Annotated in this window: 64 protein-coding genes (2 of these 64 cut by a window edge); 37 read left to right on the top strand and 27 right to left on the bottom strand. The window is 44.4% G+C overall.

Features of this window, described 5'->3' with window-relative positions; translation table 11 throughout:
• The 3 genes from HC752_RS09585 to HC752_RS09575 form a co-directional block, all read left to right on the top strand.
• Nucleotides 1-197, top strand: the 3' portion of a protein-coding gene (locus tag HC752_RS09585) for a cytochrome b562 (protein WP_190334915.1). The gene continues 184 nt to the left of window position 1, outside the view; only the last 197 of its 381 coding nucleotides appear in the window; its start codon lies beyond the left edge, outside the window; the stop codon is at nucleotides 195-197.
• Between the two features lie 170 nt (nucleotides 198-367).
• Nucleotides 368-820, top strand: coding sequence for a hypothetical protein (locus tag HC752_RS09580; RefSeq protein ID WP_238930476.1), 453 nt, complete (start codon nucleotides 368-370; stop codon nucleotides 818-820).
• A 10-nt stretch (nucleotides 821-830) separates the two neighbouring features.
• Nucleotides 831-1526, top strand: a complete 696-nt coding sequence (locus HC752_RS09575) for a DUF3047 domain-containing protein (protein ID WP_238930475.1) — start codon at nucleotides 831-833, stop codon at nucleotides 1524-1526.
• A 291-nt stretch (nucleotides 1527-1817) separates the two neighbouring features.
• Here HC752_RS09575 and HC752_RS09570 read toward each other — a convergent pair whose 3' ends face one another.
• A complete protein-coding gene (locus tag HC752_RS09570) occupies nucleotides 1818-2579 on the bottom strand; it encodes a 1-acylglycerol-3-phosphate O-acyltransferase (RefSeq protein WP_190334913.1) in 762 nt (253 codons plus the stop codon).
• Between the two features lie 348 nt (nucleotides 2580-2927).
• Here HC752_RS09570 and HC752_RS09565 point away from each other — a divergent pair, with 348 nt between their 5' ends.
• Nucleotides 2928-5015, top strand: coding sequence for a hypothetical protein (locus HC752_RS09565; RefSeq protein ID WP_190334912.1), 2088 nt, complete (start codon nucleotides 2928-2930; stop codon nucleotides 5013-5015).
• A gap of 45 nt (nucleotides 5016-5060) precedes the next feature.
• Here HC752_RS09565 and HC752_RS09560 read toward each other — a convergent pair whose 3' ends face one another.
• Nucleotides 5061-5477 (bottom strand): VOC family protein, encoded by a 417-nt coding sequence (locus HC752_RS09560; protein ID WP_190334911.1) that lies wholly within the window; start codon nucleotides 5475-5477, stop codon nucleotides 5061-5063.
• Nucleotides 5478-5833: 356 nt separating this feature from the next.
• On the opposite strand from HC752_RS09560, the gene HC752_RS09555 reads away from it, so the two are divergent.
• From HC752_RS09555 to HC752_RS09540, 4 genes are all read left to right on the top strand, one after another.
• Entirely contained in the window at nucleotides 5834-6142 is a 309-nt protein-coding gene (locus HC752_RS09555) for a ribbon-helix-helix domain-containing protein (protein WP_190334910.1), read from the top strand.
• Nucleotides 6143-6304: 162 nt separating this feature from the next.
• Nucleotides 6305-6700, top strand: a complete 396-nt coding sequence (locus tag HC752_RS09550) for a VOC family protein (protein ID WP_190334909.1) — start codon at nucleotides 6305-6307, stop codon at nucleotides 6698-6700.
• Nucleotides 6701-6724: 24 nt separating this feature from the next.
• Nucleotides 6725-7255 (top strand): twin-arginine translocation signal domain-containing protein, encoded by a 531-nt coding sequence (locus HC752_RS09545; protein ID WP_190334908.1) that lies wholly within the window; start codon nucleotides 6725-6727, stop codon nucleotides 7253-7255.
• A complete protein-coding gene (locus HC752_RS09540; RefSeq protein WP_190334907.1) occupies nucleotides 7248-8819 on the top strand; it encodes a GMC family oxidoreductase in 1572 nt (523 codons plus the stop codon). Before HC752_RS09545 ends, HC752_RS09540 begins: the two co-directional genes overlap by 8 nt.
• Before the next feature lie 283 nt (nucleotides 8820-9102).
• Here HC752_RS09540 and HC752_RS09535 read toward each other — a convergent pair whose 3' ends face one another.
• Nucleotides 9103-10116, bottom strand: coding sequence for an AraC family transcriptional regulator (locus HC752_RS09535; RefSeq protein ID WP_190334906.1), 1014 nt, complete (start codon nucleotides 10114-10116; stop codon nucleotides 9103-9105).
• A gap of 527 nt (nucleotides 10117-10643) precedes the next feature.
• Between HC752_RS09535 and HC752_RS09530 the strand changes: the two genes are divergently transcribed.
• The 6 genes from HC752_RS09530 (at nucleotide 10644) to HC752_RS09505 (ending at nucleotide 17434) form a co-directional block, all read left to right on the top strand.
• Complete coding sequence (locus HC752_RS09530) at nucleotides 10644-12215, top strand: phytoene desaturase family protein (protein WP_190334905.1); 1572 nt, start codon at nucleotides 10644-10646, stop codon at nucleotides 12213-12215.
• A 108-nt stretch (nucleotides 12216-12323) separates the two neighbouring features.
• Entirely contained in the window at nucleotides 12324-13856 is a 1533-nt protein-coding gene (locus HC752_RS09525; protein WP_238930474.1) for an ABC transporter substrate-binding protein, read from the top strand.
• Nucleotides 13857-13905: 49 nt separating this feature from the next.
• Nucleotides 13906-14913 carry an ABC transporter permease gene (locus HC752_RS09520; RefSeq protein ID WP_190334904.1) on the top strand — a complete coding sequence of 336 codons (1008 nt, stop codon included), beginning with the start codon at nucleotides 13906-13908 and terminating at the stop codon, nucleotides 14911-14913.
• Nucleotides 14906-15757, top strand: coding sequence for an ABC transporter permease (locus tag HC752_RS09515; protein ID WP_190334903.1), 852 nt, complete (start codon nucleotides 14906-14908; stop codon nucleotides 15755-15757). The genes HC752_RS09520 and HC752_RS09515 overlap by 8 nt, the downstream gene beginning before the upstream one ends.
• Nucleotides 15754-16629: an ABC transporter ATP-binding protein gene (locus HC752_RS09510; protein ID WP_190334902.1), complete on the top strand. Its 876-nt coding sequence runs from the start codon at nucleotides 15754-15756 to the stop codon at nucleotides 16627-16629. The genes HC752_RS09515 and HC752_RS09510 overlap by 4 nt, the downstream gene beginning before the upstream one ends.
• Nucleotides 16619-17434, top strand: a complete 816-nt coding sequence (locus HC752_RS09505; RefSeq protein ID WP_190334901.1) for an ABC transporter ATP-binding protein — start codon at nucleotides 16619-16621, stop codon at nucleotides 17432-17434. The genes HC752_RS09510 and HC752_RS09505 overlap by 11 nt, the downstream gene beginning before the upstream one ends.
• 95 nt (nucleotides 17435-17529) lie before the next feature.
• Here the strand turns inward: HC752_RS09505 and HC752_RS09500 are convergent, their stop codons facing one another.
• Together HC752_RS09500 and HC752_RS09495 are read right to left on the bottom strand one after the other, a co-directional pair.
• Nucleotides 17530-17700, bottom strand: coding sequence for a hypothetical protein (locus HC752_RS09500; protein ID WP_190334900.1), 171 nt, complete (start codon nucleotides 17698-17700; stop codon nucleotides 17530-17532).
• A 214-nt stretch (nucleotides 17701-17914) separates the two neighbouring features.
• Complete coding sequence (locus tag HC752_RS09495; RefSeq protein WP_190334899.1) at nucleotides 17915-18724, bottom strand: TSUP family transporter; 810 nt, start codon at nucleotides 18722-18724, stop codon at nucleotides 17915-17917.
• A gap of 348 nt (nucleotides 18725-19072) precedes the next feature.
• Between HC752_RS09495 and HC752_RS09490 the strand changes: the two genes are divergently transcribed.
• From HC752_RS09490 to HC752_RS09465, 6 genes are all read left to right on the top strand, one after another.
• Nucleotides 19073-20050 carry a DUF1852 domain-containing protein gene (locus HC752_RS09490; protein ID WP_190334898.1) on the top strand — a complete coding sequence of 326 codons (978 nt, stop codon included), beginning with the start codon at nucleotides 19073-19075 and terminating at the stop codon, nucleotides 20048-20050.
• 28 nt (nucleotides 20051-20078) lie between these two features.
• A complete protein-coding gene (locus HC752_RS09485) occupies nucleotides 20079-21107 on the top strand; it encodes a methionine synthase (RefSeq protein WP_190334897.1) in 1029 nt (342 codons plus the stop codon).
• A 490-nt stretch (nucleotides 21108-21597) separates the two neighbouring features.
• Entirely contained in the window at nucleotides 21598-21762 is a 165-nt protein-coding gene (locus HC752_RS09480) for a CCGSCS motif protein (RefSeq protein ID WP_190334896.1), read from the top strand.
• A gap of 657 nt (nucleotides 21763-22419) precedes the next feature.
• A complete protein-coding gene (locus HC752_RS09475; protein ID WP_190334895.1) occupies nucleotides 22420-23643 on the top strand; it encodes an HD-GYP domain-containing protein in 1224 nt (407 codons plus the stop codon).
• 162 nt (nucleotides 23644-23805) lie between these two features.
• Nucleotides 23806-24489 (top strand): alpha/beta hydrolase, encoded by a 684-nt coding sequence (locus HC752_RS09470; protein ID WP_190334894.1) that lies wholly within the window; start codon nucleotides 23806-23808, stop codon nucleotides 24487-24489.
• 157 nt (nucleotides 24490-24646) lie between these two features.
• Complete coding sequence (locus HC752_RS09465) at nucleotides 24647-25564, top strand: M14 family metallopeptidase (protein WP_190334893.1); 918 nt, start codon at nucleotides 24647-24649, stop codon at nucleotides 25562-25564.
• Nucleotides 25565-25638: 74 nt separating this feature from the next.
• Here the strand turns inward: HC752_RS09465 and HC752_RS24780 are convergent, their stop codons facing one another.
• Nucleotides 25639-25926, bottom strand: coding sequence for an N-acetyltransferase (locus HC752_RS24780; protein ID WP_190334892.1), 288 nt, complete (start codon nucleotides 25924-25926; stop codon nucleotides 25639-25641).
• A 70-nt stretch (nucleotides 25927-25996) separates the two neighbouring features.
• On the opposite strand from HC752_RS24780, the gene HC752_RS09455 reads away from it, so the two are divergent.
• Nucleotides 25997-26635, top strand: coding sequence for a helix-turn-helix transcriptional regulator (locus tag HC752_RS09455; RefSeq protein WP_190334891.1), 639 nt, complete (start codon nucleotides 25997-25999; stop codon nucleotides 26633-26635).
• Here HC752_RS09455 and HC752_RS09450 read toward each other — a convergent pair.
• Nucleotides 26632-27018 carry a VOC family protein gene (locus tag HC752_RS09450; protein WP_190334890.1) on the bottom strand — a complete coding sequence of 129 codons (387 nt, stop codon included), beginning with the start codon at nucleotides 27016-27018 and terminating at the stop codon, nucleotides 26632-26634. The genes HC752_RS09455 and HC752_RS09450 overlap by 4 nt on opposite strands.
• A gap of 127 nt (nucleotides 27019-27145) precedes the next feature.
• Between HC752_RS09450 and HC752_RS09445 the strand changes: the two genes are divergently transcribed.
• Nucleotides 27146-27835, top strand: coding sequence for an aspartate/glutamate racemase family protein (locus HC752_RS09445; protein ID WP_190334889.1), 690 nt, complete (start codon nucleotides 27146-27148; stop codon nucleotides 27833-27835).
• 6 nt (nucleotides 27836-27841) lie between these two features.
• Here HC752_RS09445 and HC752_RS09440 read toward each other — a convergent pair whose 3' ends face one another.
• Nucleotides 27842-28267, bottom strand: a complete 426-nt coding sequence (locus tag HC752_RS09440) for a MarR family transcriptional regulator (protein WP_190334888.1) — start codon at nucleotides 28265-28267, stop codon at nucleotides 27842-27844.
• A 149-nt stretch (nucleotides 28268-28416) separates the two neighbouring features.
• Here HC752_RS09440 and HC752_RS09435 point away from each other — a divergent pair, with 149 nt between their 5' ends.
• The 5 genes from HC752_RS09435 to HC752_RS09415 all read left to right on the top strand — a co-directional run bounded on the left by HC752_RS09435 (nucleotide 28417) and on the right by HC752_RS09415 (nucleotide 32967).
• Nucleotides 28417-28644, top strand: coding sequence for a hexameric tyrosine-coordinated heme protein (locus HC752_RS09435; protein ID WP_104399491.1), 228 nt, complete (start codon nucleotides 28417-28419; stop codon nucleotides 28642-28644).
• Nucleotides 28645-29203: 559 nt separating this feature from the next.
• Nucleotides 29204-30226 carry an ACR3 family arsenite efflux transporter gene (gene arsB, locus HC752_RS09430; protein ID WP_190334887.1) on the top strand — a complete coding sequence of 341 codons (1023 nt, stop codon included), beginning with the start codon at nucleotides 29204-29206 and terminating at the stop codon, nucleotides 30224-30226.
• Between the two features lie 426 nt (nucleotides 30227-30652).
• Nucleotides 30653-31567 carry a lipase family alpha/beta hydrolase gene (locus HC752_RS09425; protein WP_194717330.1) on the top strand — a complete coding sequence of 305 codons (915 nt, stop codon included), beginning with the start codon at nucleotides 30653-30655 and terminating at the stop codon, nucleotides 31565-31567.
• Between the two features lie 48 nt (nucleotides 31568-31615).
• Entirely contained in the window at nucleotides 31616-32479 is an 864-nt protein-coding gene (locus HC752_RS09420) for a lipase secretion chaperone (RefSeq protein WP_190334885.1), read from the top strand.
• A gap of 179 nt (nucleotides 32480-32658) precedes the next feature.
• Nucleotides 32659-32967: a DUF1289 domain-containing protein gene (locus tag HC752_RS09415; protein WP_190334884.1), complete on the top strand. Its 309-nt coding sequence runs from the start codon at nucleotides 32659-32661 to the stop codon at nucleotides 32965-32967.
• Between the two features lie 13 nt (nucleotides 32968-32980).
• Here HC752_RS09415 and HC752_RS09410 read toward each other — a convergent pair whose 3' ends face one another.
• Both HC752_RS09410 and HC752_RS09405 read right to left on the bottom strand, forming a co-directional pair.
• The gene (locus HC752_RS09410) at nucleotides 32981-33238 is read right to left on the bottom strand and encodes a hypothetical protein (RefSeq protein ID WP_238930473.1); all 258 of its coding nucleotides are present in this window, start codon (nucleotides 33236-33238) and stop codon (nucleotides 32981-32983) included.
• 169 nt (nucleotides 33239-33407) lie between these two features.
• Nucleotides 33408-33650 carry a hypothetical protein gene (locus tag HC752_RS09405; RefSeq protein ID WP_190334883.1) on the bottom strand — a complete coding sequence of 81 codons (243 nt, stop codon included), beginning with the start codon at nucleotides 33648-33650 and terminating at the stop codon, nucleotides 33408-33410.
• Between the two features lie 86 nt (nucleotides 33651-33736).
• Between HC752_RS09405 and HC752_RS09400 the strand changes: the two genes are divergently transcribed.
• Nucleotides 33737-34159, top strand: a complete 423-nt coding sequence (locus HC752_RS09400) for a Crp/Fnr family transcriptional regulator (protein WP_190334882.1) — start codon at nucleotides 33737-33739, stop codon at nucleotides 34157-34159.
• A 93-nt stretch (nucleotides 34160-34252) separates the two neighbouring features.
• On the opposite strand, the gene HC752_RS09395 is transcribed toward HC752_RS09400, so the two are convergent.
• The 6 genes from HC752_RS09395 to puuE form a co-directional block, all read right to left on the bottom strand.
• Nucleotides 34253-34696, bottom strand: a complete 444-nt coding sequence (locus HC752_RS09395) for a dCMP deaminase family protein (RefSeq protein ID WP_190334881.1) — start codon at nucleotides 34694-34696, stop codon at nucleotides 34253-34255.
• Nucleotides 34697-34831: 135 nt separating this feature from the next.
• Nucleotides 34832-36052 (bottom strand): urate hydroxylase PuuD, encoded by a 1221-nt coding sequence (locus HC752_RS09390; RefSeq protein WP_190334880.1) that lies wholly within the window; start codon nucleotides 36050-36052, stop codon nucleotides 34832-34834.
• Between the two features lie 39 nt (nucleotides 36053-36091).
• Nucleotides 36092-36667: an ureidoglycolate lyase gene (locus HC752_RS09385; RefSeq protein ID WP_238930472.1), complete on the bottom strand. Its 576-nt coding sequence runs from the start codon at nucleotides 36665-36667 to the stop codon at nucleotides 36092-36094.
• Entirely contained in the window at nucleotides 36648-37688 is a 1041-nt protein-coding gene (gene alc / locus HC752_RS09380) for an allantoicase (RefSeq protein WP_446751432.1), read from the bottom strand. Before alc ends, HC752_RS09385 begins: the two co-directional genes overlap by 20 nt.
• 71 nt (nucleotides 37689-37759) lie before the next feature.
• On the bottom strand, nucleotides 37760-38275 hold the full coding sequence (gene uraD / locus HC752_RS09375; protein WP_190334878.1) for a 2-oxo-4-hydroxy-4-carboxy-5-ureidoimidazoline decarboxylase: 516 nt from the start codon (nucleotides 38273-38275) through the stop codon (nucleotides 37760-37762).
• A gap of 8 nt (nucleotides 38276-38283) precedes the next feature.
• Nucleotides 38284-39246 carry an allantoinase PuuE gene (gene puuE / locus HC752_RS09370; protein ID WP_190334877.1) on the bottom strand — a complete coding sequence of 321 codons (963 nt, stop codon included), beginning with the start codon at nucleotides 39244-39246 and terminating at the stop codon, nucleotides 38284-38286.
• Between the two features lie 265 nt (nucleotides 39247-39511).
• On the opposite strand from puuE, the gene uraH reads away from it, so the two are divergent.
• Nucleotides 39512-39865, top strand: a complete 354-nt coding sequence (gene uraH / locus HC752_RS09365) for a hydroxyisourate hydrolase (RefSeq protein WP_190334876.1) — start codon at nucleotides 39512-39514, stop codon at nucleotides 39863-39865.
• Nucleotides 39866-39913: 48 nt separating this feature from the next.
• On the opposite strand, the gene HC752_RS09360 is transcribed toward uraH, so the two are convergent.
• Complete coding sequence (locus tag HC752_RS09360; protein WP_190334875.1) at nucleotides 39914-40519, bottom strand: TetR/AcrR family transcriptional regulator; 606 nt, start codon at nucleotides 40517-40519, stop codon at nucleotides 39914-39916.
• 181 nt (nucleotides 40520-40700) lie between these two features.
• On the opposite strand from HC752_RS09360, the gene aceB reads away from it, so the two are divergent.
• Both aceB and HC752_RS09350 read left to right on the top strand, forming a co-directional pair.
• Complete coding sequence (gene aceB / locus HC752_RS09355) at nucleotides 40701-42299, top strand: malate synthase A (RefSeq protein ID WP_190334874.1); 1599 nt, start codon at nucleotides 40701-40703, stop codon at nucleotides 42297-42299.
• A gap of 141 nt (nucleotides 42300-42440) precedes the next feature.
• The gene (locus tag HC752_RS09350) at nucleotides 42441-43172 is read left to right on the top strand and encodes a GntR family transcriptional regulator (RefSeq protein ID WP_190334873.1); all 732 of its coding nucleotides are present in this window, start codon (nucleotides 42441-42443) and stop codon (nucleotides 43170-43172) included.
• A 351-nt stretch (nucleotides 43173-43523) separates the two neighbouring features.
• Here HC752_RS09350 and HC752_RS09345 read toward each other — a convergent pair whose 3' ends face one another.
• Complete coding sequence (locus HC752_RS09345; protein ID WP_190334872.1) at nucleotides 43524-44417, bottom strand: ecotin family protein; 894 nt, start codon at nucleotides 44415-44417, stop codon at nucleotides 43524-43526.
• Nucleotides 44418-44735: 318 nt separating this feature from the next.
• Nucleotides 44736-45089, bottom strand: a complete 354-nt coding sequence (locus HC752_RS09340) for a hypothetical protein (protein ID WP_190334871.1) — start codon at nucleotides 45087-45089, stop codon at nucleotides 44736-44738.
• 320 nt (nucleotides 45090-45409) lie between these two features.
• Here HC752_RS09340 and HC752_RS24675 point away from each other — a divergent pair, with 320 nt between their 5' ends.
• The 4 genes from HC752_RS24675 (at nucleotide 45410) to HC752_RS09320 (ending at nucleotide 47966) form a co-directional block, all read left to right on the top strand.
• Nucleotides 45410-46333, top strand: coding sequence for a hypothetical protein (locus HC752_RS24675; RefSeq protein ID WP_202987892.1), 924 nt, complete (start codon nucleotides 45410-45412; stop codon nucleotides 46331-46333).
• Nucleotides 46317-46799 carry a hypothetical protein gene (locus HC752_RS09330; protein WP_190334870.1) on the top strand — a complete coding sequence of 161 codons (483 nt, stop codon included), beginning with the start codon at nucleotides 46317-46319 and terminating at the stop codon, nucleotides 46797-46799. The genes HC752_RS24675 and HC752_RS09330 overlap by 17 nt, the downstream gene beginning before the upstream one ends.
• 68 nt (nucleotides 46800-46867) lie before the next feature.
• Nucleotides 46868-47086, top strand: a complete 219-nt coding sequence (gene vapB / locus HC752_RS09325) for a type II toxin-antitoxin system VapB family antitoxin (RefSeq protein WP_190334869.1) — start codon at nucleotides 46868-46870, stop codon at nucleotides 47084-47086.
• Between the two features lie 184 nt (nucleotides 47087-47270).
• The gene (locus HC752_RS09320; RefSeq protein WP_101109991.1) at nucleotides 47271-47966 is read left to right on the top strand and encodes a VC0807 family protein; all 696 of its coding nucleotides are present in this window, start codon (nucleotides 47271-47273) and stop codon (nucleotides 47964-47966) included.
• A 120-nt stretch (nucleotides 47967-48086) separates the two neighbouring features.
• On the opposite strand, the gene HC752_RS09315 is transcribed toward HC752_RS09320, so the two are convergent.
• The 5 genes from HC752_RS09315 to HC752_RS09295 all read right to left on the bottom strand — a co-directional run bounded on the left by HC752_RS09315 (nucleotide 48087) and on the right by HC752_RS09295 (nucleotide 52451).
• Nucleotides 48087-48842, bottom strand: coding sequence for a hypothetical protein (locus HC752_RS09315; RefSeq protein ID WP_190334868.1), 756 nt, complete (start codon nucleotides 48840-48842; stop codon nucleotides 48087-48089).
• Between the two features lie 103 nt (nucleotides 48843-48945).
• Nucleotides 48946-49371 (bottom strand): hypothetical protein, encoded by a 426-nt coding sequence (locus tag HC752_RS09310; RefSeq protein WP_190334867.1) that lies wholly within the window; start codon nucleotides 49369-49371, stop codon nucleotides 48946-48948.
• Nucleotides 49372-49752: 381 nt separating this feature from the next.
• A complete protein-coding gene (locus HC752_RS09305) occupies nucleotides 49753-49890 on the bottom strand; it encodes a hypothetical protein (RefSeq protein WP_167404731.1) in 138 nt (45 codons plus the stop codon).
• Between the two features lie 364 nt (nucleotides 49891-50254).
• A complete protein-coding gene (locus tag HC752_RS09300) occupies nucleotides 50255-51250 on the bottom strand; it encodes a zinc transporter ZntB (RefSeq protein WP_190334866.1) in 996 nt (331 codons plus the stop codon).
• A 310-nt stretch (nucleotides 51251-51560) separates the two neighbouring features.
• Nucleotides 51561-52451, bottom strand: a complete 891-nt coding sequence (locus HC752_RS09295) for an EamA family transporter (protein WP_190334865.1) — start codon at nucleotides 52449-52451, stop codon at nucleotides 51561-51563.
• A 94-nt stretch (nucleotides 52452-52545) separates the two neighbouring features.
• On the opposite strand from HC752_RS09295, the gene HC752_RS09290 reads away from it, so the two are divergent.
• The gene (locus tag HC752_RS09290) at nucleotides 52546-53928 is read left to right on the top strand and encodes an aminotransferase-like domain-containing protein (protein ID WP_190334864.1); all 1383 of its coding nucleotides are present in this window, start codon (nucleotides 52546-52548) and stop codon (nucleotides 53926-53928) included.
• 357 nt (nucleotides 53929-54285) lie between these two features.
• Entirely contained in the window at nucleotides 54286-55116 is an 831-nt protein-coding gene (locus HC752_RS09285) for an AraC family transcriptional regulator (RefSeq protein ID WP_190334863.1), read from the top strand.
• Nucleotides 55117-55141: 25 nt separating this feature from the next.
• On the opposite strand, the gene HC752_RS09280 is transcribed toward HC752_RS09285, so the two are convergent.
• From HC752_RS09280 to HC752_RS09270, 3 genes are all read right to left on the bottom strand, one after another.
• A complete protein-coding gene (locus HC752_RS09280; RefSeq protein ID WP_190334862.1) occupies nucleotides 55142-55474 on the bottom strand; it encodes a branched-chain amino acid transporter permease in 333 nt (110 codons plus the stop codon).
• Nucleotides 55467-56168: an AzlC family ABC transporter permease gene (locus HC752_RS09275; RefSeq protein ID WP_190334861.1), complete on the bottom strand. Its 702-nt coding sequence runs from the start codon at nucleotides 56166-56168 to the stop codon at nucleotides 55467-55469. Before HC752_RS09275 ends, HC752_RS09280 begins: the two co-directional genes overlap by 8 nt.
• A gap of 67 nt (nucleotides 56169-56235) precedes the next feature.
• Nucleotides 56236-57147: the 3' portion of a pyridoxal phosphate-dependent aminotransferase gene (locus tag HC752_RS09270; RefSeq protein ID WP_190334860.1), read on the bottom strand. The gene runs 171 nt beyond the window's last position; the window shows 912 of its 1083 coding nt (coding positions 172-1083); its start codon lies off the right edge, out of view — the gene reads right to left on this strand; it ends in the stop codon at nucleotides 56236-56238.

The following is a 57147-nucleotide window of genomic DNA, read 5'->3' as shown; positions in this document are numbered from 1 at the left end:
GCAGCTTTCCCCCTGAACGAGAAGCGCTTTTTCAAAGCGGATTTAGTAAGCTTACTGACGTCGTAGAGAGAATAGAATCAAAATTAGATGACGACGACCTAGAGGGCGCTAAAACGATACTGCGAGAAATAGACGACCTAAGAAAAGAATACCACGACAAAAAGAAGCCCAGTATTTGGTCAACGCTGTTTGGTTAAACAGATCATTGGTTAGGTGGATCATTGGTTAGGCAGATCATTGGTTAGGCGGATCACTGCCGAAATAAGATCATGCCTATGCCCCCTCACCTATTGTTTTCTGAAGTAAAAATGGCGCGTTGGCGGTCTTTATAGGTAGACACCATTTTCGACTCAAAAACTTAGGACTCATGATGAAGCACTTACTCGGATTAGCACCTACCGCACTCCTCCTTTCTTTATGTGCATTGTATTCACCATTTTCACTGGGATTCGATGTGAACAATTACTCCACCTCGTTAAATTACGCACAAGTGGAAACAGTGAAAGCGGTACAAAGTGCAAACCAGAGTTGGTGCTTTTATACGACGGTAAGGCACGATGACCAAAGTTGGGAGCACTATGCCGATGAATGGCAAATCACCGATTTAAATGGCAATGTACTTAGTATTCGCCCTCTCGCACACCCTCATGAGAATGAGCAACCTTTTACCCGTAGCAAGTGTGGTATTCAGCTACCCAAATCTATTGACAAAGTGGTCGTAAGAGCCCGATGCAACGTACATGGTTATGGTGGCAAACCCATTATAGTGGACCTCAACACCGCGAAAGGTGATGGGTATTCCGTGAGTAGGTTGAAGTAAGGATAGCGGTATGTTGAAGCATTTGTATAAACGATATCAAGTCAGTGCAGCCGTTATGCTGTTACCCATCGGGCTAGGAAGCCCCTTTTTATACGCCCAGACGAATCAAATACTGTTGGCTAACGGAAATACAAGTGAGTGGGAAGAAGAAACTTTTTCTGGTCGCACGCGTTATGAAACAACGACATTTGAAGACCAAGACGTTTTAAAAGCGGTGAGTACCGGAACCGCTTCTGGATTGATTCTAAAGAAACAAATCGATCTCCTTCAGACACCTTACGTAAATTGGAGTTGGTTAATTAAGGAGAAGTTACCCAACTTAGATGAACAAACCAAAAATGGCGATGATTATGCGGCTCGAATCTACGTGATCATCGACGGCGGTTTAATGGTTTGGAAAACGCAATCCCTGAATTACGTATGGTCTAGCTCACAAGACATGGGAAAGGTTTGGGACAATGCGTACGTAGGACCAAAAGTCAAAATGGTTGCCGTTCGAGGAAGCGATTCAAACACACATCAATGGTATCAAGAGAAACGCAACGTGTACCAAGATCTCATTACTTACATGGGTGACAAAGGCAGCGATGAGGCAAACCGAAAAGCGTACCAGTACATTGATGCCATCGCTATTATGACTGATACCGACAACAGCCAATCTAAAGCCGAAACCTATTATGGGAAGATAACCTTTAGCGTTAACTAGGCGAGATCAGAAAATTGCAGATAAAACCACCGAGCACAGAATGAATACCGACTATGATCCACTGGTTCAAACTACACCATGATAAAAGCCATCTACTTTGATTTAGGCAATCCCCTTGTTGACCGAAATGCGAATATCGATCAAGTTTGGCGCCATCGCTTTACTATCTGCATTCGCTAAATGAACGGTAGCAACGGCTTTTCATTGCATGCTCCTTCGGGCATTGCTCACGATTTACCGCACTCGTTTGATAGCATGGCTGATCTGATGTCGTGGTTTCCTTATAAAGGCCTAAACCTGTGGTTTAGAACTGAACTCACTATCGCTCTGCGCCTCTAAACGCTCGACTTCTTTGTTGAGTTCTGCAATTTTTTCACTCATGAGCTTATGGCATCTATCCGCCAGTTTTCTTGCATCCGCGAGTTCATAATCTGACACATCAATGGGTTCCAACATCTCGGTAATCACGATGCCGTTATTGATGCGATTCAGCGCAAATTTATTATGAGCATTACTGACGCACATTGGCGTAATTGGGACACCCGCTTCTATTGCGGTACGAAAAGCACCCGTTTTAAACGGCAACAAGCCACGGCCTTTACTTCGGGTTCCTTCAGGGTAAATCCAAACGGACAAATCGCGCTGATGAATGGCTTCCGCGACCTGCTTGATCGTATTACGCGCTTTTGACTTATCTTCACGATTAATCAAAATGTTACCCGTAATCCAGTAGAGCTGGCCAAAGAAAGGAATCCATAACAAATCACGTTTCCCTAATGTTACCGTTCTTGGGCGCAACATACCGGGGGAAGTGACAAAATCAAATATGTTTTGATGGTTAGAAATGTAGACACTGTTGTTTGGTGTTGGCGCATTATCCAAACCGCGCTGAACCAGCTTGATGCCAAAAAGCTTATGAAGCAGATTAAACCAGCGGCAAAAAGTATACACATGTTTGGGGTTTCTAGGCTTAAAGGCACAATATAGACACGCGCACACGGTAATAACAACCAGAAACACCCCAACGAGCAGCAAACGCAGAACAGCAAGCAAAACTCTCTCCTTATCAAACATAGCGGCCAAAATTGCACTCATTCAACTTGTGATACTCAAGCCAACGCAAGATGCTATGTTCGGCGAAAGCGGTTTGAGTATAGGTTTAGAGTTTTCACTCAATTGGATTAAAATGCAACTGCTGTACGAACATCCCTCTTGGTATACTGCTCCTCATGCACCTTAAAAAATCATGCACCCTAATAAACCCCAAAACCCATGTCGCATAAATTCAACAGGCATTCTTAAGCTAATTACGATTATATTAATACTCAACTGATTATTCTCTTGTTTGTATATCCAAACAATATCAATTAACTGCAACTCCACGGATAGGAAACTCGGCTTATGTTAAATAAAACCGTATTTTCGTTGGCAGCAACCGCTCTGCTGACAGCCTGTGGCGGTGGTTCTACAGCAAACACACCCGAACCAAAGCCCACACCAACCGATCAAACCATCACAGTAATCGATGGCTACCTAAGTAACGCCGCAATCTGTGTGGATAGAAATCAAAATGGTCAATGTGATGCGGACGAGCGACTGAGCACAATGACGGATGACTCCGGAAAGATAACCATTGATAAAAACGATCTTGCCTACCCGATAATGGCACAAGTGATTGCTGGTCAAACTCAGGATTCAGACACTCCGGGATACTTGAGCCACTCTTATGAAATGATCGCGAGCGCTGGTGAAAAAACCATCACTCCATTTACTACGCTAGCCAATATCCACAACATGGACATGTCGGCATTGGCGGCAAGTTTACACCTCCCGCTAAGCGCCATGACTGGCGATTATGTCGCCAAAAAAGCGTCGAACAACGAATCCGCCAAAGCCCATTTGTTTGCACGTGCCATCACTCAACAATTTAGTGAACACCTTTCAGATGCAGATGCCAACGAATTACTCACCAAGTCGGGCAAACTGACTGCGGAAATAGCAAAGCTCGTTAATGAAGGCAAAGACCTAGATAGCGTGGATCTGGATTTCGATTCCGACGGCAAAGTAAAAAGAAAAGACAAATTTCAAGGGTTAGCGAAATACCTTGAGTCTGGAAGGTTTTGGGTCACCACACTTAACAACAACGATTACTTACTGCAAACGGCAAGTTTTGCAAAGGGCAAGATGAATGGTTCACTTTTTGGTGCGACAGACAAACCCTATCAAATAACTGGCAAGTCTTTAACGTTCACAGACACCAACACGTCTATGGATTTCTTCTATGTTTCGCCGGAATTTGCGTTGAGTTTTTCCTCCATCAATCATATGCCTATGATTTGGAGTAAGCAGGATTTTGTTTCCGGCGTCGAAGCGAATTTAAAGGCATCGGACTTGATTGGTCAACGCTGGTACCACCTCCGCGATATCATCGACGTCGACCAACACGCCAGGCTCCAATTGATCGAGCTCCACTTTAAAGATGCTCAAACCGTTACAGTCAAGCCTTACAAAGAAGAAGCGTTTGATGCCAGTTGGACGTTTACCGAAGATACGCATGATAACGGTGCCGCTAGGCAAACCGTCGCCCTTTCCTTTACCGATAACGCCCAACACGACAGTTTGAATAGGGAGGGCGCGCTCACACTGGTCACGCAGCTCCAAAGTCAGCACATGATCCTCGTCGACAACACATCAAGCCAGTTAAGGGCTGATAACCTGCTAATAAGAAATAAGAATTTCGCTCGATTTATCTATGAGGAATGGGAAAGGAATACCGCACTGCCCATAGAAGACTTACACGCTTACCTCACAAAAAGGCGAATGTTTATCAATGAATTTCGGAACATGACCGGCACCTTATACCACAACATTTTCTTTCGCGACGGTAACCAACTTTCGACCAATTACTGTGAAGGCGAATCAGGGTGTCAAAATACCCCGTACACATTAACGAACCAAACCTTGGATTTTGACCAATACCAGTTTGAGTTTGTCGATACCAATACGACCTACTTATTAAGCTTTGATAAAAACGATGAACTGGCCATTTGGACAAGTCAACAGTATTGGGAAACATCCAAAAACATCGATGATTCGTTTGTAAAAGGAAACACTTTCTATCATCTTCGTGATACTACGGTACATAGCACAACGCCTGTTTTAACCACGCTTGTGTTTAGCGACAACAACACTGTTACCGTTACGCCTGAGGGTGAAACTGGGTTTACCGCTACATGGACAGTGACAGACTGGAAAGACATTCATCAAAATGAGTACAGGGTGATAGACATTGTTTTTCCAGACGGGGAAACAAGTAGACCAAGTTTACGAAATGAGAACGGCATGAAGCTGGAAATCCTCCTCTCCACGCCTAATTTGGCGCTAACATACAACCATATGAGCACAGCGCTGAATCGTGACGATATGCTCTTCTCCAATGAGGCACTCGCGAGATCGATTTATACTCGTTGGGGAAAATCCTCTCTCTGAGAACATCATCACGTCTAAAGGCTGCGATTTGCAGCCTTTGTCACTTTAACGCCGTGCCATCGGGTGATCTGGGTTCAACTGAAGCAAATCCCAAAGATTACCGTACAAGTCTTCAAATACCGCGACGGTGCCGTAATCTTGTTCGCTGGGCTGCCGTACAAATTGAATGCCCTTTTCTTTCATATCATGAAAGTCTCGCCAAAAGTCATCGGTACGCAAAAACAAAAACACCCTACCGCCAGCTTGGTTTCCAACAAACGGCTTTTGCTCGGGTTTAGAGGCTTTCGCCAGCAATAATGTAACACCTTCAGAACCCGGCGGAGAGACCACTACCCAACGCTTATCTTGCTCTGGTTGGTCGGTATCTTCGATCAATTCAAAATGGAGCTTGTTGACATAAAAGTCGATCGCGTCATCGTAATCATCAACGACGAGGGCAATATGGACGATACTTTGCTTCATGTAACCGATCCTCATATTAAGTGGCTCCATGCTATCAAACCGTTTTCAAGAGCAAAGAGAATATTAGGACTAACCCAAATTCCATTGAGTCATTAACACGCTATTTTGAATCAATTATGAGACTTAACGTGACTCTTCAAAACATAAAGTCACCGCCACAACCAAAAGAAGTTGGCTTTTAAATGCTATTTTTCAATATGTTAACGACCAAAAGGCTCAGGCTATGGCTTTTGAGGTGGTGGTTGTAATTACGCCATTATTGAACAAACATTAATCAAACCTATCTTCTAGAGCTATCTATTTGGTTCTGGTTGCTGCTCCAATGTCTCGAATGCTGGTATGAGAGGGAGGGATCCATGTGCTATATCTTTGCTGGTCAATCACCGGAGAATTACCAATTTGTTTCGCGTTCTGTCCGCTTAGGTGGTCATTCCACAAGCGTAAGGCTTGAGTCCAAGTTCTGGACGGTTATTGATGAAATCGCCGCTATGCAACATATGACAACGGGTCAGTTCCTTTCGCTGCTTTATGATGAAGCCACCGACTTACATGGCGACATTTCCAATTTTGCCTCGCTGCTCCGATGCTCTTGTGTGATGTACCTTTCTCAGCCAGAAGAAGTCCTCAACACCGCCAAACAACAACTTCACGCTCAAGCTCATTGATGACATCTAAGAATAACGTCCTTGCCTTTTCATGCGCCCGCAATCAAAAGACTGAAGGATAAAAATTACATTTTTTTAACATGTGGTAGTATGCTACCACCACCTTCCTGTGGTTCACGTTTATATTGTTAAAAAAATCAACAACAGCAAAGTGAGCCACAAATGACAAAAACCATTCACACCATGATTCGGGTGCTTAACTTGGATCGCTCTATTCAATTTTACTCTTCCGCTCTTGGGTTAGAGCTTGCCGATCAATACGAATTTGATGGGTTTACCTTAACGTATTTGCGCGATCCTAACTCCGGATTTGAAGTCGAGCTCACGCTTAATCACGGGCGGGAATCCCCCTATGAACATGGTGATGCTTATGGTCACTTGGCCGTATGTGTCGACAATATCGAGCACACCCATAACGCGCTGACGGAAATGGGGTTCAACCCCACCCCCATTAAGTCGATGCAACATAACAACAAAACCATGGCGACGTTCTTTTTCTTAACCGATCCCGACGGGTACAAAATTGAATTGTTGCAAAAACACGGTCGATTTCAGTAACGGATGACACAGGAGGTCGTAAGGATGAACGATCAAACTCTAAGTAGAAGAAAGTTTCTAAAGCTCTCTTCGGTTAGTGCGGCAACGGCGCTAACACTCAGTCTTTCTGGCTATTCACTTGCGGGTCAAACATGGCAAATGAAAGTCTCAAACCTCAACGTCGAAGAAGCAAAATTGCTGTTGGCACTCTGTCGGCGCATCTACCCTCATCCCCACCTTGCCGATTTCTTTTACGGTGCGTGTGTGGAAAGCCTCGATGGGCAATTGTCTGGGGACAGCCTCGCTGCCTTTAAACAAGGGTTATCAACGCTCAGCAAGAGCGGATTTACTACGATGTCGGTAACCGCACAAGACGCCATGCTAAACAAGCTCTCCTCTGAACCTTTCTTCCAAACAGTACGAGGCAATATGGTGGTGTCGTTGTACAACAACCCCAAAATTTGGGCGAAGTTCGGTTATGAGGGGCCGTCCTTTGAAAAAGGGGGATATTTGAATCGAGGTTTTGATGACATTGATTGGCTGCCAGATGGAAACAAGGAGGTATCTAATGGCTAAGTTTGAACTGACAGACAACAGCGTTGTGGTGGTGATTGGCTCGGGCGCTGGCGGAGGCACGCTTGCCAATGAGCTCTGCCAAAAAGGCGTGAAAGTGGTGTGTTTGGAAGCAGGCACGCACTTAAATTACGCCACTGATTTCAAAAATGATGAATGGTACATGTTTGGCAAAGAAGCGTGGCTGGATAAAAGAACCACCTCAGGCACGTGGGAAGTGGCACGCGACTTTCCCAACTTGCCCGCTTGGATATGTAAAACCGTTGGCGGCTCAACCCTCCACTGGGCAGGCGCAAGTTTAAGGATCCAAGAACACGAGTTTAAAGCACTGACACACTACGGCGAAGTGAAAGACGCGACCTTACTCGACTGGCCCATCACGCTTGCCGAGCTTGAACCATACTACGACAAAGCCGAAGACAAAATGGGGGTCACACTTACTCACGACATCCCCGGTCTACCCGGTAACAACAATTATAAGGTCATGGAAGCAGGCGCCCGTAAACTCGGCTATAAGCGAGTGCACACCGGCAGAATGGCGATTAACTCTCAACCTCGCGATGGTCGCCCGGCTTGTCAGCAGCTCGGATTTTGTTTTCAAGGCTGTCGAATGTCGGCGAAATGGTCGACGTTGTATACAGAAATCCCTAAAGCCGAAGCCACTGGCAATTTTGAACTGCGCTCAAGCAGCACCGTACTGAAAATCACCCATAACGATAAAGGGCTCGTCGATGGCGTGCTTTATGTCGATAAGGACGGCAATCAACAGCATCAAAAAGCCAGAGTGGTCTGCGTTGCAGGTAACTCCATTGAAAGCCCGAGGCTATTGCTTAACTCCGCTTCAACCATGTTCCCAGATGGGTTAGCCAACAGTTCTGGCGAAGTGGGCCGAAACTACATGCGCCATATGACGGGGTCGGTTTACGCTGAATTCAGCAAACCCGTCAACATGTATCGAGGCACCACCATGGCAGGGATCATCCAAGATGAATCGATTCACGACCCAAGCCGAGGGTTTGTAGGCGGATTTGAGATGGAAACGCTTTCTCTCGGTTTGCCCTTTATGGCTGCCTTCCTTAAACCTGGCGCGTGGGGTACCGATTTTGCCAACTCAATGGAACAATATGAACATATGGCGGGCATGTGGTTAGTGGGTGAAGATATGCCACGCTCCTCGAATCGTGTCACACTGAATTCCGATGAATTGGATGCCAATGGTTTACCCATCCCCAACGTGCATTACGACGATCACCCCAATGACGTGGCGATGCGAGATTACGCCTACGAAAAAGGCGAACAGGTGTATGAAGCCGTCGGGGCAATCAAAACCCATCGCGTGGTCCCTTACCCTTCCACTCACAACTTAGGGACAAATCGAATGAGTGAGAACCCTAAAGATGGCGTCGTCAATCGTTGGGGGCAAACTCACGACATTAAGAATCTATTCGTGTCAGATGGTAGCCAGTTCACGACAGGCGCGGCTGAAAACCCCACACTAACCATCGTGGCGCTGGCCATAAGGCAAGCGGATTACATTGCCGAGCAATTGGCAACTCGGGCTCTGTAACATCCGACACGCACTCTTAGGTTTTTGTTTTTGGATCATATAGAAGTTTTTGGATCATATAGAAAAAAGGACAAGGAGGACAAGGAGGACAAGGAGGACAAGGAGGACAAGGAGGACAAGGAGGATAAAGATAAAACTTTCGATTTCTCTATATGCAACAACCTATTCGATGCAACAACAACCTATTCGGCTCTCCCCCACACCGCAGTACGATACTGCGGTGTATTTTTACTGCCGCCCATGTCGCCATTCTCGTGTTGGTCAAATGTAACTTTTATCACACCTAACGTTTTCGAAACGTCTGACTCGGGCTTTCACCAAAACGCGCTTTGTATTCCGCACTGAACCTGCCCATATGAGAAAAACCCCATCTCATTGCAACCGATGTGACACTGGTTGCTTCGCAGGTGAGCAAGTCATTTCGCACATGATCTAACCTTAAGTTTCGCAAGTATTGCATTGGCGTGGTGCCAACGAAATCTTTAAATCCACCGTAAAGGCTCCGAATGCTGATCCCGCACACCTGAGCAAGCAGCTCCACTGAAATAGGCTCGTGGGCATGAGCTTCCATATACTCTTGAGCACGCTTAATGTGGCGAGGACGAATAGAGGTGCGCTGGGTCACTTTCTCTCCACTTTGTGAATGCTTGTGATTTAAAAACAGAGTGGTCGCCGTAAGTTGATTTAACTGGCTGGTGATCAGTTTGTTTTCTCGGAGTGCCGGATCCGAATTGGCGTAAAAATCGAGTAAGTAAGACAGCAAACAATACCATGCAGGGCAATCTTGCCACCTAAAGCCGACATCGAAACGTATGGGTTCATCGATATCATGCCCCAAAATACCGATGGCGGTTCTTTCCATTAACGAACGGGATATCCGCACCATAAATTGATCGTTGTCGTAGTCCCAAACCATGTCGGTTTGAACTTCAGGGTTCAGCACGGATGCCGTACTTTCGGTAGATTCAATTTTCTCTGAACCATTTGTCACGCAAGCATGACCATGGATTGGGATCTGAATGCAGTAATAATCTTTTATCGTAGGGATATGGATGGAAACACTCGACCCATACTTTAAACGATACAAAGCGATATCACCCAAAGGCATGTAATGCATACTGGCATCAAGCCTGCCACTATTGTTGATCACGTTAAGCTCATGAGGTGTCATAACACGCCCGACACTGGCTTTGGCTTCATCAACGTCGCTTGAGCTAAACAACAGATGGCTAGATTCGTCTAATCTCTGGCGAAACGCACGAACACTAAAACGAGGAGACTCAGTAGCGTACTTCATTTTTGCTCTCCATCTTTTATTGATGCTTACTCAGAACATTCCTATGCACAACGTCACTCACATACGAGCGATACTCATATCGAGTTGCACTATAGGCCTCCTCTTCAGAAAGCGGCTTCCATTGCATTGAGTTTTTCTGCGGCGAGTTTGGCGTGAAACATCGGTTCCATATTAAACCACAAACAACCATTAACATATTCTTAACATGTTACCTAATGCGGACAGCGCCTGTTAGCCGTATCTTGCTCAAACTATCCGCATAGTGCAGTTTTCGGTCACTCTCGTATTTTCTGATTTCTGCTTTGCCCGTATCCCCGCCTTGTCTGTATCCGCGCCTTGTCCGTTTTGACAGTGAGACGCCTCGCTTGGAGCACCCACAAGTGCGTTTTATTGCATACTTATATCCACTTTTTGCCAAGACTATCCTAGCCCTGCAACAACCTCCGTTTTCTCTCTCATAGTTGCATTGTTCCGGTTATATCACTGGCTAATACTAAAACCCGTAAAAATGAGTTCTAGGATAGGCAATGAATGAGCCAAAGGCAGACGCCATCATTATTGGGAGCGGCATAAACAGTTTAGTGTGCGCCATTTTTCTGCAGTCAAAAGGCTGGACAGTCCACATCATAGAACAAGGTGATACCGTGGGCGGCGCGGTCAAATCCGGTGAATATACGCTGGATGGTTTTCGACACGATTGGGCAGCAATGAACCTTTCACTTTTTGCAGGTTCTCCCTTTTTTCAACAATTTGGTGAACAACTTAAAGAGCATGGCTTGGAACTGGTTGCGGCGCATCACTGCTTTGCTAGTGTCTTTCCTGACGGTCACTGGCTAGGTATCAGCCAAGACCCACAAAAGAACGCCAACAGAATCCATGCCTATTCGGACAAAGACGAAGCAAGCTGGAATCGGCTCACCAAGCAGTTTTCCGCGCAAGCCCCCCTTATTCTGCCTTTTTTACAATCCCCTTTTAAGCTCGCTCCGTTATTCAAACACACATGGCAACTTTACCGTAAGGAAGGTCAACAGGGCATGGTTGACCTTTTTCGTTTGGTTGTCAGCTCACCAAGAGAATGGCTGGATACCCATTTTGAATCGGAACACGTAAAAGCCACCCTCGCGGCTTGGGGCATGCACCTTGATTTCGCACCAGACATCGCGGGCGGGGCTATTTTTCCTTTTCTTGAATCGTTCGCTAACCAAGCCTTTGGGATGGTCATAGGAAAAGGCGGGGCTGATACCATTACTCGTGCCATGGTGAGCCTTATTGAGTCACAAGGTGGCACATTAGAATATGGCACGCGCGTTTCAAGAGTCATGACATCGCAAGGCAAAGCCATTGGCGTAGAAAAAGAAGACGGCAGCGTGCGGGGTGCGAATAAAGCCGTGATCGCCAATGTTTCCCCATCGGGGCTTCAGCGTTTGGTTGCGAACGAAAGCCCCCTAGAATCATTAAAATGCTACGACGCCTTTCGGCATGCGCCAGGCACCATGATGATTCATGTCGCCTTGGATAAATTACCCAACTGGACGGCATCCCAAACCTTAAAAGAATTCGCTTATGTGCACATTGCCCCGTCAATGGATCACATGGCACGAACCTATCAACAAGCTATGGCCGGTGTGCTGCCAGAGCATCCCGTTATTGTTGTGGGGCAACCGACGGCGATTGACCCGAGCCGTGCACCCAGAGAAAAACATACGCTGTGGATTCAGGTTCGAATGCTCCCTTCCAACGTGCTTGTCGACTCCATTACAAGCGAACCGACCAAAAATTGGCAAAATCTCGCTGCGCCATATTGCCAACATATATTGAACATCATCGAGCAATACGCACCGGGATTCCAAGAAAGCATTCTCTCCAAGCGCGTTGTATCCCCTGCCGATTTGGAAGCCGATAACCCAAATTTAGTGGGTGGCGATCAATTGTGTGGCAGCCACCACCTCAATCAAAATTTTGGATTCCGACCAAGCTTTGGCAAATCCGATGGTTCGACGCCGATACCCGGTCTTTACCACACAGGTGCCGCTGTTTGGCCCGGAGCCGGAACGGGCGCGGGTTCTGGGTATTTGCTTGCCCAAAAGCTGGCGAAGTAAACGAATTTGTATAAGTAACGTTACACCTTGGACATAAACAACACACGAAGTACACAGCACCCGTGGAATAAACGCGAGCTCAATCATTGAAAACACTAGGAGTGTAAAATGAAAATATGGAAGTTGATCAATAGGATAGCTGGCATGCTAATGATTATGTACTTAGCGCTTATCCCCTCTTTTTCCGTGCAGGCGAAACCGATAGAGGAGTTGGTGATTGCCTCTAATGTAAACTTACCCAGTTGGGATCCAACAACCGGTCCATCCTCTGTAAACCCGACCATTCAAGGGATATATCAATCGGTATTTGACCAGTTTATTGCGCAAAATCCGGATCTGAGCCAATCTCCGGGTTTAGTCACAAAATGGGGCTGGCTAGACAACAAAACCAAAATTTACCTTACGATTCGACGTGGTGTGCAATGGCATGACGGCACACCATTAACACCAGAAGACGTGGTGTGGTCTTTGCAGCGTGCCGCCGATGAAAGCAGTGGTAACCCCATTCAATTTATTTGGTCTACTCTTGGCAATTTTCAAATAGAAGGTAACACCATCACCGCAGATGTGGTTCGATTTGAGCCCACCATCTTCAAGTGGATGAGTTTTCTCACCGGATATGTATTGCCAAAACACTACATTGAAAAAGTGGGTCAAAAGGGATTCGAAGCTAACCCAATCGGCACCGGTCCTTACATGGTGGACAAATTCGAGCGCAACGCCTACATCCGTTTAAAAGCCAACCCAAACTACTGGGGCGGCAAGCCAGAATTCGAATTCGTCACCATTAAGTTTGTCACCGACGCGTCCGCGCGAGTGGCCGAGGTCGAGTCTGGTAATGCTCACGTGACACTTGAAATCCCATACGAAGAGTACAATCGCTTAACACGCAAGGGGAAACTAAAAGGCATCGCTTCCCCAGTATCGGATATAGGGATGATTTTCTTTAATGATATTGACGCAATGAAAGACCCTAACGTTCGCAAAGCAGCGGTTTATGCCGTCAACAAATCTGCCATTGTGGAACGATTACTAAAAGGCTACGGCATTGCTATCGATACCTTACAAACCTCACTCTACAGTGCCTACAACGAAGACATACAAACGCCCTACGACCCTGAAAAAGCCATCGAACTGCTTGCAAAATCCGGCTATTCAAAAACCAACCCCGTGACGTTTACGATTCAAACGACCAAGGGATTCAAACCTAAAGACTATGAAATCATCCAAGCCATCGTTGGGTTGTGGCGCAAAGTTGGCATCAATGCAGAAATTGAAGTGTATGAAGTGGCAAAGCATTACGAATTGCGCGCCGCAGACAAACTGGCTCCTGCTGCTTTTTATAACTGGGGGAACTCAATTGGCGACCCTACTACCTCTACCGGATTCGCCATGTTTGGTCCTTCACCTCACTCCGTTTGGGATGGCGACGATCTCACCGCAATGATAGCACCACTTTGGGGCGAGAAAGATGAGGAGAAACGCATCGAAGGATGGAAGCAAGTGGACAAAAAGATTGCCGAAGACGCGCTGGTACTGCCCCTTTTCCAATACGTACAGCCCATCGTATATGACCCCAGAGTTGCGGTTGTTCCTCATGCTTCTGGGGCGCTGCTTCCGTATTTAATGAAGCGTAATTAAGACCCGCTTATAAGATAGGGAGAAGAGGCCTTCGTGCCTCTATAACCATATGAATTTTCGGACACTATTATTAAAACTTGGTGCCATACTCATCACCTTGTTTGGGGCTGCGATCGTTGTATTTTTTGTCATACGCGTTGTACCTGGCAACCCGATTGCAATGATGTTGCCGCCTGGAGCAAGTGAACAGGATATTGCGCGGCTGACTGCGATGTATGGTTTGGATAAATCCATATTCGAACAATTTATTATTTGGATGTCAGGTGTAACCAAGGGGGATTTTGGTACCTCCATCACAACCCGCCAACCTGTGCTTGAATTGGTGCTCGGCAGGCTGCCTGCCACGCTTGAACTGTCGGTTATGGCATTAATTTTCGCCGTTTTACTTGGCGGTGCTTTGGCCCTATCGGGCACGTTATGGCGAGGCACGAAAATCGAATCCACCATTGATGTGACGAATGGCGTGGCACTCTCCGTTCCCGATTTCTTATGGGGCTTGCTTTTGATCCTCCTCTTCGGTGTGCTTTGGCCCTTGTTCCATATTTCTGGTCGAATTACCCCTTCTATGGACACCGATTTCTACACCTCATTTCTTTTGCTGGAAAGCATAGTCACATTGCGTTGGGCTGCGTTTTCCGACTTGTTTTCCCATATGTTTATGCCTGCTCTCGCATTGGCGATCCCTCTTGCCGCCATCATTGCTCAGTTGCTCAAACAATCGTTGAAAGAAACCATGCACCTCGACTACATCACTCTGGCTCGAACACGGGGCTACAGTGAAGCTTATGTCATCATTCGTGAAGCCTTACCCAATGCCCTACTACCAACTTTGGCGCTGGTGGGTGTGCAGTTTACTTTTCTCATTGGCGGCACCGTGATTGTCGAACGGCTTTTCTCTTACGAAGGGCTCGGGAATCTCGCCATTGACGCCGTCATCAACCGAGATCTCCCCCTTATCCAAGGGATTGTCATCCTGTTTGCCTTGATCTTCACACTGGTCAATTTTGTTGTGGATTTGACTTACTCACTACTGAACCCGAGGTTACGACATGCTTGATGGACGAAGTAAAGTACAGCTTAAAGCTGGGCTCAGGTTGTGGCTATCGAGCGGTTGGTTATTGCTGTTAGTCTTCACCGCTTTGTTTGCCCCCTTTATTAGCCCACACAACCCTTTAGAACAGGACTTATTTACCTCGCAACTTCCACCAGCATGGTTGCCAAACGGTGAACAGGGATACTGGCTGGGCTCTGATTCATTAGGGCGAGATGTCTTGTCCCGAATTATTTACGGCACGCAAGTCTCCCTTACCATCGCCATAATCGCTGGTCTTCTCACTTGTGTTATCGGGTCGCTTCTTGGGCTGGTTGCGGGTTACTACCGAGGTTGGGCAGATGCCATTATTTCACATGCAACAGACATATGGATGTCGTTTCCACCGGTGTTGTTTGCCATTTTGCTGATTGCTGTCATCGGCACAGGAGTAGGTTCCGTTATCGTTGCCATTGTGGTGATTGACTGGACGCGCTTTGCACGCGTGGTAAGGGCGGAAACCTTAAATCAATGCTCGATGGATTACGTCTTATCCGCTCGCGTCGCCGCAAGACCGAAATTCAATACCTTGATCAAGGAAATCTTACCGAACCTTCTCCCCGCCATCAGTGTGCTGTTGACATTGGAAATGGGCATCGCGGTCATTGTAGAAGCGATTCTCAGCTTTGTGAATTTGTCTTTATCTTCCGACTTCCCGACTTGGGGCGGCATGATTTCAGAGGGGCGTTCGGCCATTCATCAGACATGGTGGGTGTTGGTGTTCCCTTTAATTGTGCTGTTCTTAACGGTGTTGAGCTTTAGCCAGCTCGGCGAAGGTTTAAAAGAAAGGTTGGATCCGGTGCTACGATGAATACTTACTTAAAGATAGAGAACTTGTGTGCCGTACTGCCCGATTCAACTCCCGTTCTGCGTAACGTCTCCTTTACGGTGGAAAAAGGACAAGTGCATGGCTTAGTGGGCGAAAGCGGCGCGGGGAAAAGCATGATTGGTCGGGCGATTTTCGGCACGCTGCCAAGGGCGGTGTCGGTCAATCAAGGCAACATTGTATTGGATGGAAAATCGCTGCACGATTTTACTCCGAAAGCTCGAAGGCACTGGATTGGGCAGAACACGGCACTCATTCCTCAAGATCCATTAACGGCACTCAACCCTTCAAAGCGCATTGGTAGGCAAATAACAGGGCGATTAGTCGATATTCTTGGTTGGTCAAAACGACAGGCGCAAATGAGAGCTATAGCATTACTTGAAGAAGTCGGCATTCCTCACCCCGATAGAGTAATGAAAAGCTACCCTCATGAATTGTCTGGAGGCATGAGGCAACGCGTATTGATTGCCGCAGCTTTCGCGGCACAGCCCAAACTCATTGTTGCCGATGAACCCACGACGGCACTGGATGTAACGGTTCAAAAGCAAATACTGCGTTTAATTAAGGAGATGCAACGCCACCATGACACCACGATTCTGTTTGTGACCCACGACCTCGGTGTGGTCGCGAAAGTATGCCAATCGTTGTCGGTGCTTTACGGTGGGAAAGTCCTCGAAAGTTCTTTGGTTAAAGACTTCTTTGCTGCACCTACACACCCTTATTCCAAAGCACTGCTCGACGCAACACCAAAATACACCCGCCCAGATCAGAGCTTAAAACCCGTGCCAGAGAGCGTGATTCAGTTAACAAAACTGGAAGTCATTAAAGGCAGTAAGGAAGACCGCTATGGCTCGTAATCTGTATGAAATTCGGGACTTGAGGGTCAGTTACCCTGATATGGCAAACAAACCATTATTTGGACGCGCTCCACGCATCGACATCATTAAAGGGGTCAGTTTCAATATTCATGAAGGGGAGATTTTAGGCATTGTGGGGGGGTCTGGTTCAGGAAAATCGACGCTTGGTCGTGCCATGCTGCGCCTATTGAACAGCGATTCTGGCAGCATTCGATACCATGGTGAAGACATCACGCACTGGTCTGAAGTCGAGTTACGAACGTTACGTCAGCAATTCCAAATGATTTTTCAAGATCCCATGTCGTCACTTAACCCAAGGCACAAAGTGTCCACCATTATTGGGGGACCACTGAAATTGCATGGTTTTGACCAAGTAGAGAGACGCATCGAGAGTGCGTTGGACATGGTTGGATTACCCACCTCATTCAAATTCAGATACCCCCATGAACTTTCAGGTGGGCAAAGGCAAAGAGTGGGCATTGCGCGGGCGATTGCTCTGGAACCCAAGTTTGTTCTCGCGGATGAAATTTTGTCTGGGTTGGACGTGTCTTCGCAAGCGCAAGTATTGGCGTTGTTAGAAACATTGAGAGAAGAGTTGAACTTCACCATGGCATTTGTCAGCCACGACTTGTCTGTTGTACGTCGGCTGTGCGACAGAACCATGGTGTTAAAGTATGGTGAAATCATTGAGCTTGCCGACAGCGCTTCGCTCTTTTCTTCCCCGCAAACGGCGTACACAAAAGAGCTGTTGGATGCGATTCCCCTGCCTGAATTGGAGCCAGATTGGTTAGACAGGCAAGTTTAACGTGATGAAATTGTGTATAGGGAGCAATAGACAAGCCTATCGTTCTATCGCTTCCAATACCGCGATTGTCAGTATGAAATGTGTAGACACCTACGTTAACACTTGCCTTTTTTGGCTTGACCCGGAGGACAAAATTTCCCGTTGGATTCATTGCTGTCTTTCGTGCCCACTTTCACTTCGACATCGTCGATTTCCCCTTCTACACGTGTTAACTGACATCCTGATAAAAAAGATAAAGTAAACAACGCAATTACAAACAATTTCATATATTGAGCCTTTTATGTTGATGTAAGACGCCCGATGATAACAAAGAACAAAAAAACAACACAGTAGAGAAACAAGACAGCAGAGAAACAACACAGTAAAGAAACAACCCGCTCCTTTTCATCAAAGCGGGTTTAGATTATCTCTAACCAATCCTGAACATAGAAGTTAATTGAATGCCATTGTTTGCTGGATGGGAAAGCTCAATAGAAGGATTCAACTCACCATCATTTTGGCCGCCATCACGAACAACAACACAGCAAAGATTTTCTTGATGGTTGAAACGGGCAAATGATGAGTCGCTTTCGCGCCGAGAGGGGCCGTAAACCAAGAAGTGCAGACAATACCGAATAACGCAGGCAAATAAACAAACCCAGCAAACCCATCTTCCAAGGCAAAATGAGCGCTCCCTGAACTGATATACCCAATTGATCCAAAGAGTGCGATGACAATTCCGCAGGCAGAGGCACAGCCGATCGCTTTTTTCATATCCAGCGAAAAGAACGTTAATAAGGGCACCAAAAGAGCCCCGCCACCAATGCCGATCATGGCAGACAACCCACCCGTCACTGTCGTAAACATCGTCAATACGCTTTTCCCAGGCATTTGGCGATCGGAGGGCGTGTTATTTTTGCTGCTTAGCAACATCTTCAACGCAATCAGTGTCACACTCACCGCAAACACAAAACGAACAACCTGTTCTGGTAACAACGATGCCATAAAGCCACTGATCAGTGCCCCCAGAGCCACCCCTGTCATTATCCAAGGCGCTAGATTCCATGGCACATTACCATTTTTATGGTGAGCAAGGGCTGAAGACGTTGAAGTGAATAATATTGACGCCAATGAGGTTGCAATCGAAGCAACAACCACCTGATCAGAGGATAAAACATCAAACTGAAGCAAAATAATACTCAGTATTGGAACAATCACTAGCCCACCGCCAATGCCCAATAACCCAGCCAAAAATCCAACACCACTGCCTAGTAACGCGCAGTATAAAATCAACAACAACAATTCACTCACTCAGTTCACCTTATAATATAATTAGGAGCTATTTTACTGCAAAATGCAGCCATTTCGCCTCAAGCTAATTAATATAACTGACACCTATTTAAATTTCCAAACAGAATGGAACATGAATGTTTTTCATGTTGACTTTGAAATAAATGCATTGTTATTAATGAGTCGAAGCACGTATAAAACACTCTCTACTCTAATTTATAGAAATATTATCGTAGATTTCTTAATAGAACTTTTCGATATAAATAATAAAAACTGTGAAAACAACTCTTTCGAAATAATAAATAAACCATAGAAAGAGTAAGGAATATATTCAGCTTTCATCTCAGGAAAATAGGTTAACAGATCAACATGAATAACGATTTTACTTTTACTATAAATAGCATTCGTCTAGATGAAAACTATCATCCATCTGACAGTACGCGTATCACGACCAACTTTGCTAATTTGGCTAGGGGCGAGAGCCGCCAAGAAAACCTACGCAACGCCTTAAAGATGATTGACAACAGTTTTAATGCCCTAGCACATTGGGATAACCCAAAAGGTGATCGTTATTCTGTCGAGTTAGAGATCATTTCTGTCGATATGGATATTGAAGGTCAAGGTCAGGCTTTCCCTTCCATTGAAGTATTGAAAACGAACATTGTTGATCATAATACCAACGAGCGTATTGAAGGCATTGTAGGGAATAATTTCTCCTCTTATGTGCGAGATTATGACTTTAGCGTATTATTGCTAGACCACAATAAAGATCAGCCTAAATTTAGTATTCCTACTGATTTTGGCGAACTGCATGGAAAGCTCTTTAAATATTTCGTCAATTCGACTGTTTACAAAGAGAACTTTAAGAAGCGGCCTGTCATTTGCCTTAGCGTTTCAGACAACAAAACTTATCATCGGACTGAAAACCAACATCCTGTTCTGGGCTTCGAATATCAGCCAAATGAATCGTCTTTGACTGAGCAATACTTCCAAAAAATGGGGCTACAGGTTCGCTACTTTATGCCACCCAACAGTGTTGCACCTTTGGCATTTTATTTCTTTGGCGATCTCCTTAATGATTACACCAATCTCGAGCTGATTAGCACAATCAGCACGATGGAAACCTTCCAAAAGATTTACCGACCTGAAATTTACAATGCAAATGCTGTTGCAGGAAATTGCTACCAGCCAAGCTTAAAGAACCAAGACCACTCACTCACTCAAATTGTTTATGATCGTGAAGAACGCAGTAAGTTGGCTGTTGAGCAAGGAAAGTTCGCTGAAGAGCACTTCATCAAACCTTACCAGACCGTTCTAGAACAGTGGTCTGCTAATTACGCTCTTTAATTCAACCTAATAGACAGCAGCATTTATTATGAAAAAATTATTACCGACTTCCACTTCAGGGAGTTTGCCTAAACCTTCTTGGCTCGCTCAACCGGAGACACTTTGGTCTCCTTGGAAACTGGAAGGCGAAGCACTAATTGATGGTAAACACGATGCTCTACGTGTGTCATTGCAGGAGCAACAGCAAGCCGGTATCGATATTGTCAGTGATGGTGAGCAAACACGCCAACATTTCGTGACCACATTTATTGAACACCTGAGTGGTGTTGATTTCGAGAAACGCGAAACCGTCAAAATTCGTGATCGTTATGATGCGAGTGTCCCGACCGTTGTTGGTCCTGTTTCTCGCCCGAAGTCTGTGTTTGTTGAAGACGCTAAGTTTTTACGCCAACAAACAAAGCAGCCAATAAAGTGGGCTCTGCCTGGTCCTATGACGATGATAGACACACTTTATGACGCCCACTATCAGAGTCGCGAAAAGCTTGCATGGGAATTTGCAAAAATCCTCAACCAAGAAGCGAAAGAGCTAGAAGCCGCTGGTGTGGATATCATCCAATTTGATGAACCTGCCTTTAACGTGTTTTTTGATGAAGTGAACGATTGGGGAATCGCGACATTAGAAAGAGCGATCGAAGGGCTTAAATGTGAAACCGCTGTCCATATTTGTTATGGCTATGGCATCAAAGCCAATACCGATTGGAAAAAAACGTTGGGTTCCGAGTGGCGACAATATGAAGAAGTGTTTCCTAAACTTCAGAAATCAAACATTGATATTATCTCACTAGAATGCCACAACTCACGTGTACCTATTGAGTTACTTGGACTCATCCGCGGTAAAAAGGTGATGGTGGGTGCCATTGATGTGGCAACCAATGATATTGAGACGCCGGAAGAAGTGGCAAATACGCTAAGAAAAGCGCTGGCGTTTGTGGATGCCGACAAGCTCTACCCGTGCACCAACTGTGGCATGGCTCCTCTATCGCGTGAGGTTGCAAGAGGTAAGCTCAATGCCTTAAGTGCAGGTGCTGAGATTGTTCGGAGAGAACTCTCCGCTTAACACATACGGTCATTACAATATAACCAAATGCTCAAAGCACTTTCATTCATGGCTTTGAGCATTCTCCTCTGTTGATTCATTCCATATAGAACATTCACTCCATATAAAGCATTCACCCCAAGACACACGTTAAGCTCAGTCCATCCTTTAGACTATTTATGTTCACCTTTACTGCTAAGAACTCTGCTGGACCTAAAGATAGCTGGACCTAAAGTTATCTGAACCTAAAGATAGCTGGATAATCACGGTTATGAAAAACGTTGGTTTAGCCTTCTTTTTTGAATAGAGACAGCCATAGTCAATCAACTTATCCGAAAGGCATTGGCTGCCATCACAGCCAATAGATTGATATTTCAGCCTAATTAGACAGATGGCTCACATGTGTTTTAGCACTTCTCAAGTGCCCCAAAAAAGCCCATTGATTCTTCCATAATACTTGAGTATTTTAGTATGGTATTATCAGCCCGCACTGAACGCAAAATAGGAAACAATGATGACACTATCAATCAAAAAGATATTCCAGAAAAAAGACTCTAAAGCTGAAGCAAAGGTAACTGAAGAACACGCGTCTACTGAAGCGTCGGCTAAAGAGAATAGTGAAGAGAGAAAGAGCAAACATGATACCCCGAGTGGTTGTTGTGGTGGGTGTTCATAACTCATAGATCCACCCCAGAGGTACGACCTCTGGGGTTTTATTCTCCATTAACCTCAACACTACCGCCAAACGATAACACCCAAGTAAACTGCCAAAACCGTACAAATGCCTTTTCTAATCGACATCAGCAGCTCGGAACACTGAGTTATGTGAGCACAATCACTAACGGGGTGAACAATGACAACGAAGAAAACGAATATCAAGACTTGTTAAGCACTTATAATTTAAAGCAAAGTATGAGCCCATCATGGCGAGAGAGAATAGGCACTAAACGCTCTTTGAATATATTAAGGTTTGCTGACATATTGGACAAGAAAACACGGTGTTTGGGTATTTGAACCCAGTTAACGTTTATAACCAAAATGTCTTACTATGAAATGTGCAATATTACTGGTGCAAGTGACTAGAATCGTATCCAATTTTAGTTGATACTACACACAATACACATAAGAAATAAGATATAGGTTCCAATAAAGATTGGTTTTTTTGTAACGGCTCTCACCAAAATTGCAGGAGATCACCTAAACTTATTCCTACACTGGGCATGGTTTTAGGGGTTCGGCAAAGTTTCAACTAAGATGTAATGGGCTTTCAAAAATACTGATTTTACGACGTGTATTTTCCTAATATTTTGCGGCAACTATTGGTTATTGATTGATGCAATACAAACCTGAAAATTCTATAAAGATCGCGATTGAACATCTAAATGTAGGGATGTTTGTAACGGGTATTGAACAAAGTGAGAGAGTAAACCTATCCAATGCTGGTCGTGTTTCTACCCAAAAGGCCATCGCTCAACTGGTAAATAGTGGTGTTCGTTTCGCATGGGTGGATGAAAAATTATCCGCTAGCAATTGTGTTTTCAAACCCATTACAGATAAAACAAGCTCCAGCGAAAAGAAAGACGTAAGTCAAAGTCCCACTCCATCTACTGCACGTGCAAAGAAAATGCCCAGCCGTGAGATGAGACAAAGCAAAGCAAAGAAACTGATCGCCGAAGCCAAAGGCTTAGCTCAAAAATTACTGACAGAGACATTTGAAGGAAATAGTTTCGAAGTCGGGGCGCTTGAAGAATGGGCCGATGATCTCATTGAAACTGTTTTGGTTGATTCCGACGCCATTAAATGTGTGTCCGCGCTTCGAAACAAGGACACATACTTGCTCGAACATTCCGTTAACGTTGCTTGCTTACTGGTGACGTTTGGGAAATATTTGGGTATGGATAGCACGATGCTTCGAGACATGGCAATTGGTGGCATCATACACGATATAGGCAAAATCAAAGTAGACGACAAAGTTCTCCACAAACCATCCCGATTAACTCCCGAAGAATTTGAACACATGAAACTTCACCAAGTCTATGCGGGTGAAATCATTGATGATGTCGAAGGGTTAAATCAAGTCAGCCGAGACGTTTGTCTCATGCACCATGAGAAGCTTGATGGTAACGGTTACCCAAATGGCTTGAAAGGTGACGAGATCCCGATTCATGGGAGAATGAGCAGTATTGTCGATATCTATGATGCGCTTACGGCACATCGTTGTTACAAAGCGGGCATGAGTTCCGCCGAAGCGTTTAAGATTTTACTGAGCTTAACGCCCTTCCACCTCGATCAGGATTTGGTGTACAAATTCATCAACTGTATTGGTGTCTACCCTGTTGGGTCGTTAGTAGAATTAAGTGATGGGCGAGTAGGCATCACTTGGACGTCGAACAACCAACAGCCACTTAAGCCTCTGATTAAGTGTTTTTATTCTCGAAAATTTAAGCGCTTTACCGATGTTACCTTTGTGGATCTTAAAAACAGCAATATCAAAATCGAAAGTGCTATCTCACCCAAAGACATAGAAATCGACCCTGCACCGTTTTACGATGTTTAACATTAAATACTGTAGGCAACACCATGGTTGCCTACTTCGTATACGATCAACTTGATTAGAACCGTGTTCATTTCCTGACAAAAGCTTACATCCCGCCGATAGTTTCTCTCCTCTTGATCTGTTAAAAAAAACTTGCCTATTTAACAGACGAAGACATTCATCATGAAACCACGATACTTGCGCCCTTTTATTCTTGCCTCTTTTTTGGGGTTATCCAACCTTTCATTAGCTGAACCTGCTCTCAAAGAATATGCCTCTACGTGTACACAGAAACGACTAGATGAGATTGGTATCAGTCATTTAGATGCCACGGTATTTCGTGTTATAGAGTCAGGTACAACAGCCGAAGTGACGGGAATAGTATGTGATGGCACACTGCAAGCCGCACAAGAAATGTTGGAGGACCATCCTAATCTGAACAAATTGGTCTTTTTAGACGTAGGTGGCTCGGTAGACAATGTGACCAATTTAAAGCTTGCCACGCTGATTCACTCTTTAAATATGCACACGCATGTTTCCGATGCGTTAAATAAAAAAAACGATGAAGGCGATGTTGTTCGAGGTGGCGTCGCTTCAGGAGGAACGGACCTGTTTTTGGCGGGTACCACTCGAACCGCAGACAAAAATGCTTATATTGGTGTTCACAGCTGGTCATCTGGCGACCGTCAAGGAAGTAAGCTTCCTAGAACTCACTATGCCCACCAACCGTACATTCAATTTTACAAACTCATCGATCTCCCAAAGCCAGAAGCCTTTTATTTCTTCACTATTGAATCTGCCGACGCAGGTGACATGCACTATATGAGTCGTAAAGAGTTACAAACATATAAAATAATGACTCAATAACGGTTCGGGATTATAGCGCGGCCTTGCCCTGTCGTATTTTTAAGGTCGAAAACATCATGATGTTCAGGGGATGTGAATCTTCTGTTATGTAGAGCGTAGGTTACTTAGGTATACTGGTTGCCAATTTTTTGAATGATGACAAACGCGCAGGTGAACAATGAAAAGCAGCTACCAATACCCTATTGGCACTCAAGGAACAGCTTGGGGAGAAGAAGAAAAAAAAGCATGGCTGGACTCAGTTTCAATAAAGCGCAGCTACAAAAGTGACGTCGTCACTAAAATTAATGCGTTACGCAATCAATTCGATGTATTCCAATATGGTGCACTCAGCTATAACCCTGAGCAATTCCCTCTGTATGCCATTAAAAGTAAAACTTGGGACAGCCACCGCAAAACCATTTTGGTCACCGGTGGTGTGCACGGCTATGAAACAAGCGGTGTTCATGGCGCACTGAAGTTCCTAGCACTACTCGGCAATGAATATGAACAGCACTTTAATATTGTGGTAGCCCCTTGCGTCAGCCCGTGGGGATACGAAACCATCAACCGTTGGAACCCAAACGCGGTGGATCCAAACCGTTCATTTTATGACAACTCCCCTGCTGAAGAATCAGCAAACCTAATGTCGATGGTGGAATCACTTGGTGTGGACATCTACGCCCATATCGACTTGCATGAAACCACCGACACTGACGAATCTGAGTTTCGTCCCGCGCTTGCCGCGCGCGATGGTTTGGAATACATCGAAGATCTCGTTCCAGACGGTTTTTATTTGGTAGGGGACACCGAAAACCCAAATGAAGCCTTCCAAACAGCCATCATCCAAGCGGTTGAAAAAGTAACCCACATTGCACCACCAGACAGCAATGGAAACATTATCGGTTCTCCCGTCGTACAGCACGGTGTGATCAATTACCCAGTCAGTAAGCTCGGGCTGTGCAGCGGCTTTACTGGTTGTGAATACGGTACGACAACAGAAGTATACCCCGACAGCCCGAAAGTCACCGACGAAGAATGTAATGACGCCCAAGTTGCAGCCATTAAAGGCGGGTTGGACTACTTACTCAATTCCTAGAGCTACCGAAAACAAAAAAGGATGGGATCCCATCCTTTTTTATTGCTCGTATTTTTTAAGAAAAACGAATGAGTTTACTCAGCCAGTAAATGGTGCCAGTTTTCATGTTTGTTCACATAATGCTTAACGTAGCTGCACTCTGGAACAATCTTAACGTTCAACTTTTCAAATTCCGGTAATACCGCTTCCATCATCACCGCGCCTTTGCCCTGACCTCTCAACGCTTCAGGTACAGAGGAATGGTCGACAAAAAACACGTCCCCTTCTTGGCGATACGTTACTTTTGCCCAGAGTTCAGGGGCGACTTCAATTCGAAATTCTTTCGCTTGAATATCGTGGATCACTGCAATATCGTCATTCACTTACGTTATCTCTTTGTTAGGTTAGATGATGTGTTAACCTTACTATAGTTCAGTAGACACCCCAAAGCGCATGTATTCTTCTCACATTATAGACACATGGCAATCAAAAGCCGTTGAAAATAAAAGAGCTTTCATCATTCCGGATGGGTGTCAGGATGTCATCGTCACGCTTGCGGATAATACGCCAGCCCAAATCAATGTCTCTCCTCTTTATACGCATACTGCACCAATCGATATAACTGCGGGAACCGCTATGATGGGGTTTCGGCTTCAACCAGGATGCAATATTTCCAACGTTGAAACGGATAAACTGATTCAATGCTGGGATTCAAAAGATCAACTTATTGATAGAATTGAATCAGCAACCACAGTTAACTCAAACATTGCTGAAGCACTTGAATGCATTCGTAAGGAAATGGGAAGTATTGAGCAAATAGCATCATTGCTTGGTGTAAATGTAAGAACACTGCAAAGAACCATCAAAAAGCACACCGATCAAACGCCGCTATTTTGGTTTCGATTAGCCAGAGTTCGTCAGTGTGCCAAAGCGATAATATTGAGCGGAAATTACTCCGACATTGCCTACGATTATCAATATTCAGACCAAGCTCATATGTGCCGTGAGATTAAAAGCTGGTTCGGTGTTACACCAACTCAGCTTTTCAATCGAGAAGACATCAAAGCGCAGCTTTTTGATGATGGGTACTAACTCTCTGCCACTGGTGAGCATATTTCAATTAAAAAACCATTTATGTCATATACATAAGACGTAGTTTGCCCCCACGGCATGTGCTCCACAGGCTGAACAAGTTCTGCGCCCGCATCCAAGGCTTGCTGTAGCGACTCCGCGACGTTATCCGTTTCAAATGCTATTTCAAAACTGGGTTGTCCTCGCTTGGGCAGTACTGCCCCTTTTCCAAGCTTACTCATCAGGTCAAGCGACGAAAATGACAAGGTCGTAGTGCCCGTATCCAACTCACCGTAGTCTCCCCCTTCATGGAGCATGGCGCGTGAAAGCCCAAAAGCGCGCTCATAAAACGCCAATGTTTTTGCCACGTTTTCTACATAGAGAATCGTATATTTTAATTTCATTTTCTTTTCCTTCAGCTTGTTTAAGAACGTTAGATTAATACCTTGTTAGCACGTTTGTATTGAAAATAAACGACACATCCCCATGTCTGTTTATAGGCAGGAGGCACATCAACGAAGGAGATCGGAAATGAAGAGCATTGGAATTGTTGGTTGCTCAGCGGAAGGCGCAGCGCTCTGCTATACAACGATTTGTAGCGAAAGCATTGCCCAATTGGGGCACTATCAACATCCAGATATAGCCATGCACACCCCTTCTCTATCCTTATATGTGGATGCTTTGAACAATGGGGCGAAGAAACACATTGCCGAACTCATGTTAACTTCCGTTGAAAAGCTCAAAGCCGCTGGTGCTGATTTTGTTATTTGCCCGGATAATACCATTCACCAAGCTTTCGATTTGGTGGAGCAATCCTCATCGCTTCCTTGGCTACATATTGCGGATGTGGTGTCTACGCACGCCAAACAACAACACTACCGTAAGGTCGGTGTTTTAGGCACGCAATGGCTAACCGAAAGCGATGTTTACCCAAGCAGTATGCGAAAAGTAGGCATAGACGTGGTATTGCCCAATGCACTGCAGCGCAAAGAGATTGGCCGTTTAATCATGGATGAACTGGTACTTGGTCATACTCCAAGCCATGTCACCGAATATTTGTTAAAGGTGATAGAAGAATTTAAATCACAGGGTTGTGAAGCCGTTGTTTTGGGTTGCACCGAGCTTCCCATTGTACTGAGCGACGAAAACTCCCCGCTCCCAACATTGGATTCCACTCGGCTTTTAGCACGGGCAGCAATTGAATACGCCGGTATCGATTAGCCAATTCTATTCGTTCGATCGGATTCTGACCTTCTTACACAGCTGAATCATAGAATTTGCCTCTTCTTGGGTTAAACCGGTTGAGCAAAAAACCTTATCTGTAATGTCGGAGCTATTTTGAGAAAGCTCTCTCCCTAAATCCGTTAGTACAATGGATTTTTGCCGTTCATTATTCGCAAGCTGCTCTCGACGAATAAGGTCTTTCTCTTCCATTCGTTTCAACAGCGGCGTCATGGTTGCCTTGCTGAGTTGTGTTGTCTTCGCTAGCTGACTAATTGAAACCTCATCTTCTTTCCACAACGCCATCAGCACCACAAATTGCGTATAGGTTAAACCATGAGGTTCCAGTAACTCCCGATACGTTGATGTCAGCTTATTGGATGTGGAATATAGAGCAAAACACAGCTGTCGATCTAATTCTGCTACTGCCACCCGATTCTCCAAGTTTTCATTCGTAGCCATCATTATACGCATGCACATTATCATAGACAAAATATTCGTAAGCTTATTATTAGTTGACAAACTGTTCGCACACTAACAATATAGTAAGCGAGCAAAATGCATACAAAAAGGAAGAAGTGATGAGTGATAAATGGTTAGCTACATTAAAAACGAGTACGCCTGAAGATGGCTACCAACTTGCCATAAAAATGTCGAGGATGGGGGTTAAGTACACGCAACCATCCGAAGAAGTGAGAGAAAAGATTCGACCCGTCTACGCTGACAATGCCGAGAACTTAATCGCCGCCTCTCAAGTTATTGCCATCAACTTTCAAACGGTTGCCGCTGCAAACAACTACTGGGCTTAATACCAACCAGAACAGCGTAAGCGGCGTTCAAAGTAGCTGGTAATAAAAAACCCCAGAGCTCGATACCGAAGTCTGGGGTTCACCTATCTTCTAAACACATTTCACTTATGTTCTAAACTCATATCAGCGTCAAAACACCGATAACAAAGATGAGTGAAAACAAAACGGTTCGGCTGATCACGCCAAAATGTGAAGGTTGGATCATTTCTTGATGCTGCATTTTTTCACCCACTTAAATATGACAAGATGATTTCAATGTAATTACACTAACGTTATTTTGCAACTCCACTCGCACCAATGAGACCCATCTAAACAGAGCACGTTCACTACAAATCCCTTATTGCTCATAGACTCACGCTAACTGATTCAACATCATTAATTTTTTGTGACAGAGACAAAGAAATACACTCTTCAGTCAACATTTCTGGTTCAATACGGAAAAAGCACATTTAAAGGCAACCTTTCGCCACATAAGAATGTAAAATTTGACAAGCGATTCATTAGTCATAACATATGGATATCCATATATGCAGTTTTATCAAGAGAAGAGTGATTGATCATGGGAATTTTCGAGAGATTTTTAAGTGTTTGGGTTGCCCTAGGAATGATTATGGGCATTGTGAGTGGGTACCTATTCCCAGAGCTTTTCTCGTCTCTCGCCGCTATGCAATACGCCCAAATCAATATGGTTATTGCCGTCCTCATTTGGTTAATGATTTATCCAATGATGATGCAAATCGATTTCACATCGGTCAAAAGTGTTCATAAAAGACCAAAAGGGTTGTTGATCACCATTGTCATCAACTGGTTAATCAAACCTTTTACTATGGCGTTGCTTGCCGTTGTTTTCATGCGCTATGTCTTCGGGAATTGGATTGTCTCGGATTTGGCAGAGCAATACATCGCAGGTATGATCTTGCTTGGCGTCGCCCCCTGCACCGCCATGGTGTTTGTATGGAGCCAACTGACCAAAGGCGATGCAAATTATACCCTTGTCCAAGTCGCGATTAACGACATCATTATGGTGGTCGCCTTTGCACCGATTGCAGCTCTGCTACTAGGAATGACCGACATAACGGTGCCTTGGGACACGCTTCTGCTTTCTGTTTCTCTCTTCGTCATTGTGCCATTGGCCGCAGGGGTAGTGACTCGAAAAGTGCTCAATAACCCAGCCAAAGTGGATAAGCTTGGCAAAGCCATTAAACCTTTATCAATTTTAGGTTTAGTTGGCACCGTTGTTTTGCTGTTTGGTTTCCAAGCGAACACCATTTTAAGTAATCCAATAGACATCCTATTCATTTCTGTTCCGCTACTCATTCAAACGTATCTTATCTTTGCTCTCGCGTATTACTGGATGAAGAAGACGCGTCAACCACACTGTGTTGCAGCGCCAGGGGCAATGATTGGCGCATCCAACTTTTTTGAGTTGGCCGTAGCGGTTGCCATCAGTTTGTTTGGCGTTCATTCGGGGGCAGCTTTAGCCACTATCGTTGGCGTATTGGTCGAAGTCCCCGTTATGCTCTCTTTGGTTGCATTTGCGAACAGAACAAAAAATGACTTTCAGCCCGTGCAAGAAAGCTAGAAGCCGTTAGCCTTAAGCACTCAAACTGTGAATACTGAAAGGAAGAATGTTGCATTCCAGAGTACCTATAAACTCTGATCCAAGATCACATTCTCAACCTACTGGCGATGTTTCAAACAGAACGTTGCCCGTAGGTTTTTATGTTTTCGCTCAATTTTCCCGTTCTTCGAACACGTATTCACTCCGAACCTCCTTCCAATCATGTTCAGGTAAACGCATAACCTACTGATATAAAGTCATTTTTGTATGGTCAGTCTCATCGACACGTTCCCGCTTCTGCTTCCCATAAATTTCGCTTTGTTCACAATTCTCATTTTTAAAACAAACCCACGTTAACAATTTATATACATTTCATTAACTCATCCGAGGTCTAACTTCTAACTTGTAGAGGAAAACGAAGTGAAAAGGATACTCACCATCGCTCTATTGCTCTCCGCTAGCGCACTAAGCTGGGCGGGTGTGGGTGCCGGAGGGGCAACCCAATCCGGTTATACACAAACTCACTACCCTATTGTCCTTGTACACGGTTTGTTTGGATTCGACAGGCTAGCGGGGGTCGATTATTTCTTCGGTGTCCCTCAAGCATTGACCCAAAGCGGTGCAACGGTTTATGTCGCACAAGTTTCTGCCACCAACAGTTCGGAAGCACGTGGTGAACAACTTCTGTCTCAGGTAGAAGCCATTCTTGCCGTAACCGGTGCAAAGAAAGTCAATTTAATTGGGCACAGCCATGGCAGCCCAACGTCTCGTTATGTCGCCTCTATCCGACCTGATATGGTGGCTTCTGTCACCAGTGTAGGCGGCGTCAACAAAGGATCAACGATTGCCGATATTGTGAGAGAAACCGTTCCATCCGGATCCATTTCGGAAACGTTGGCAGTGAACGTTGCGAAAGGGCTTTCCAGCCTGATCAGTGTGTTATCTGGCGGAACATCACTCCCACAAGATCCATTGGGTTCACTCGCATCGCTCACCACACAAGGTGCTTTGAACTTCAATCGGCACTACCCTGAAGGCGTCCCCACGACACGTTGTGGTGAAGGTTCAAAACGCGCAAGCAATGGCGTTTATTATTATTCGTGGAGCGGTACCTCAACCGTAACCAATATATTGGATCCATCTGATGCGGTTTTAGGTGCATTGGGGCTAGCGTTTAGTGAACCCAATGATGGGTTAGTCGGGCGGTGCAGCAGCCGTCTAGGTATGGTGATAAGAGACAATTACCAAATGAACCACTTGGATGAAGTGAACGGCTTGCTGGGTATTCATCATCTCTTTGAAACCGATCCTATTACTGTATATCGGCAACAAGCGAACCGGTTGAAGAATCAAGGGCTGTAATCCGATCTCTCGATAAGAAAAGTCAAAACAAACGCAGAAAGGTAGCTTATGATGCAAAAGATCGCTTTGTTCATCGCAATACTGATCGCCTCGGGGAGTCTGGCGGCGGTCTTTTTTCTTTCACAATACATTGGAGATAGCAACAATGCGGTCAACAAGAAATTTGGCTCACTACAAGGAACTGACGTTGACCAAGAATCATCACGCAAAGTGATGGATTACTTCCTAGCGACAATGGGAGAGCAACCATTAGAAACGATCAAACAGAGCAGCACGGAATTTTCGACATTAGACCCAAATATTCAAGTGAATAGCGAATCATTTGATCAGTTTATTGCTTATAAAGAAGCACTCAGTCAGCTGGATCCTCCAGAGTTTGAACAGCTAAATTACGATGCATTACTCACGATTCACCAACAGGTATTGGATGTGCAAAGCACGCTGTTTAGTGAGAACGTACAGCGAGATTACTTTGCCGACGAAAACTTGATTCGTGAAATGGCGCTAGAAAAATTGAAACTACGAAAACAAACCGCTAGTGATGACGATTTCAACCGTCAGTGGGAACAATACCTAGCCAATCAGCCCGATTATATCCAGCGAAGCGAGAAAAATGCGGTGTTAGTGCAACGCTTAACGGCACTCGATGGCTATTCCGACCAAAAAAAACACTTAGCCAGAGTGGAGCTGGTGGGTGAAGAAGCAGCCAATCGCTTAGCAAAATTAGACACCAGAAGAGCGCAGTTCAACAACAAAATGGACGAATACCTCGCCAAGCGCGATGCCATCAATAGCAAGACCCATAGTGAAACAGAAAAACAGCGGTCGATAGCCTCGCTTAGGAACCAATTTTTCTCTGAAACAGAAATTCGACGTGTGGAAGCGCTGGAAAGAATACACGACGAGAAATAGCCTTATCCAGGCGGCTGTTCTTCCAGTCCCCGACGAGCGCCTATTGAGCTCCCATTATAACCTCGCAACGAATCCTGCATCTTGAGACAGTTTGCGTATATAATCGAGCGCTCTGAATTTACCATTGAGCGCTCTGAATCCACAGCCGATCGCTCTGAGCATACAAAAAGAATCGTCAAATGAAGTCACCATGTGTCGCCGCCTGCAAGAATAACGCTGGAATTTGCAGTGGCTGTTTAAGAACAATCGATGAAATTATTGGTTGGAAAGATAAATCAGAGAAACAGCGATCGGATGTGATGGCTCAGCTGTCAGGTGAGCAAACCACACACGAATGTGCCCAATGTGGCAGCTCAACATTTTGTGAGATCAGCGCTGGCGGATCGCAATGTTGGTGTTTCGAATTAGAGAAAAGGGACACCAGTGGATTAGCAAAAACAGGCACCTGCTTATGCAGAAAATGCCTGTCTGAATTACCCATTGAATAAGCTTAAGTTCGGGTTATTTAGGGCGGTCTTCTGGATGAAGTGTGTACCACGCTTCTAGCAGCGATTGACCATAGACGACCTCGGTTTGCATGTGGTACGTCAAGACGACCAAGATGACTACGACAAATGCCACATTAAACCAAAATGTTACTCGCTGGCGCTTTTGTTCCTCATACACAGCAAATTGTAAGCCTACGAGTACAAACGGATAGCCGAACAATAACGCGAGAAACCACCCTAGATAACTCGAAATTGCCATCGGGTCCATCATAATAGCCTCCTTGTGTTTCAATGGATGCGTAAACAACATAAGAGAAAGGCACAATTTCAGCCCTTCTCTCGCTGACAATACGCAACAAGGATACTATCTTGATGAGGCAAGAATAAGATTCTATGGGCTAAAATTAATTGAAACTTAATGTATTTTTGCCACTTCAGTTTTATTCCATGGATTTCCGCGTCTTGCCAGCAACGTGGTGTGGTAGGCACATTATCCAACGCGCTTTCTTGTCTAACGCGCTTTCTTGCTCAATGCACTCTTGTCCAACGCTTTCTTGTCCAGCGCTTTCTTGTCCAAGTTTTGGTGTTCGAAATGTGACATCATTTTGCTTTGCCAAGTCCAGCGCTCGCTCAAACGGTTCGTACCAATCGTGGAATAACCAATCAAAGGCGTAGATACTCACCCAGATAATAAATCCATCAATATCTCAGGAAATTCCAGTCTGATGTGTCACACTTAAGTTAGCCCTTACACCAGCATGGAGCGACTATGTGTGACACTTTTTTACTGCACTGCCCACACTTTTGTGGCTTACCGCAGCCAACCCAATCCAAGATTTATGCCTTAGCTCAGCATCGACGTCTCGCGGCTGATGAGCTTTTGTTAACCGCTGGTGAACGCTGGCTAACTGTGATTTGGGTAAAAAGTGGAACACTCCGGCTATTCACTCACGATGAAAGCAAAGATGAACATAACATTGCCTTCTTTTCGGATGATGATTTCTTGTGGCCCGTTACCGAGTCGCTGCGCAATCAACCATCTCCATTCAATATGAAAACCATGACACCAACAGAGCTATGGGTTTGGTCTTATTCCGATTTTAGAGAGCAATTTGACGGGGAAGATGAATGGCGATCCTTCACCTTACCGTGGATAGAGGCCATCCAGAACACCAAGTCTCGCAGTGCATGAAATTGAAGGCTGTGAGAAAAACCATTTTGAACATCGGCATAAAAAATGCGACCACTTAGCCGCATTGTATTTATTCAATTTCATTGACTCTTTTCAATTCAAATCCTTCAGGGGCAACCAATCCACATCCACGCCCGCTTCTTCAAACATACTTTGGCTAACTTGGATCTTATCGCCCCAGCGAGAAAGAAAATCTTCCGTTTGTTCAGGGCAATGGACCGCTCTAATGCCTGTTTGAATGATCTTGGCCGCGCAGTTTGGACACGGGAAGTGCGTTACCCAAATTTCACAATTATCAAGATCACGCTTGGCGAACAAAATCGCATTTTCTTCCGCATGGAGTGTTTTCAGATACTTCATATCGCGTTCATCGGTTTCTGCGCTATCAGAAATACCATGGGGATAACCATTAAAGCCAACGGAAACAATTCGGTTATGCTTTGTTATCACAGCGCCGACTTGCGTTGACGGATCCTTACTCCAAGACCCCACTAACTCGGCCATTTGGAAAAAACGCTGTGCCCATTTAGAAATCATTCCACTCCCTCACTTCAATAAGTACGAATATATTCAAGTAATATAGCATCTTGCCAACACTTAGCTACCACCAAGCCTTTCTATATCAATGAATTGAGAAAATTCATTGTGAAAGTTCACTCTTAAAGAAAAAAGTCACCGAATTTGCGCCCCTTTCGATGCCCAATCTCCAATCAAAGCGCGTTCTTCATCCGTCATGTTCGTCAAATTGCCAATCGGCATAACTTGTGTCGTAACGGCTTGTGCCACAATGCGGTCGACGTTGTTTTTTATCTCTTCCGGCGAATCCAATATGACCCCTGCTGGTGCCGTTTGAAACGCTACGTGAGTTGGGTTAGCAGAATGACACACCGTGCAACGCTCTTGAATCACGGAATTCACTTTAGTGAACAAGGCCTCTTGCACCGTTATGGCAGTATTAGCAACAGGGGCGACTGGAACCGCTCCTGAAGGATCAAGCTTGTTGGTAGGCGATGTGACAAACGCTAACGTGATCATCCCTACCGCCGCCGCTGGTAGCGTCCACGCAAATTTTTGGCTGCCATGACGCGTATTAAAGTAATGCCGAACCAAGATACTAAACGCCGCCAGGCCCGCTAAAATCAGCCAATTCCAGCTAGACCCATAGGTACTAGGAAAATGATTACTGATCATGATGAACAGCACGGGCAGCGTCAGGTAATTATTGTGACGGGAACGAAGCAGCCCTTTTGCAGGCAAAGTAGGATCGGGGGCTTCCCCCTTCTCAATGGCCTTCACGAGGTTACGTTGGGCTGGCATGATGATTCGGAACACGTTGCCCACCATGATGGTGCCGATTATCGCCCCCACGTGAATGTAAGCACCGCGCCCACTAAACACTTGCGTTAAACCATACGCCGATGCCACCAGCAAAACGAAGATGATAATACCGAGCAGCAGCGGTTTTTGCCCTAAAGAAGAGTCGCACAACACATCGTAAACAAACCAGCCCGCCACCAAAGCGCCCACACCAATCCCGATGGCTTGCATGGAACTGAGACCAGAACCAGGGGCAATCAAATATATTTCGGCGTTTAGGTAGTACACAATTGCGAGGAGAAGGACACCCGTTATCCACGTAAAATACGCTTCCCATTTAAACCAATGCAGTTTTTCCGGCATTTCTGGGGGAGCCAATTTGTATTTTTCTAGATGATAGATTCCCCCGCCGTGGATAGCCCATAAATCGCCCGCTAACCCCGCTTTCGGGTTGGCTCTGTTGAGGTTGTTTTCAAGCCAGACAAAATAGAAGGAAGCACCAATCCAAGCGATGCCTACAATCATGTGAACCCAGCGAATCACTAAGTTCAGCCACTCTGTTACATGTGGATCCATCTCACACTCCTTTGTGGTCAGCCGCCATGTGTTGGTGAATTACTCGGGTAACCTTTCGGAAGGCAGCGATTCGGAAGGCAGCGATAATGTTCGAATGTCCGACTGAGGGAAAAAATACTCGTCACAGTTGTTCCCTTTCCCACTTCGGTCGACCACCAGAAACTGATCATTCGCATTCAGCGCTAGCACAGGGTGATGCCATACCCCTTTATGATAGTTCACCCCTTGTTTGCCATTACTGATAAATGCCCTAATGGCGTTTGGGTTGGGCGTATCCCCCAAAGGGGCAACCACGATCAAAAACGGATGCCCAAGCAATGGCATGAAAGCTTGGGAGCCAAGAGGATGCCGTTCTAGCATGCCAATGGGTAACGGATAATCCAATGGGGTTGCTTCAAAAATACTGATGATGGTATGCCCGCCAGCAGTGCCTGTATCCGCTTGCGCCAGTTGGTGGAATCGCTTAGTCGAACCATTATTAATCAGGAAAGACGCGCTGTTGTCCGTTTCGATCACCTCACCAAATGGGGCAAAGGCATCTTTAGACAGCACTTCTATTTTGAGTTCGTTCGTCGCGTGTATCGTGCTCATCGTATCAATCACTTTCAACGACATGAGGTTGCCCCGCTGAAGGCTGGTACGATGTACCCGCTTTTGTCCCAATCACCCTCAGCCTACTTACCCCTCCATCTGGAAAAATGTTGAGGCGGATATGCGTGACGGGGCCAATGGGGTTCACCTGCGACTCAAACTCATGAATGGCATCCGCACTGAGCTTTTGCGAAGGCAGTAACTCACGCCAAAAAAGGCTTTGGGTTTCGATTTGCTCATCGGTTCCCCCTTTCACGAAGGCAGCCTGTATGGAACACGTATCGGGGTAGTTACCTTTAAAATGCGCGGTGTCCACCACGATTTTTTCCACATTGCCCGCATGCCCCAACGCAATGATTACCCAATCGTTACCCGGCGTACGACGACGCGCCGTTTCCCAGCCATCCCCCATGTTCTCTCCACGGCCAGGTCCCAATAAATTGCTTTTGTTACCGTAGTGCTCATCGCTGCAAGACAACGCCCTTGCTCCGTATGCCACCGAGGCTAAATCGATACTTTGCAGAACATCAATTTGGTTCCAGTCCACCGCTGGCAAGCCATACACCCTAAGGCGTGCGATTCCCCCGTCTGGATAGATATTCAAACGGACATGCGTAAAATTGCTGCCCGCTTTGATAGAAAACAAATGTTGCTTATTACCTTGTAACCCAACAGATGTGAGAATCTCAGCCCAATGGGTTTGTTCATCTGGATCACCTTGTGGGCAATAACAGGCTTCAATCGAAGCCGAGGGCGGATAATTTCCAGTAAAGAAGCGCGTATCAATATCCACCGCAGAGATCTCTCCTGCCATGGCTAAGCGCACAATACAGTAATCGTGACCTTCCTGACGCTTTCGTCGGCTTTCCCAACCGTCCATCCATTTCCCGTTATCGTCGTAGACGCCTTCTTTCCATACTGGGGCTTCACGACGAATCAACCGGCTTTTATCCGCGAAAAAGTCGTCGGTTGCGTAGATGGCTTCCGCACCTAACTTGGCATCAGCCAGATTGATCAAATGATCGATTTTTGGGGACATATCCATATTCTTCCTATCGTATTGCGCTTTAGGTACGTCAATGCGCTTTAGGCACGTCACTACGCTTTGGGCTCGCTTTACAGCTCCTTTAACCTGAAAAGCGCTATCTTATTAATTTCGTCAATCGCCTGAGCGAATTCAGCGACGGCATTGTTTTCCAACCTTTGCTCAAACGACGCTAAGATGCTGTGTCGGTTAGATCCTTTCACCGCCATGATGAAAGGAAATTGAAACTTAGATTGATAACGTTCATTAAAATCCGTAAAACGCTGAAACTCTTCCGGCGTACATTGATCAATACCCGCCCCCGCCTGTTCCTTGGTTGAAGCAAGAGTCAGTTCGCCGTTCATGGCGGCTTTGCCTGCCAAATCTGGGTGCGCCAAAATCAGTTTCCGTTGCGCGTTTTTGTCGGCATCTTTCAGCACACTTGCCATTTTTTTGTGCAGGTGCTCTATCTCGTCGTCTTGCTGGGTAATGCCCTTCTCAAATGCCTTTTCCGCAACCCAAGAGCTGTGCTCATAGACATCGGCAAACGTTTTCACGAAATCCTCTTTCGAGAGAGATGACGGCTTACACGTTTTAAAAAGTGCCATGGTTGATCCTATTTTTTATTCGGATATTGAAACGGATGATCCTGCTGAAACGAATGATCCTGCCGAAACGGATGGTGTTGGTGCCAATGCTTCGCGATGTCCACCCTTCGACAGATCCAAACGTCGGAATGCTGCTGGACGTATTCAATAAATCGCTTTAACGAGGCGATTCGCCCAGGTCTACCAATCAACCGACAATGCAACCCCACCGACATCATTTTGGGGGCGGTTTCCCCTTCTTCATACAGCGTGTCAAACGTATCCTTTAAGTACTGGAAAAACTGCTCACCGCTGTTAAACCCTTGAGGTGTAGCAAACCGCATGTCGTTCACGTCTAACGTGTAGGGGATCACCAATTGTGGCTTTCCCGCTTCCGTGTGCCAATAAGGCAAGTCGTCGTCATACGCATCCGAGTCGTACAAGAAGCCGCCTTCTTCCGCCACCAGCTTGCGAGTGTTGGGGCTGGTTCTTCCTGTGTACCAACCGAAAGGTCGTTCACCTGTAAGATCTTTAATGATCGATATAGCTTTGTGCATGTCTGCCCGCTCTAATTCAGGTTCCATGTTTTGGTAGTCAATCCAGCGATACCCGTGGCTGCATATTTCATGACCCGCGTCAGCAAATACCTTAGCGATCTCTGGGTAACGCTCCAGAGCCATCCCCACGGCAAACACGGTAAGGGGGAGGTTATGTTTTTCGAACAAACGCAAAATCCGCCACACCCCTGCTCGACTGCCGTATTCGTATATCGACTCCATGCTGATGTGGCGCTGCCCTTCAATTGGCTGCGCCGCTGGGATCTCGGAAAGAAACGCCTCCGACTCGCCATCGCCGTGCAGTACACAACGTTCACCCCCTTCTTCATAATTGAGCACAAACGACAACGCCAGCTTCGCGTTATTTGGCCACTTCGGATCAGGAGGACACAAGCCGTAGCCAACTAAGTTTCTGAGGTAAGCATCATCTTTCACTGGCTATTCGCCTCCTACCGTGTTTTCCACTATCGTGTCAGTTACATATAATTGTATACAATTCATTCACGAAAATGTAAAGCGTACATTTCATCACCACTTATCTTGAGAATAGCCGCTATATTTGAAGAAGTTGAGTGTATTTTTTGGTCGTTTTTCGAAATCATCCACTGCGCGAGTTCACGAAATGGCAACCTCCTAGTGAAGATTGTCACTATTTCGCCTTTAATAAGCGCTACATTGTGTACAAAAAGAGAAAATGAAGATGGGGAAGTTAACAACGCATATTCTGGATACAACGCACGGGACACCAGCAAAACATGTTCAAATAGCGCTGTATCGAAGAGTGGGCAATGATTCTGAGTTAATCAAATCCGTTCAAACCAATAACGATGGAAGAACCGACTCACCCATGTTAGAGGGAGAAGCATTTAAAAGTGGCCAATATGAACTGGTTTTCCAAGTCGCACAGTATTACCGAGAGCAAGGTTTCGACCTTGAGGAGACGCCTTTTCTAGAGGATGTCATTATTCGATTTGGGCTAAACGATGAAAACAGCCACTACCACGTGCCGCTACTGGTGTCGCCTTTCGGGTATTCCACTTATCGAGGCAGTTAATCTTACTGTAGCTGTTAATCTTTCGCAGATATGTATTTTTGTGAAGACTTAGCGTATTCCACACCCTTTGATCACCATGCTCGCAATGAATGAAGCGGCTTGCTCAAAGTCGGCTTCTTCCAATTCGGGTTTATCCATCACAGTACAGATCTGCCAGCTAAAGTCGGCGTAGGTTTGAGTAGACGCCCAAAGCATGAACATAAGATGGTGGGGCGAAACCTTATCCATCAAGCCTTTTTTGCTCCAATCTTCAAACTTCTTCACCATATCACGTGACTGCTGCAATAATTTTTCTGACACCTCTGGCGGCAGCAGTTTCCCACCACTCATCACCTCATTCGCAAAGACTTTCGAGGCATTTGGGTGATCCCGCGAAATACTCAATTTGGTGTGAATATATTGGGTAAGCGCTTCGACCGGATCGTCCAGTTCCTCCAGCGGTTTAGAAGCTTCTAATAAAGGTTTGGTGATGGTATTCAACACCGCATCGTACAGCTTTTCTTTGTTACTGAAATAGTAAAATACGTTCGCTTTGGGCACCTGCGCCGCTTTGGCTATATCAATAATTTTGGTGGCTTCATACCCATGTTGAGCAAAACATTCACTCGCAACCGAGATAATGAGATCGTGATTTTTTTTACGAATTCTAGACATGAAAAAGCTAAGCAAAAAAGAAAAGTAAGTCCTTGATTGTAACACAGCAATTTACCCAAAAATCAACGAATCGCCCTCAAGATTGCTTTAACTTTGTGCAAAAACGCTTTGCTTCCTGACTCAAAATGCCATATAAAAACATAAAATTGTATACAATTAATAATACATTTTGGAGTGTATCATGGAAGGGAATTCGCAACCAAAGCTCACCATTACTGGCGATTTAACGAAACCTGGGTATCAAGAGATTTTTTCTACGGAGGCATTGGACTTGTTAGAAAACCTTGCCACCAAGTTTGAAACCCGACGCCAGCAATTGCTGAACGAACGAGCGCAAAAACAAGCCTTGTTCGATGCAGGTCAACGACCAGGATTCCGCGAAGACACTCGCTACATTCGGCAAGACAAAAGTTGGCAAGTTGCCTCTATTCCCCCCTCCCTTCAAGACAGGCGCGTTGAAATTACTGGTCCTATCGATCGTAAAATGGTGATCAACGCTCTGAATTCTGGGGCGAAGGTGTTCATGTGCTGTTTTGAAGACGCGTCCTCCCCCACTTGGGACAACATGGTTCAAGGTCAGATCAACTTGAGAGACGCCAACAATGGCAGTATTGCGTTTGAAGATCCACGTAAAAACAAACACTACACATTGAACGATAATCCCGCGGTGCTCATCGCCAGACCAAGAGGCATTCATTTACCTGAAGGAAATATTCAATTCAATGGCGAGCCCATCGGCGGGTGTTTAATGGATTTTGCCTTGTACTGTTTTCACAATTATCAAGCCCGACAAGCAGTAGGCGAAGGAGTTTACTATTACATTCCTAAGCTCGAAAGCATGGAAGAAGCTCAATGGTGGGATAACGTATTTCGTGAAACCGAACAATATTTAGGGGTAGCAACGGGGACCATTAAAGCAACCGTCCTTATCGAAACACTGCCTGCCGTATTCCAAATGGACGAAATCCTTTATGCCATGCGTGACCACATAGTGGCAATGAATTGCGGAAGATGGGATTACATTTTCAGCTACATCAAAACCTTAAAAAATCACCAAGACCGGATTCTACCCGACAGGCACAGTGTGGGCATGGATAAACCGTTTCTAGAAGCTTACAGCAAGCAACTTATTCACACTTGCCACCAACGTGGGGCACTCGCCATGGGAGGCATGTCGGCCTTCATTCCCAGCAAAGACCCAGCGGAGATGGAAGAAGTCCGCCGCAAAGTTATCGCCGATAAATCCCGCGAGGCGAATAATGGCCACGATGGCACATGGGTTGCCCACCCTGCTTTGGTTGATATTGCGCTGAACGTGTTCAACGAACATTTAAAAGGGGCAGCAAATCAGCTCGACGTTATACCCGATGTTAGCCACATTAGTGAAGAGACCTTACTGGCACCCTGTGACGGCCCCAGAAATGAAGAAGGCGTACGGAAAAATATTCGCATCGCTCTATACTACATGGAAGCGTGGATCCGTGGTGAAGGCTGCGTTCCCATTTATGGGCTGATGGAAGATGCCGCTACAGCTGAGATATCCCGCGCCAGTATTTGGCAATGGATTCATCATAACATCGCCCTAGATGATGGCAGTGTATTTACCGTCACCATTTTCAAAGACTGGTTACAGCAGGAGCTTACCACCATAGAAAATGAGCTTGGCAGCGACGCTTATCAACAACGCCGTTTCTCAGAAACCTCGGAACTGTTTTATCAGCTTTCAACCGACAAGCAGTTTGCGACGTTCTTAACCTTACCAAGCTATCACCTGTTGTAACCTATGAAAATTGTTGGCGCGGCTATACCAGCAGCGCCAACCCACTCATACCCGATTCAAATATTTAGCATGCCTAGCACCCATAGTCCGTTTGGGTATACAATCAAAACACAATGTGTTGTTACACTCCGAAAGGACATCATGGCGAGTTTGAAAAGCAGCAATTCCGATCCAATCAAAACCAAAGTACCCGGTCTGACTCAGGACGATGTGGTTTACGGTCATATTTTTGATGCCATCCTAGAGCAAAGATTGCCTCCTTCCACCAAATTAAGTGAAGAAGCCCTAGCTGACATATTTGGGGTAAGTCGCACCATTATACGCCGAGCACTTCATCGTTTATCGATTGAACAAGTCGTTAATATTCGCCCTAATCGTGGTGCTATGGTGGCATCGCCAAGCAAAGAAGAAGCAAAACAGATCATCAAAGCACGTGAAGTACTTGAGATGGCAATTACTGAACTCGCTGCGGAAAATGCCACCGAATCACAAATCAAATCGTGTAGGGGTTTGGTTCAGCAAGAAAACGACGCATTCAAAGATGGGGATTACGGTCGCGGGTTACGCCTTTCGGGAGAATTTCACATTAAGCTAGCAGAAATGGCAGACAATGCTCCCATGCTGGCGTTTCAACGAAGTTTGGTTTCGCAATCGTCGCTACTGATTGCGCAATTCGAGAGTAATAATCACTCCAATTGCTCTCAAGACGAACATATGTGCCTGCTGGATGCCATAGAGAAGAGAAATAAAAAACAGGCGCTTCAACTGATGGAAGAGCACCTGTATCATATTCGTTCGAAACTCAATTTAGACGGACAAGTCAAATCGAATGATTTGCATGTGGTGTTTTCAGATGTGATTAAGAAGAAATAGCCTTACACGATTGCTAAACTTTTTGTGGGGTGATGTACATTTCTTATTGGTTTAGTAACAACCACCTCATCCCCAAGCTTCAAGCTCATGTATACCTCTTAAATATTTCGTAAAAAACCCTTGAAATAGACTAGAGTTTTTATCTTCATCAATTATAGAAATCATTCAATTTGGGTTACTTAATAATTCATTTCTCATGAGCTAATTGCAATCAAATAAATAATAGAATCATTAATGAATAATAGCGTCATTAATAAATAGCCACCTTCTAAAGAAGGTGGCATTGTGTTGGCGTATTATTTCTTCATTGATTTCTACACTATCTACAAAATAGCTTCTGAGCCAAAGTGATTATCGAACCACATCTCTTATAAAGTACTCCACTTGAAGATATTGAGGTACATATAACACAAAAGGTTCGGAGCTATCGTAAGCAAAGATATTGCTGTTTTTTAGTACTAAACGACTTGTTGGACCCTTTGGACAGGTATTAAAGGTGTAATCAGCAAGAACGTAATGAGTACCTTCAGTTCCATTCGCTGGTCTTTTAGTAATCGTTCCAAAGAGTTCTTGCTTAAGACAGGTTTCATCCTCAATTGAAGTCACGATGAAATCAAGTAATTTTTCAGACTCATTTTCTAAAGGCGGCAGTCTAATTTCCGTGCGGGAGTAATAGTCTTCAGTTTCAACACATACGTTAAGTACTGGCGAAGAGTTCATTAAGTTGCCAATAAATGATGTCAATATTGACGTTATTGTCTCATCAATAGTAGTAGGTTTGGGGTCGTTCCCAACATCTAAAAATGGCATATATTTCACAGTACCCCGAAAAAGTGTTGCCTCTATTTCTCCCCTACGAGCTTCACCATGAAAATTAACTAAAACTCTGGGCACCCTAACTTTAGTTCCATCGCCTATTTCAGCAGATAGCGTATTAAGCAAAAAATCACGTAACTCAGAACGCTTACTTTTGTCACGATATTCCTTTTTAAAAGTGGATAACTGAGTCGAAGTTGGCACGTGGTAGTCAGCACCGTGAGCCTGACAGGCTTTTTCCACTTCTATTAAATCAGTTGAGTTGGTTTGTAGATCAATCCATTTATGCTGAACAAAAAGGCTTTCATTTTTTTGCTCAAACAATGAGCTAGCACTAATATGATGCTTAATTGAAACGACTTCATCACTTTGGGCAAACGCTAAAGAAGCACTAATAGAAAGTGCAACCGTTAATATTGTTTTTTTCATTTTATATCCTAATCACTGCCTATTTAACCTAATACTAAAAATATCTCGAGTAACCGAGTTGTCCGAATAAGAAAACGGAGGAATATATTATCAAGTCAAAAATAAATAGAATAGATAACAATACTTAAAACTCTTTTAACAGATTCTTATACATGCCGTTTATTGCCACGATAAGCCTATAGATCCTTGTGACTCAGGGGAAAAGGTTCAGAGCAACAAAATCAGGTTCGATCCAAGAAAAACACGCCTAATGATACAAACTGCACGACCACAACCCTATTGGTACCGTAGCCCATACATAGATCTTTCCAGTGCATTTTAAATGCACTCATTTTGGGGTCTTTTCACTGCCTTTTTCAAGCGCTTAATGCGTGTTTCTTTGTAGCCAAAAATGCCTAACATCACGACGGTGACACCCACACACATGTTCAGTTGAAGGGGTGAATACACGTAAAAGTTTGTCGCCAAGAAATACAGCATCATCGCCATCAATAGAACCTGAATGACCCAACGAGGCTTATCATTAAAATCGAACTGCTGAGTCTCGGGTACGTACTTCACTTGCACTCTTCCAACTAAGAAGCCCAGATTGATCAACACACTCTCTTTGTCTAGAGGTTTAAAATCGATATGGTTTAGCGCCAGATATTTTTCAAGACCTTTCAGATCCATTCTGCTGTTCCTTTTGATACTTCTAACTGAATTGAGACCGAGCCGATGATAACAGAATAGGATTCAAGGGCAGACCATTGAAGTTAAGATATGTTGGGTTTGATGTTACTAAGTGTGATTTGGAGAAGGTTCTCGAGAAGCCACTTTGAATGAAAAGCTGCAAGTATCAAAAGTGACAATTTCAGAAAAACAATATCTAACTCGATAAGCTGAAACAGTATAAAAGGCTGAGATTGCGCAAACTTCATTCTTGAGAATAATACCAAGAAACCAATAAATTTATATATAACATCAGCATTAAATTATCATCGGGGCTTCTAATGTATTCACTCTGTACACCAAAGACAAGCCAGTTAATAAAACTGCCTAAGCCAATCTTATTAGGGATAGCTAAAGATAACTACCTAAATCAAAACGGCACCCATTCAATACTACGCGATCCCCAACACCTTGGTTCTAAAATAGATTTAAAGTTTGGGCAGGATATTGTGCATGGACATCGTCTTGTGCCAATAGATTATGATATGGGTTCAAATATAAATGAGTTAAAGAATCGATTTCTTGAGCTCAAAAGAATCTTTGGTTCAGGCGACAAAAGTGGGGTTGTCGAAAAGATTTTTTTGAAATTCATGTCACCTGCTAGAACCAATGTCGAATATTTCTCAGATGAGAAACTTAATGCCAAAGCTGAAAACCATACAAACATTAAATTTTTCTGTGAGGCAGCAGCAAAAAAAATTATCAATTCACTCTCCATCCACAAAAATGACAATTCAGCACTACTGGGTCCCTTAAAAACGCAGCCGCTAATTCGAGCGGATGAATTCAGTATTTTACCTCCACCATCCCCTATTACTAACTTGGGCGTTCCAGCCTTTAATTTAGGAAGTAAAGTGAGGACAACTGGCGATTTTGACAATGGGCTTGGAGTACTCATTAACGGTGTTCAATACGTGTACATCTTCGTCGACCAAGTTGGTTTCGACTATTCAGGTACACCAAAATTAGAGCTGAGATTTGTATTTTATGATGTATTTGGCTTAGACGACGATGACTTGAAGGAATATGGAACTAAATTAACTACATTTGGTACAAGTGCAGCAAAAGGTATAAATGCTTGGTGGCAATTGCAACATCAATTCAATTTCAAACCTTTGATTACTCGAATTGTATTAAAAAAGCAATATACATTTTATAATCAAATATTTACAAATCGAGGTTTAGGGTATGGTTTCGCCTTCTAAATGGTTAGCTAGCTTAATTACAGGGGTTTGGTTGTCGCCATTTCTTTACATTGCTCAAGGTTTTCTTGGTGGATTTGGATGGGAATTTTCGGCATTAGCTATACCCTTATTACTGATAAGCCAGCTCTACCTCTTCTACACGTGTATTTTGAAGCGTCAAGTATTTGCTAGACATTGGATATCGATTCCTGCGGCGCTCGCAGCATGGCTCATTGTTGGATTGTTCATAGCCATAATTTCAAGTGTGAACTTAATGGTAGGCTTCGAGCAACTTGGTCTCATTTCATCAACCACATTAGTTGGTTGCTTGATAGCCTACGTTTCATCCATCTTCTTACCTACCCCACTGGAAAAGCACCTAGCTGGTTACAACATCTATTTTGTCATCATAAGCGTTATTTTATCCATTGTGACCATGGTAGTCGCTGCTGCAATGTGGTTAACATCGGAAACACAGTTTTTTTAGTGTATACATTGAAGTTGTCATGGCATACACATACTTTTAAACATGCGCTTTCAGTAAAAGGGAATAATATGGGGACAGTAACCATCATTACAAACGACAATAACCAAGTTATTCGAATACCCAAAGAGTTTGAGTTTTCCGGTGCGAGCGAGCTAGAGATTCGCAAGGAAGGTGATGTGATCACTTTACGTCCAGCAAGACCAGATTGGCTTTCATTTGGAAAACAAGATAAGGCGGATAACGACTTTCTTACAAACCGCGAAGACATCATCGAATATAAAACATGATTCGGTCTGAATAAAAAACAGCCATATAATCGAGTAAAATATAACCAACCAACGCGTGGTTTTGCCAACAAACTTCATAAGTCGTTACAGAACTCGCGATTTAGCCCTTTACATCTGATGCTAGGCGTAGAACACTGCCCTTCGAAGTTATTAGTACCCGATACAGAAGAGTCAGTAAGAGATTATGAGTAACACGGCACCCAAAAAGTCGAACCCCCTATTCGAGATCCTCTTTAATGTCATCATTCCTTCCTTCATTTTGATGAAGTTTAGTGGCGATGAGCACCTAGGAACGGCCATGGCGCTTGTCGTCGCGTTGATGTTCCCCATCGTTTACGGTGGTATGGATCTTATCCGCAACAAGAAGTTCAACTTCATATCGGCACTTGGCTTTGTCAGTATTTTATTGACGGGCGGTATTGGTTTATTAGAGCTCGATACGCGCTGGTTGGCGTTTAAAGAAGCCTTGATTCCGGGCTTGATTGGCTTAGGTGTTTTGGGCTCCACGTTTACGCGTTACCCATTCATGCAGAAGATGATTCTAAACGACAGCTTGTTTAACCTTTCTTTGATTCATGAACGTTTGAAAGAGAAAGGCAAGTCAGAAGCGTTCGAGCGCTGCTTAGTATCGTCGAATTACCTGTTCGCCAGCACCTTTGCCTTTTCTTCCGCAATGAACTATTTCCTAGCGACTTGGATTGTGACAAGCCCAGCCGGCACCGCGGAATTTAATGAAGAGTTGGGTAAGCTCACGTTATACAGCTATCCTGCCATTGCAGTGCCAAGCATGCTGATGATGTTTGGTATTTTCTACTATGTATGGCGCCAAATCCGTGCAATGACCGATTTGGAAACCGAGCAGATTTTTCACGCGAAATGATGCTGGAATGCTAGACCGTTAAATTCGGTTATCTAAATGAGATAAATTACAATCGCCCTCAACGTTGTTGAGGGCGATTTTGGCATAAAGTATTTATAAATAATTTATGTCTTCGATATTTTAATGTACGTTTTCAGGTGAAAAGTAAAAAACAATTCTCGAAGCAATATTTATGAAATCGATATTTGCAAGATCTTGGTTTGAATGTTCATAGACAGAGAATATCAAACGTTCTCTCTTGTCTTTGGTTGAAGGTATAGTTAGCAAGTCGCTTTTTGAAAAGTAAGAGGCATACCCCTTAAGAGAGCCATTATAGGCATCTGTCGAACAGCTATGCATATGGATTTCAAGATCAAATACATTTTTAAATTTGTGAGTGATTTTTCCATGGAGATAACAGCCAAGCTCATTCACCTTAATATCTTCAAACTCCCCGTAAATATTGAGAGATAATGAGTAGTTTTCATACCAAGCTATCCAATTCTTGCTTATAGTCTCTTGAGTAACTTTTTCACCAAGTCCTCCATAAGCAATAATTTCTCGATCGAACCGAGAACCAAAAAACAATCTTCTCTGATTACCTATCAGAGTGTTCTTAGATGATTTTTTAAACTCATATGTATCTTGGTTTTCACTAGTTGTGCTATCGACTATAGTACTAAACATAGTCCCTTCGCGAATCGTGACATCCCCATTAAACCCAGCTTGATATATCCCGTTCCCCACCACTGTGAAATGTGAAGAAAAAGCCTTACCATCACTTCTTTCTAGTAGCCACCCCCCTTGAATATCATCAAAAGTGAGTAACTCTCCTTCAGTAGTGCAACTACTCATCGACAATAAAAAAGTTAATAAAAGCAGAGTATTAAATTTCATATAAATTCGGTTTATTAAACTAAACAGGAAAATTTCACTTTCGTGAAGGGAAAGTGAAATTGACTAACAAATAATGCACCATTACAGCGATGCGAAAAGACTATTATTGAGCTTTCTCTTTCGCTATGGAATTCTCGATATTAATTTTATTATCATTGTTTATTTTAAATAAATGGCCCCCAAGCAGTGCCAATGGAATTGCAGTCACATACGCCACAACATCAACCCACAACGGGTCATACTCTGCGACAAAAATACCTAAAGTGATTGTTATTACTCCATATGCAATGGCATTTTTGTAAGGTTCCTCTTTCCCATACCTAGCCGAGATGTACCCGCCTAATACTGAGAGCAATAATCCAACTATAGTCATAAATACTAAGAAACTAGTCTGTTTTTCAAATGCCTCAACTGTTGCATCGTTAAAGTTTTCAAGAAACAAAACAACACTAAGAAGTCCAAATATTGCCGCTAATATAGTACTAACAACAAAGGCTATAATTAGACCTTTAAAGCTCAAGTTCTTCATTTTTAATCCTGTACAAATGATATTGACTAAACTCTAACATTTCCTAAACCTGAAAATAACACTTATCCTCTTTGGATAGTGATTTTCTTATCAATTTATAATAACTGAGACGCACTCATCTCAGAGGAATACCTGCGAGGCAAGTGAGAATTATGTTAACAAGCATGATCTAAACTCTGTAACCCTTAACCGAATAAACATTTTCAATCTTCTTGAATACCTATCAAAAACCCTAAAGTCTACGTTCACTACAAATAAAGAGCAATGCACAAGCGATCTATTATGCGGTCATAAGCAGCTTATCAAGAACAGAGTAACCGAATATAAGAACGAAGAATTACGGGTTTGTAAGAGTCGGGTTGTGCTTATCGCCCTCGAGTTTTATTTTTCCTCGGCTTCTTTTTTCAGCTTCCTATCTTGGTCGAAATGCCATTTGATAGCGAAGTATCCAGCCACGGCTAACGCGATGACCTTGATCGCCATAGCTACATAAGGGAAAAAATCTGTCCAATGACTCATATCTCTCTCCGCGTTATTCGTTGTTTGCAGGCGTTCAAACTTGATCACGTATTTATCGTATAAAAGACCGATTCAGATCATGGAAAACCGCATTAGCTCGCCAATATATTTACAGCGATACAACTTGTCAATTTCGAGTAGAGATTTTGGGAATCACACTTAAAAAGTCTTGTTTCTCATAGAAATTAGGAAACCCTGCAACTCCTTCTCCTATTTCCTTACCCTTTTAATACGCCACACACTATGAATCATATTCACATAACTCAAAGAAGCCAGTCAGTGGCGACACCCTGTGGAATAAAGGTAAATTACAGTCTCTATCGCCTCTGTTCATAGTGAACTCACCTGGAAACAATGCGTTTAGTTAAAACCACTTCTTCCAGTAAAAGTATGCACCGAGCAACCCTGTAGATCCGACACAAATGCCCACCACTAGCCAAAATGCGATGTCACTTTGTATTCCTGGCATTCCTCCAACATTCACTCCCATCAGCCCTGTAAAGAAACCAAGAGGAAGAAAAATTGCCGCGACAACTGTAAGAACGTAACTCCGATTATTTAATTGCTCTGACACTCTGCTAATCAGCTCCTCTTTCACCATTGTGGCCCGTTCCTTTATGGTATCAACATCCTCAATATACCGAACTTGCTTATCCGCAGTGCTCCGCAAGGCTAGACGGTCAATATCGTCAAGCCAATTTAGTGGCTCTAATACTAACTTATTCAAGGCTTCTCTCTGTGGAGCAATATAACGCCGAATACCAACGCACTGCTGTCTTACTCTCAGTAATGTAGAGCGCAGCGAATTAGGTTCAGCGACAAATAGGGCTTCTTCGATTTCTGATACGTTATCTTCTAAGAGGTTAATCGTGTCATTCATCCTTGTCACAATACGTTCTGCCCAACAAACAAGTAAGCCACTAGTAGACACAGGACCTGACTTGTTTTCTAAGCTAGCTAATACATCTTGAGTTGAGGTCAACACCCTTTTTCTTGTGCTGATCAGAGTTTTTCCATTTGTCCAAACTCTAACGGACACCATATCTTCTGGATTTGCGCCCCTGTTGAGATTGACTCCCCTCAAAACAAGAAGTAGGTTGTTATTTCGGGTAAGAACATGGGGGCGATTTTCAGGGCTAAGCAAACCATCGACCGCAATGTCATTCAGCCCACTGCAATCTCTAATCCAATTTTGTGCCTCAATTTCACTGTAATCGAAATGTAGCCATAACCCTGATTGTTCACAGCTTAAATCATTCACCTCCGACCAACTCAGCTGCTGGCTGCCACCCAAACCATCCAACAACATTGCGTGTATGAATCCATTCGGTTCTTTTTCTGAATAGACAAACTGAGACATATTTTTCCTTATGCGTAGCAAGAGTGTTCACTTGAAAGGTCAAGAGGAGCAAACGGGTCACCCTTACCTCTAAAGACACAATACTGGTACTAAGAAAAGTAAGTCAAATTGCACGTGAGTAAGATAAGTGAGCGTTTCATTTTCTGAAACACACAAATGGGGCAAAACACGCGAAGAGATCCAACAAACCTCCCCTCTTCGCCGAATGAAATCCGATCTATGTCTATGAATGATAGCGCATTATCCAAATACGCAGGCACAAAGAGAGAAAGGGTTTGGTTTGCTCCCTTCCTTTCAAGTAGATTGCCTCTCAATTGACCACTGGTTTAGCCGTCATCTGATTTTTATTGGATGCGGGTTTCACTATTAAACCAATACCGACTAGGAACAGCACACACGCAATCATCTGTGCGGTACTGAGCAGCTCATCATACATAAAATAGCCAGAAATGAGCGCGAATACTGGGACAAGTAAAGTTAGTGGTGCGGTGGTGCTGAGTGGGTAGCGAATCAACAAGTTACTCCAAACCCAGTAACCAAATAATGTGGTTGGGTAAGCTTGGAATGCAACCGCTATGGTGGTGTTGATATCCCATACTTCAAAAGCGTGCGCCACTATATTGGGACCGTAAATGCTCACTGCAAACAATACCAATGGAATGGGCGCGAAGAACATACCCCATACATTAAAAGCAAAGGCCTGAGTGGTTTTCGATGCTTTAACGATCAAGCCCATCCCTGTCCAGCTAGCGGCGGCGATCATAATAAGAAACACACCTTCCGCCGTAAGGTTACCGTTGGTTGCTGAGATAAGTACCAGCAAGGCGACCAATGCAGCGATGGCACCAATGACTTTGCGCTTTGAAACGGTATCTTTTTGGATAAACACGCCAACCGCCATGCTGATTAAGGCGTTTGATGACAACAATACCGAAGACATCCCAGATGAAAGCCCTGCTGTGATAGACCAAGATGCCATTCCCCATACACCTACACCAAATACAACACCGTAACCACCCAAATAGCGCCAAGCTACGTTGGGTCGGCGAATAAAAAAGATGGCGGGTATGACCGCTAAAGTGAAGCGGGCAGCCGTCGCCAACAACGGGTGAACCTCAGTAACGCCCATTTTAATCATCGAAAAATTAAAGCCCCAAATGGCCATCACTAACGTCGCCAACAAAAGATCGTTCTTCTTCATAACTGCCTTCCTTTTCTCTTGAAAATGAGTATTACTTGGGTACAGTCATCAGTACAGATACAATTTTTCATATAAAAATCGGTACAGTTTGCTTATGAGTATGTACAAGACCTTAGCCAGGCGATTTATCCAAAAGATTGAGGCAGGAAAACTCCCCGAGGGCAGCCGAATGCCGTCGCTTAGGCAGCTCTCTAAGCAACAGACGGTGAGTATGTCTACAGCAGTGAGTTGTTATCAGGAGCTGGAATCACAAGGCTGGATCCATGCTCGTCCTCAAGCGGGGTATTACGTTTCTCCACAGCGAAGCAAGCACAACACTCCGGAGTGGGCGCGCTTTGTCAGTAAGGTGTCTTCGGTAACTCAAAACTTCGCCATTCACTCTTTACATAATGGTCCACTGGGGGTGTCGAGCACCACCATAGACGCGGTTTCACTGAACGAGTTAGAGCGTAGCTTTCGACGCGTTAGCAAGCGAATCGGCAACCGACTCAATCAATACCCTGATACTCAAGGCGATCCACTGCTGCGCAATGCCTTGAACGCCCACTTCTCGAAATTAGGGCTGATTCTAAACCCTGATGAGCTAGTGATTACGTCGGGTTGTATGCCGGCGATTAAAGCCGCGCTGGAGTCTTGCACTCAAGTGGGCGATGCCATTGCGATTAGCTCGCCTTGCTTTAATGGTATTTTGGATTTACTTGGGCAAATAAACAGAAAAATGGTCGAGATCCCCTCTTTGGATGACGGTATCGACCTAACCCAATTGGAAACACACTTAAAGGAAGGAGTGGTGAAAGCGGGCGTATTTTGCACATCGCACATGAACCCGCAGGGGATCACCATGTCTGCCGCGCAAAAACAAAAATTGGCGGAGCTGGCTAACGAGTACCAAGTTCCGATCATTGAGGATGACGTGTACTTAGAACTTTCCCATTCGGACCGCCCTCCCCTACCCGCTAAATACTATGATCAGGAAGGGTATATCCTTTGGTGCGGATCGGTTTCCAAAAGTCTGTCGCCTAGCTGTCGCATCGGTTGGTGTATGCCAGGTCGATACACCGATCGCTATCGCCAGATACATGCCGCTTCCTGTTTTGGGATCTCGCTTCCTATGCAGCTCACCATGGCAGATTTCATTGAGTCTGGTCACTATGCTAAACAGATAAAACGTCGCTGCCACGCCCTACTTCAACTCAGACAAACGTACCTAGCCTACTTGTTGGAACGCCTACCAGAAAACGTAAACATCAGCCATCCGCAGGGAGGTATGGTGCTATGGTTGCAAATCCCAACCCTCAACGTCACTCAATTCACCGCACTGATTGAAAAAAGTAAGGTTGATATTCGTTTGGGTCACCTATTCAGTACTTTGGATCTTTACAACAACTGCGTAAGAATTAACTTCGGTTTTGAACTCACCAAGGCGATACAGGACGAATTGGATGTATTGATTGATGCGATGAAGCAGTCGAGTTAAGTGAAAAATCAAGATGGCTCAAACAACGGATGTAAATAAATTGGTTTCGCTACCATACTCATGCCAAACGAATGCGCCAGCGCTCGAAATCCAAGATATTGAAGTTTTATATCGATTTGAGAGGCAAATCCAAATTTACAATAAAGGAGAGAAAAAACCACCGTTTCTCTCGCAAAATGTAACTGATTCGGGTATCCATTCCTCTTAATTTTCTTAATTTTTCTTTCTTAAAAACCAAATACTTACTCTAAATTCAGGATGGTAGGATGAAGGTGTGAAAAACGTTAGATTGCGCTAAGGTTTCTGTTGCATAATTAAGAATGCACACAGTAATAGTGCACGGCATATGGAGTGGTAATGAGTACATTAAAATATTCCAATTTCAAGATTAACCCGATATTTCCGGATGTGATGACCTCACAAGCGGACAATCTCTCTCAAGAGTGTTTCCCTCACTTTCATTTGGACTTTGATATTACGTTGATCACTTCAGGTGTACTGCAACTCAAAATAGGGAATGTCACGAATTTCTATAGCAAAAATCAAATATGCATCATTAACCCTGGAATGGTCCACTGTGGTGAAGGAGTGGGCAGTGATTTACTCTCAACCAAAAATGTACGTGTGAAACCGGAGTTTATGTTGAATGTCGCCAAAATGGACAATGCCGAACATCCAGAAACCTTGCATTTTGATACAACGCCCATTTTTAACCCTGAACTGAGCGGTCTTTTCCAACACTATTTTGACCTTTCAAGAGATAAAAATAGCCCACCTCAAATGGTTTCAGACGCGGGGTGGGACTTATTCTCGGCATTGGTCAATCATTCAAGTGATTCCCACAAAAGCGTATTGGGGAAGCCTATTCACGGCTGTAGTGAAATTGACTTAATGAAAGATAAAGTACGCGAGAAGCTCAATATTCAAGATCTGGCGACAAAAATGAATTTGTCTGAGTACTACTTTATTAAGAAATTCAAAAAGCATTATGGAATAACGCCTTATAGTTTTTTTATGCAAATGAAGTTAGAGAGTGCATTCAATGCGCTTATCAAAGGTAAGAAGATTAAAGAAGTCGCGCACGAATTTGGCTATTCCGATCAAGCTCATCTCAACCGCTTGCTCAAAAAGCACTACGGTTACACCCCTATTGAGGTACGAAAAATCAAGCAAGAAGCTGAACGTTAATCAGCCCCTTGCTGTCGTGATAAGCCTAAAAAATGAACGCGTAATTAACAATAGACAAATGTATTGCGAGCCCAACGCCTATCGCGACTAAGGCATTCTTTGAATACCAATATGCCCCAAACACAGCAAATGATGAAATGAACTGAGGTAGTCCATAGGGCGCTGACGTAAAGTCGATATGCAGAAACGTGTAAGCAACGAGAAGCACCATGATCCCGACAGGCATTTTGGTGCCGATGTACTCCAAATACTGGTTAGACGACAGTTTATCCATCACCGCAAAAGGCATCACTCTCAATATCACAGTAACGACGGATACCGTTAATATAATAAGAAATATCTCAAGATCACTATTCATGAACCGGTTCCTCTTGCTGTGCCTGTTTGTAGTCCTTGCTAATGAGCAATAAATAGCAAATCAGCCCAGACCCTAGGAAAGATGACTTCAATATATAAAACTCCATTAGTGCGCCAACCACACAGGAAATAACCGCATAAATCAGTAGTGAGGTGTCTGAGTCGTTACTGATGGCATCCGCCGCAAGGGCGATAAACATGGCTGTGAGGGCGAATTCAAACCCCGTGACCTCTGGGGGTAACAGTGCCCCAATAACCGCGCCTAACAAGCTTGCTCCCACCCACCACGCATGGCTAATCATTTGAAGCAAGCTAATGTCTGCCCCGCTTAACGGCGCACCTCTGCTAGCACACACGATCGCATAGGTTTCATCGGTTAACGCAAAAATCCCATAGGCTTTTTGTATCCGCGATGTCATGCTCTTCAATGGAAAGGATAACCCATAAAAGATGTGGCGGAAGTTCACGATTAATGCCGTCCAAGCTACGGCAATCAGTGGTTGACTTGACAAAATAAAGGTCACCACCAAAAATTCGATGGAACCAGCAAATATCACGAGGGCAGAAATGGGAGCCCAATACCATTCAATACCGCTGGAAACCATAAAAACACCTAACGCCAAACCAAGTGGTATGTAAGCCGTCGCCACAGGTAGCGATAACTTAAAGACGTTTATAAAATTGGATGATTGCAATGTTGATCCTCACATTAATGTAGGTTGTGTGGGGCATATTCCCCACACTGACGATGGAGTTTGGGAGTTATAATCTTTGCTTTACCTGTAGCGTTTCGAGAATCATGTTCAGGCATTTCTTTAGAAAGTCTTTATCTCTGGCATAAGTAATGCGCACACCATGATTCGACCCAAAGACTTCAGCTGGCATCACCAATAATTTATGCTGGGCAAGTAATTGCTGCGTCAGTTCATTGGAATCAATCGTGGGGGATGTGTTGAACCATGCATACGGCGTATTTTGGGGCGCGATGAGCGTGAGATGCGGCGCTGCCAATTCTGCAAATTTGTCGAGAATAGGACGACCAGCATCAATGTAGTTATAAAAGCGTTGAAGGTGTTTTTCCTTCTCTTCGAGCACTAACAAAGCCGTTTTTTCAAGCAGCATCGAGTTGGAGACGGTGGTGTAGCGCTTATAATTGACCATTGCTTCAATCAACTCATCGTTTTGAGATACCGCCCAACCCAGCCTTAATGCAGGAAGACCATAAATTTTGGATAAGCTTGATATCGATACCGATTTTTCATATTTATTGACAACAGATTGGGAAAAATCGAGCAAATACTCTTCGTCGTTGACGATCCAAATTCCTTTCTGCTCACATACCTGAACGATTTGATCCCACTCGCTGTCTGTCAGCACTGCGCCTGTTGGGTTACATGGGCTATTAAGGATCAGAAGTTTCGTGTTATCACTGATGGTGTGAATAAGCTCTTCAACTGGGAAGGCTGCACCTGGCGTCCATTCAAGTAATGAAACATCGCAGCCTTTGCTCTTAGGCACTTCCCATGCTTGTTGCCACCCAGGGAAAGTGCAAATAACATGGTCCCCCTGCTCCAACCGTGAATTATAAAGAATATACAACGCTTCTTGTGCGCCGTGAGTAATCAGTGAACTCAAGCCTTTAGGGTCGTTCTTGTATTGAGAAAGTACAGTGTT

Origin of the sequence: Vibrio sp. S9_S30 (assembly GCF_014694455.1) — a bacterium.
GTDB lineage: Bacteria > Pseudomonadota > Gammaproteobacteria > Enterobacterales > Vibrionaceae > Vibrio.
This window is presented reverse-complemented; position numbering and strand designations above follow the sequence as displayed.

Coding starts and splice junctions, on each gene's coding strand:
- HC752_RS09580 (WP_238930476.1), top strand. CDS start 368: ATGATGAAGCACTTACTCGGATTAGCACCTACCGCACTCCTCCTTTCT.
- HC752_RS09575 (WP_238930475.1), top strand. CDS start 831: ATGTTGAAGCATTTGTATAAACGATATCAAGTCAGTGCAGCCGTTATG.
- HC752_RS09565 (WP_190334912.1), top strand. CDS start 2,928: ATGTTAAATAAAACCGTATTTTCGTTGGCAGCAACCGCTCTGCTGACA.
- HC752_RS09560 (WP_190334911.1), bottom strand. CDS start 5,477: ATGAAGCAAAGTATCGTCCATATTGCCCTCGTCGTTGATGATTACGAT.
- HC752_RS09555 (WP_190334910.1), top strand. CDS start 5,834: ATGTGCTATATCTTTGCTGGTCAATCACCGGAGAATTACCAATTTGTT.
- HC752_RS09550 (WP_190334909.1), top strand. CDS start 6,305: ATGACAAAAACCATTCACACCATGATTCGGGTGCTTAACTTGGATCGC.
- HC752_RS09545 (WP_190334908.1), top strand. CDS start 6,725: ATGAACGATCAAACTCTAAGTAGAAGAAAGTTTCTAAAGCTCTCTTCG.
- HC752_RS09540 (WP_190334907.1), top strand. CDS start 7,248: ATGGCTAAGTTTGAACTGACAGACAACAGCGTTGTGGTGGTGATTGGC.
- HC752_RS09535 (WP_190334906.1), bottom strand. CDS start 10,116: ATGAAGTACGCTACTGAGTCTCCTCGTTTTAGTGTTCGTGCGTTTCGC.
- HC752_RS09530 (WP_190334905.1), top strand. CDS start 10,644: ATGAATGAGCCAAAGGCAGACGCCATCATTATTGGGAGCGGCATAAAC.
- HC752_RS09525 (WP_238930474.1), top strand. CDS start 12,324: ATGAAAATATGGAAGTTGATCAATAGGATAGCTGGCATGCTAATGATT.
- HC752_RS09520 (WP_190334904.1), top strand. CDS start 13,906: ATGAATTTTCGGACACTATTATTAAAACTTGGTGCCATACTCATCACC.
- HC752_RS09515 (WP_190334903.1), top strand. CDS start 14,906: ATGCTTGATGGACGAAGTAAAGTACAGCTTAAAGCTGGGCTCAGGTTG.
- HC752_RS09510 (WP_190334902.1), top strand. CDS start 15,754: ATGAATACTTACTTAAAGATAGAGAACTTGTGTGCCGTACTGCCCGAT.
- HC752_RS09505 (WP_190334901.1), top strand. CDS start 16,619: ATGGCTCGTAATCTGTATGAAATTCGGGACTTGAGGGTCAGTTACCCT.
- HC752_RS09500 (WP_190334900.1), bottom strand. CDS start 17,700: ATGAAATTGTTTGTAATTGCGTTGTTTACTTTATCTTTTTTATCAGGA.
- HC752_RS09490 (WP_190334898.1), top strand. CDS start 19,073: ATGAATAACGATTTTACTTTTACTATAAATAGCATTCGTCTAGATGAA.
- HC752_RS09485 (WP_190334897.1), top strand. CDS start 20,079: ATGAAAAAATTATTACCGACTTCCACTTCAGGGAGTTTGCCTAAACCT.
- HC752_RS09480 (WP_190334896.1), top strand. CDS start 21,598: ATGATGACACTATCAATCAAAAAGATATTCCAGAAAAAAGACTCTAAA.
- HC752_RS09475 (WP_190334895.1), top strand. CDS start 22,420: ATGCAATACAAACCTGAAAATTCTATAAAGATCGCGATTGAACATCTA.
- HC752_RS09470 (WP_190334894.1), top strand. CDS start 23,806: ATGAAACCACGATACTTGCGCCCTTTTATTCTTGCCTCTTTTTTGGGG.
- HC752_RS09465 (WP_190334893.1), top strand. CDS start 24,647: ATGAAAAGCAGCTACCAATACCCTATTGGCACTCAAGGAACAGCTTGG.
- HC752_RS09455 (WP_190334891.1), top strand. CDS start 25,997: ATGTATTCTTCTCACATTATAGACACATGGCAATCAAAAGCCGTTGAA.
- HC752_RS09450 (WP_190334890.1), bottom strand. CDS start 27,018: ATGAAATTAAAATATACGATTCTCTATGTAGAAAACGTGGCAAAAACA.
- HC752_RS09445 (WP_190334889.1), top strand. CDS start 27,146: ATGAAGAGCATTGGAATTGTTGGTTGCTCAGCGGAAGGCGCAGCGCTC.
- HC752_RS09435 (WP_104399491.1), top strand. CDS start 28,417: ATGAGTGATAAATGGTTAGCTACATTAAAAACGAGTACGCCTGAAGAT.
- arsB (WP_190334887.1), top strand. CDS start 29,204: ATGGGAATTTTCGAGAGATTTTTAAGTGTTTGGGTTGCCCTAGGAATG.
- HC752_RS09420 (WP_190334885.1), top strand. CDS start 31,616: ATGATGCAAAAGATCGCTTTGTTCATCGCAATACTGATCGCCTCGGGG.
- HC752_RS09415 (WP_190334884.1), top strand. CDS start 32,659: ATGAAGTCACCATGTGTCGCCGCCTGCAAGAATAACGCTGGAATTTGC.
- HC752_RS09410 (WP_238930473.1), bottom strand. CDS start 33,238: ATGATGGACCCGATGGCAATTTCGAGTTATCTAGGGTGGTTTCTCGCG.
- HC752_RS09400 (WP_190334882.1), top strand. CDS start 33,737: ATGTGTGACACTTTTTTACTGCACTGCCCACACTTTTGTGGCTTACCG.
- HC752_RS09395 (WP_190334881.1), bottom strand. CDS start 34,696: ATGATTTCTAAATGGGCACAGCGTTTTTTCCAAATGGCCGAGTTAGTG.
- HC752_RS09390 (WP_190334880.1), bottom strand. CDS start 36,052: ATGGATCCACATGTAACAGAGTGGCTGAACTTAGTGATTCGCTGGGTT.
- HC752_RS09385 (WP_238930472.1), bottom strand. CDS start 36,667: ATGTCGTTGAAAGTGATTGATACGATGAGCACGATACACGCGACGAAC.
- alc (WP_446751432.1), bottom strand. CDS start 37,688: ATGGATATGTCCCCAAAAATCGATCATTTGATCAATCTGGCTGATGCC.
- uraD (WP_190334878.1), bottom strand. CDS start 38,275: ATGGCACTTTTTAAAACGTGTAAGCCGTCATCTCTCTCGAAAGAGGAT.
- uraH (WP_190334876.1), top strand. CDS start 39,512: ATGGGGAAGTTAACAACGCATATTCTGGATACAACGCACGGGACACCA.
- HC752_RS09360 (WP_190334875.1), bottom strand. CDS start 40,519: ATGTCTAGAATTCGTAAAAAAAATCACGATCTCATTATCTCGGTTGCG.
- aceB (WP_190334874.1), top strand. CDS start 40,701: ATGGAAGGGAATTCGCAACCAAAGCTCACCATTACTGGCGATTTAACG.
- HC752_RS09350 (WP_190334873.1), top strand. CDS start 42,441: ATGGCGAGTTTGAAAAGCAGCAATTCCGATCCAATCAAAACCAAAGTA.
- HC752_RS09345 (WP_190334872.1), bottom strand. CDS start 44,417: ATGAAAAAAACAATATTAACGGTTGCACTTTCTATTAGTGCTTCTTTA.
- HC752_RS09340 (WP_190334871.1), bottom strand. CDS start 45,089: ATGGATCTGAAAGGTCTTGAAAAATATCTGGCGCTAAACCATATCGAT.
- HC752_RS24675 (WP_202987892.1), top strand. CDS start 45,410: ATGTATTCACTCTGTACACCAAAGACAAGCCAGTTAATAAAACTGCCT.
- HC752_RS09330 (WP_190334870.1), top strand. CDS start 46,317: ATGGTTTCGCCTTCTAAATGGTTAGCTAGCTTAATTACAGGGGTTTGG.
- vapB (WP_190334869.1), top strand. CDS start 46,868: ATGGGGACAGTAACCATCATTACAAACGACAATAACCAAGTTATTCGA.
- HC752_RS09320 (WP_101109991.1), top strand. CDS start 47,271: ATGAGTAACACGGCACCCAAAAAGTCGAACCCCCTATTCGAGATCCTC.
- HC752_RS09315 (WP_190334868.1), bottom strand. CDS start 48,842: ATGAAATTTAATACTCTGCTTTTATTAACTTTTTTATTGTCGATGAGT.
- HC752_RS09310 (WP_190334867.1), bottom strand. CDS start 49,371: ATGAAGAACTTGAGCTTTAAAGGTCTAATTATAGCCTTTGTTGTTAGT.
- HC752_RS09305 (WP_167404731.1), bottom strand. CDS start 49,890: ATGAGTCATTGGACAGATTTTTTCCCTTATGTAGCTATGGCGATCAAG.
- HC752_RS09300 (WP_190334866.1), bottom strand. CDS start 51,250: ATGTCTCAGTTTGTCTATTCAGAAAAAGAACCGAATGGATTCATACAC.
- HC752_RS09295 (WP_190334865.1), bottom strand. CDS start 52,451: ATGAAGAAGAACGATCTTTTGTTGGCGACGTTAGTGATGGCCATTTGG.
- HC752_RS09290 (WP_190334864.1), top strand. CDS start 52,546: ATGAGTATGTACAAGACCTTAGCCAGGCGATTTATCCAAAAGATTGAG.
- HC752_RS09285 (WP_190334863.1), top strand. CDS start 54,286: ATGAGTACATTAAAATATTCCAATTTCAAGATTAACCCGATATTTCCG.
- HC752_RS09280 (WP_190334862.1), bottom strand. CDS start 55,474: ATGAATAGTGATCTTGAGATATTTCTTATTATATTAACGGTATCCGTC.